Genomic DNA, 57,671 nt, shown 5'->3' on the forward strand with positions numbered 1-57,671 from the left:
AACTACGTGGTGACCTGGGACTCTAACGATACCAGCGGACCGGATCAGAACGGTTACAGCGTCTGGGGCCGCATCTACGCGGCAGACGGTACGGCGCTGACCAGCGAGTTCCTGATCAACACCACGACGGCTGGCGATCAGCACATGGCGAGGGTGGTCAGTCAGGCTGACGGCAGCTTTATTGCCGTTTTCCTGTCAACAACCGACATCGCACCGGGTGCAGGTACCAGCGGTATCTACGCACAGTACTTTGATGCAGCGGGTAATAAAGTGGGCCAGCAGATCCAGATCAACCAGCTGACCTATGGTGAGCAGGTTGAAGTCGATGCGACCTTCCTGGCGGGCGGTCAGCTCTACGTGACCTGGACCGATCAGGGCGTGGGCGACGGCGATGGCTCAGCAATCAAAGGCCGCTTAGTTGATCTGAACGAGACACTGGGACTGACGTCTGAAACGGGATCGACGCATATTGAGTATCAACCTGCTCAGTACGATCTTAATGGCACTTCAGGTAATGATGTACTGGATGCACGCGGCGCGAATTCCGTCGATGCAAAAGAGGGCGATGATACTATCGTCATTAACAGTACTCATTTTAGCAGTGTGAAAGGAGGAGAGGGTCACGATACGCTGGTCTGGGATTCTAATAACGATTTAGAACTCGGAACGGTATCAGGAAAAATTAGTGGAATTGAAGCTATCCATCTGGGTAATAACACGGCGCAGACATTATTTATCAGCGCCAGCGATGTGCTCGAAATTACTAAAGATAATGGTAGTGAAGCGAACACATTACATATTACGGGAGATGTTGGAAGTTCAAACAATAGTAATGCAACTGATACCGTTAATATTGGAAAATCAGAATGGACGGCTTCAGCCGCACAAACTGAAAATGGCGTTAATTATGACGTCTATACCAATAATGATGACACCACTGTCAAGCTGTTAATCCAGCATGGCTTAAACGTTATCTGATAGAACTGGCGATGACTTCGGTCATCGCCAGCTTTTTTTCACATCAAACTCACCTGATGGGCCTGTTTAAGGCAGGCCCATCAGGTGAGCCTCAGATCTGATTGCATAGATGAAAAAAATAAATAAAGGCATGTGAGTAGCATGTAAAACCTAAATATTTATTTTTAGCAGAATTAACGTTGCCATATGACATGTCGGGCGGTTAAAACAGTTCCGGTCGCAGGATTGAATTAGCGACAGAGAAAATTAGCCATCCCACTTTATTTGTTATTTTGAGTTAACTATGAAAAAAACCTTGTTCACTACAAAATCCAGATGTTCGCTGCATGGTTTAATTGCGGGATTGCTATTTTTTAATCCCCTGTTAAATGCCCATGCAACGGACTTTATTGAAATGATTCGTATGACAGCCGACCATCCGTCGGTAAAGTCTGCTTTATCAAACAGCACCGGTGCTATGTATGATATCGATCAGGCAAAAGCCGCTGATGGTTTTCAGGTCAGCACGGGTATCAGCGCATCAGGATATTCAGGTCAACCCGGTTATGAGAATAATCCGGTCTCCCCGCATATCACTGTAAGTAAATTACTTTACGATCACGGACGTACTGATGCGAGCGTTGCCGGAAAGCAGGCTGCTTATTCCATGCAGCAGGCTCAGGTAAATGTCACGCGCGAAAATCTCAACGAGCAGGTGCTTTCTCTTTTTACCTCTGCAGCCACTAATGCCACAGTGGTCGCTGTGCTGGATAAAGAAATTAACGCACTGCAGGATCTGCTTAATCGGGTAAAGAATATTGCCAGTATTGATAGCGGCAGAGCTTCTGAGATCAATCAGGTTGCGACTCGCCTCAATTCGGTGATTGCCAGTCGTGAAATGAGCTACACCACCTATATACAGGCGCAGCAGCAACTCAGCTCGCTGCTGAACCACGAGATTGTTATCACCAGAGGCCTGCCCGATCTGAAAAAAGCGGGTCTGTTGCCCGCGTCACTGGCACAGGCACAACAGGTACTGAAAGAAAATCCCAACTGGGCGGTCTCACGCGAGCGTAAAGAGGAAGCGAGAGCCGCAGTGGATCTGGCCTCTAAGTGGAACAGGCCGAAATGGAGTGTGCAACTGAGTATGGACAGTCCAAAGCGCAACGGTGAAATGGAACCGTTTAAAGCGGTGACGTTACAGGTGAGCAGCGATATCAATCTTTGGGATGGTGGGGCTGGCAGGGCAAATGCCAAAGCTGAAACTCAGCGACTCATTGCTGCAGAGGCGGATCAGGATGCAACACTCCGGACATTGAAACAGCAGCTGGATCAGCTGTGGGTCTCCTTACCGCTTCGTGAACGCCAGCTCAATGCATTACAGAGACAGTCAGAAACCGCGTTGAAAACCTGGAAAGCGGGGGAAGTGCAGTTCTTCGCGGGGCAGCGCCCGTTAACGGATTTAATCTCGTTTGCTACCGACTATTACACCAGTCTCGCAAGTTATCAGGAGCAGCAGATGCAGTATCTGGCTGCGCAATGGAACATCGTTGCGGCACTGGGTAAAACCAGCCAACTGGTGCAGAAGGTTAACGCTTTACCAGCGAATACCATCGAAGCGGTGCACTAATCACGCTGACGTAAAAACGAGTATTTCTGGCCGCTGTCATGCTTTGCCGCCAGACCAGAATGAATTAGTTGTCCAGGGGACGCCATTGTGACTGATATACAATTTGAGCCTGCTGGCTCTGAACTGAATGCTGAAAACAGAGTGTTATCCAGATCGCCATCAGATACGCAGGAGACTTTGCTGGTTGCACTGCAAAGCGCACTGCGCCTGTTTGACGTCCGGCTTACGCTAAATGCTTTACGTGTGGGTATGCCTGCATTTCCACCAGACGCTGATATCAGCGCCCAGAATGACTGGGCATTGCGCACGCTGCAGAGCCGCGGCATGAGTGCTGCCTGGCAGAAGATTGACCTGACGGATGTGAAAAGCTTTGTTCTCCCCGCCATCATGCGTCTGGAAACGGGCTACTGCGTGCTGACACAGTGTAGCGAAAAGAAGTGCGCCATTATCGATCCCGCACTGGGCAGCCAGCCTGTTGAGGTCGATTTCGCTCGCCTGGCTCAGCACTATAGCGGCGAGTTGCTGCTGCTGCGACCTAAGTCTTATCTTGATCATCGTGCCGATGACATTGTCCATGTCGGTAAAGGGCACTGGTTCTGGAATACTTTGTGGGGATTCAAACGTTATATCTTTGAAGCCGCCGCATTGTCAGTCGTTATTAACCTGCTCGTTCTGGCGATGTCCGTATTCACCATGACGGTTTATAACCGGGTACTGCCTAACCAGACCTACGTAACACTCTGGACGATGGCTATCGGCGTGAGTCTGGCGTTGCTGTTTGAACTGGCTGCACGGCTGGGTCGGGCCTGGATTACCGATCGCGCCGGTAAAAAGATCGATCTGGTGTTGGGCGCACAACTTTTTCGTCACGTGCTGAACGGCAAAATGTCGGGTCGAGCCCAATCCAGCGGTGCATTTGGCAATGTCATGCAAAGCTTTGACAGCGTCCGCGAGCTTACTACGTCAGCCGCTTTAACGACGGTTGCTGACTTACCCTTTGTTTTACTCTTCCTGGTTGTAATCCATCTGGTTGCCGGGCCACTGGTCTGGTGTGTGATCCTGATATTAGTGGTCATCGTGGCGATGGTGCTGCTGATGCAGATCCCTTTGAAACGCCACGCTGAAGAGTCAATGAAAATAGGCAGTAACCGTTACGGTCTGGTTATTGAATCACTGGATAATCTTGAAACCATTAAAGTTCTGCGTGCTGAAAACCTGGTCGCCTCTAAACACGATGTTGCCAGCGTAAAACTCTCTGCAGTGAATATGAAATCGCGGTTCCTTGCCACTATGGGCTCAAGCGTCATTCAGACGACCCAGCAGTTTGGTACCGTTATTCTGCTGGTCTGGGGTGCTTATCTGGTCGGTGATGGTGATATCTCAATGGGAGGCATCATTGCCACTATGACCCTGATGGGGCGCGCCATAATGCCCATAGCAACGCTTGCCGCGCTGGGATTGCGTATTCAGCAGGCAAAAACCTCGCTGGCCATCCTCAATAAAGTGATGCAGGCCCCTGCTGAACGCGATAATGAGAAGGTTTATGTGCAGCTTCCCCAGGGCAGCCAGACCGGGATTGTCTGTCAGGGCGTTTCATTACGTTATAAAGACGATTTACCGGCCATCGTTGAGCAGCTTGATGTCCGGTTCTGTCAGGGCGAGCGGGTTGCCATACTGGGCAAAATGGGCAGCGGTAAATCTTCGCTGCTGCGCATGCTGGTTGGGCTATATCCACCCACAACAGGCACGATCACCGTTGCTGGCGTAGATATAGGCCAGGTCGAGCCGGTGGAATTACGGACGCGTATCGCGCTGGTCAATCAGGAACCACGTTTTATGTATGGTTCGCTGCGTGACAACCTGGTGATGGGAGCACCCTACGCCAGCGACGAAGAACTGATGGCCGCTGCAAAAATGACCGGGGTGAGTGATATTGTCGCGGCTCATCCCATGGGCTTTGGTATGCCTGTCAGTGAGCGTGGTGAAAACTTTTCCGGCGGACAAAAGCAGGCGATAGCCCTGGCTCGCGCCATTCTGTCGAATCCGGATGTTCTGCTACTGGACGAACCTACATCGGGGATGGATATGGGGTCGGAACGCACTATCCTGCAGGCGCTCATCCCGGCAATGGAAGGCCGAACCGTGATTATCGTGACCCACCGTCCGGCAGTGCTGAAATACGTTGATCGGGTGATTGTGATGGATGAAGGCATCAAAGTAGCTGATGGGCCGCGTGAAGAGATTATCGGTTTATTAAACAGCGGGAAGATCCCGGCCGCATCGGTGCTGCGTAACGCAGCGAAACATGCTGGCGTTGAGATAAGCACAGAGCGTCAGCCACAATCTGGCGAGGTAACAGTATGAGCAGCCTGTCCCCTGATAAAAACGTTGATCAAAAGCGCCTGACCGAACATACAGCCAGTGACATGGTGAGGGCCGCCCGTCAGGATCGCTGGGAAGGCTGGCTATTTATTGCCTGGGGCAGCGTGGCGTTAATGGTGCTGGTAATCGTCTGGGCCGCCAATTTCAACATCGAAGAGGTGACAACCGGGTCAGCCAAAATTGTTCCCAGTTCCCGCGAACAGGTTTTGCAAAGCCTTGAGGGCGGTATTTTGCAGGAGTTAATGGTGCATGAAGGCGATACGGTTGAAAAAGGTCAGGTTGTGGCCAAAATCGATCCCACGCGCGCCGAAGCCTCCTTCCGCGAAAGCGCTAACCGCCTGCTGGCACTGAAAGCCCAGGCCGCGCGTCTTGAAGCAGAAGCGACCGGCAGCGAGCTTGTGTTCCCGCCAGAGGTCATGAAAGTACCTGAACTGGTTACCCGTGAAACCGATGCCTGGAAACTACGTAAAAGGGCGGTAAATGAGTCAATTGAAGGCTATCTGAAGTCAAAAACATTGCTGCAGAAAGAGCTTGAAATGGCGCGACAGCTCTCAGCCAGATCGCTGCTGTCAAAAACTGAGGTTCTGAAACTTGAGCGTCAGATGAATGATGCCGAATTGCAAATTACCGAGCGAAAAAACCGCTACCGTAACGAGGCTAACGATGAGCTGTCCAAAGTCGATGTTGAGATGACAAGCCTGCAGGAAACTGCCCATGGCCGCCATGATACGCTTGAGCGTACTGAAGTCCGCACGCCAGTACGAGGCATTGTTAACAGTATTAAAATCAATACGCTTGGCGGTGTGATCCAGCCTGGTGCCGCAATAATGGAGGTGACACCATTGGATGACCAGCTGCTGGTGGAAACCCGTATCCGGCCCTCTGATGTGGCTTTTCTGGCGCCCGGTCAGGAAGCTGTGGTAAAAATTTCTGCCTATGACTATTCGATTTATGGCGGCCTGACCGGACATGTTCAAAGTATCAGTTCGGGCGCGCTAAAAGATGAGGAGAGTAAAGCTGCCCGCAGGCCAGGCGTCGATGATACTTATTACCGGGTGATGGTATTAACGGAAAATAATACGCTGACGAAAAGCGGCAGTCAGGAACTACGGGTGATTCCCGGTATGACGGCCACCGTTGATATTCGTACGGGCGAGAAGAGCCTGCTGCAATATCTGTTGCGTCCTCTGTTGCGCGTACAGGAAGCGTTTCGCGAAAAGTAAAACCTGCCCTGAATGTAAAAAAGCCAGCGCTATAGCTGGCTTTTTTACACAGAAGTCCGGAATTATTTCAGAATGAAGAGCCGATCAACATCGATTTCGCTATGGCCGTCATCGCGATCTATCTCACCCGTTATCCGTACCTTTTTACCAATAAGGAAGCCGTTGTCGTCTTCGTCATCCTCGTCGACATCAATACGGATACGACCCGTTGAGTCCTGTAACCAGTAGTGGTCATCGTCAGCCCGTCCACTAATCGTACCGGTAAGGGTAACATGACGTTCGTCTCGCATGTTTTTTGCTTCTGCGATGGTGGACTCCTGCCGTGCGAAAGCGGATCCTGAGCAGATCAAGGCCAGCAGCATCCATAATGTTTTTTTCATTAACACCTCCTGTTATACGAGCGCTTGCTGCACGTTGATTCTAAAAACTAAAACGGTAGCCAGCATTAACCTGACGTTGGTTAAAACGTTTTCCGTCTACCATATCGGCCTCCAGGAAGAGCGTATGGCTGCTGATTTGGGCACTCAGGCCGACGCCGTTATTCCAGCCATTTCCTTTAAAGGAAAGACGTTCATTTGATCCGTTCAGAGCATAAGCAGCATCCCCGGCATACTCGCGCATTACACCCGTTTTTACATAGGTGTTGAGTTTGTAATTGCTCTGATTGATTTCATACCCTGCCAGCACGCTTGCCCGGCTCATCAGTGATTTGTAGCTTGAAAGTGTGATATTGAGACCATTAGACGCACCTACGGAAGCACCATCCTGATGACCTGCTGTCAGCTGTAGTTGTGGTTCAAGATAAAAACCTGCCAGCCGATCAGAGAAGCTGAACTTTTTGCCCGCCTCAAGCGATCCGCTCAGACCTGAAGAGACACCGTTACCGGATACCTGGTTATTCTGTGTATCGTGAACATTGAACTGATTCCTTAGCCGGTTGACTTTCACAACGCCATCAACATAGAAACCGGCATCATTTACCCAGGTGGTGTAGAAGCCATAATGCTCAGAACGGATGTTGCCGTTACCATTTTGGTAATGAGGCGATCCTTCAGTTACCCCCATGAACAGGCCCAGATAGATCGGAATTTCATCGGACAAACGTTTATCGACCCCAAACTGATAACCGGTGTAGTTCAGGCTGAAACGGCTCAGCTTGCCATTATCAAAGCCGCTGAATCGTCCATCTATAGCGCGCAGCCAGACATTTCCGGCTGTCTTCCCCTGACGAACATCACCCATACGCTGCATCAGCGTCTGCATTTCGGCATAGTTCATCAGATAGCCAGTGTTGAGAAAGTTAGCCCCTGCGTTGGCCGTGCTGGTAATAGGGGAAGTTGCGTTGTCTTGCCCGGCAGACGCCGTGCCACCGTTATCGGCTGGAGTCGCGGCAGGCTCATTGGCAGGAGTCGCGGCAGGCTCATTAGCAGGAGTCGCGGCAGGCTCATCCGCAGGGATAACGGCCGGATCATCTGCTTCAGGGGTTTCTGGTGCTTTAGGTGAGGAGAGTACCCAGTTGTTGCCTTGCTTATTGACCGAGTAAACATAGCCACCAAGTTCCACGTCGGCGTTACCTTTAAAGGTGGCGATGCCATCAGTCGTTTCAACCACAGTCAGTACTTCGTTGCCAGTGGTGACGGCACTGCCGCGGTTCTGTATGGTCAGACCGTAATCACCGGAACTACTCTCTGTCACCACAACTTTATCGCCAATGTTATTCACGCCAGCACCATCGCCTGCCAGATTGGTGCGCAAGGCGAAGTCGCCGCTGCCGCTGAGGTTGGCGATAGTCAATGTTGAATAGGTTGCGTCATCCGAGGCTGCAGAGAGGTCAACCAGCGAGTTACTCAATGTCAGATTATCGACATTGGATGTTCGCGATACATTCCAGGTGCTGTCGGTCAGATTAACGTTCAGATGGCCATTATTGACGTTATCGCTGCTGGCGCTGCCAGACCAGAGTGAACCCGATGTCAGATTGAGGTCGATGAGTCCGGCCCGGGATAAAACGCTACCAACGATCTGCGCTTTTCCGTCGGTGGTGATGACACCTGCTGCATAACCATCATCATATTGCGTAGCCATGGCTATCCCATTCGGAGAGCCCATATCAATGGTCAGATCACCCGTAAGATTCGCTTTACCACCAGCCATGGCGTAGACACCTGTAGCATTCTCCGGACCGGTAATGGTCATTGCATCACCGTTAACTGTGCCACCGCTTGTGGACCAAATACCCAGGGTCATGGTATCCACATTTTTCATCATAATATCGGTGTTCTGCAGATTAATGGTTGCGCCGATTGACTGTGCGGATACGCCATAAAAACCTGCTGAATAGACCGTATTGCGTTCTTCTTCACTGCCAATGAAGTTAACGATGGCATTGTCGCCCATAGCCACAATGCCGCCAGTCTGATCAGAGGAGATCACGCTACCGGCACCAATGTTTGAGAGGCTGTTGTCACGGCCTGACAGACCTGCAGAGGTCTCACCCGCAGTACTGATTGTCAGATGATCGGCCTTCAGCTCACCCCAGCTCCAGATGCCAGCAGAAAGATCCCCAGTGGTAATAATGGTCGAGTTGCTGCCCAGATCAACCGAACCATTATCCTGGATATTAATACCCTGCGAATTATTGCCAAGGGTGTTGATCGTCAATGCATTTGCTTTCAACGTGGCCACGCCATTAATCGACTCACCGGTCAGGTTATCAACCTGAACGGCATTACTGTTAAGGCCATTCGTCTGTAAATTACTGTCGTCGCCCAGACTGGCGTGACTTCCGTAACCACTGACGCGCAGAGCCGTTCCGCCAGTGCCCTGGGTGCTTATTTGCAGGTTATTTGCCTGCAGCGAGGAACTATTGCTGACAACGACGCCCTCGGCGAAAGAATCACCTGATGCTACCGTGGTGACCGAGGAACCGGATCCTAAACTGGCGGTTACATTTTTTCCGCCGAACTCAATGCCGACCGCTGTTTTACCGGAAACGTTGAGGGTTAACTTATCTGCAGTAAATTCACTGTTTGCCGCTTCAATAAAAATCCCTTTTGCATAACGTTCAGCATCTGACACGCGAACTGTGCTGCCGCTGCCGATGGTAACCGTTGCGGCGGTAGCGCCATTAACCAGGATGCCATAATAACCGTCGCCAGATGACTGGTCGGCAATCAGCGTGGTGCCATTAGTTAAGATGATCTCATTGCCTGTCTGGCTTCCGATGACTGCAGCATAGCTAATCAGAGGCACAACCCCCATCCCACTTGCCAGCATTAATGCTTTTGCGATTTTATTTCGCGGGAATTTATTATTCATCTCAGTCACTCTTCCTTAAGAATTTATTGATAGTCTGATCGTTAAATGGCACCTGAATCGTGAGTTGTTATTCAGGTGTTAAGCAGCAGCGATATTTAAGCGATACCAATAAGTTGTAGGTTTTATTGATCCCATTAATGGCAGTGCGCATACAAATGTTGCGGGATTATGCAGCGGGAAAAGGATTTATGTAAAGGCATCGCAAGTGTGCCTGTTTTAAGTAAACGTTAAAGGCGATGCCGTATCCGCGATGAATTTCCATTAAAAATTAAGATAATGCATCGATTGTAATAATGGGGTTTTTGTTAATTATCTTCACATGCATTCTAATTTTGGCTTTATTCATTTTTTAATCACTGCATTAAAGGTCTATCTGCTTATGTGTCGCGTGAGGTTGTTAAGCGCGGGTTTAGTGGCAGCACGCTATAATTATGTATCGCTACCCGCAGTGGTGAGTGCAGAGTGGACGGCAGAATGGAAACATGATGATTGTCACCCCTGAGGTTAACATGTGGCAGGAGAAAGGAGGATTCCTGATAAAGTCGTTGTTGTGCTATCAGACTTAATCACACCACTGGAGGGTAAATGCTTAATTCACAAAAATAAGGTTAAGAGAGGTTTTATGACCGTCACAAACAGGTTAGCAGGAGTTTCACTGATGTTACTGGCTTCACTACTTATCGCCTGCACACCGAACAGCAAGGAACCGCAGCGTTTAACAATGCGTAATCCAGCCAGTGAATATTGCGTTAATCGCGGTGGTCAGCAGGTCCAGGAAAAATCTTCGGCATATTGCCTGCTACCCTCTGGAGAAAGGATTGAGCAGTGGGCTCTGTATCATCGTGACCATCTGAAATGAATTCCCGTTTTGTTCGCCTGCATGCTCCCTGTTCGGGCGAACAACATTTAAATTTAATGGTATTGCATCATCTGAATGTGCTTAATACACCCTTGCTTAACGACTGAGCAGCTTTTATTATCACCCTGACACGATTTGCCGTTCCGGGATCGGTGCTGGTGGAGCATGAGCTAAATTGGCAGCATATCGCCTGAACAGATAATCATTATCGTAGTCGTGTGAGTCCGGAAGGCATTATTTGTACGAGCTTTTCTGAATACAACAGATGAAGCCAGTTTTGGCGTCATATTTAAAACGGTTTACAGTGGTCTGGCAGGTTTGTCTTACTATTTCTTACAGCGCTTTATGTCGTGCGTTTTTTGAGAATGACAGAGCATCACAGCACTAAAGGTGATGCTCTGATTTATCTGTTCACCGATTCTGCCCGACGGAGATCAAAATGCATCGCGCCAGGATTATCAGGAATTGATGATCTGCAGGGTGATCAGCCCTCAGCAGATAATGGGTTATGAGTGATCCTGCCCTCCTTTTTTCGCCTCAGCACACCAGTCTCCATACTTCTGAAGGAACTTCACTGTAGGTTTCATTCATTATTAGTTCGGCTTTACGATGATCGTAAGCGCCTTCAAATGAAGAGAGGTCGTCACCAGGAAGTTTTTTCCGCATATAGCTTGTTACGATATCCAGAATATCGGTTGACGGGCAGTTCCTTAACTTATTCAGATAGTAGACTTTGTCCATAATATTCTTGCTGATTTAACCTGTGAAATGAGCTTATACGCAGTCTGAACTTAAGTTATGCAGACGCGCCGTTATATCAATGCTGCCAGGCGAGAGTAAGCGGCTCCTGACACCAGATATACTTGTTTCCTTACGCATCGGATACATTCGGGCGCGATCACTCGCACGCGAAGTTCCATTAGCCGGCTAAGCGAAAGGTTAATTTCTGAAAGTAAATTTTAATGGCATGATACATTAATTTTATATCTTCATTGATTTTGCTGATCTTCCCCAATCCCATAACAAATTGAACAGAAAAGCATAGGTCAGAAAAAATAGCACCAGTCCGGATTCAAGTCTCAACGCTGAGAATAGCGTAATATCCAGCCACCATGCTGCAAAGGGGATTAACACTAATAACAGACCCGCCTCAAACAGAACGGCATGGAGGCATCTCATTCGCAAGTTCTTTTTAAATCCTGTTCTTAGCTGAACACTGTCAAACATCAGGTTGAACAGGTAGTTCCATCCCATAGCCAGAGTCGATGAGACCAATGTAAGCAACAACGACTGCGATGGTGCTGCGGAGGTAAAAATAATCAGGATAAAGAAAACCAGCACATTAGCGACAACTTCGAATGCCACCGCGTGCAGCACTCTCTCAGTTCTGGTACGCACCGGATATAAACACTTTTCCAAATCAGACGCTCATTAATTAGTCAGGCACCGTGCTGGCGCAGGAAAAATTCAGGGTGGCCGTAATATCAGTGAAACGGTTCTTCATACTGCCCTGTTTTAAACCGACGAGAACTTAGCATCAACCTGGCAGAAAGTGAAACCCAATAGAAATATGACGATAAAAACCCATTAAGTTTTGATATTGATCAATTCTGCAAAGTACGCTTTTAATGGTTAACCGTTCAGGACAGCGAGTGTTATTCCTGCTCTGTTTCCGCACCTCTGTCGTACATTAATTCACCCGTTTCACTTCGCTGTTTGTTCAGTCGGATACGATATTAACGTCATCACTCTGCATCTGAATATTAAAACCATAAAAAATGCGTATTTAGATTTATATTTTAATATTTAGATGATAGTTAGATTTTTTATCTGACATAAAGGGGCGGTTTCAGCTTGTCACTGCGATCAGATTATCTGTGGCAGGCTATTTTCTATGCACTTCTGAGCCAGTGAGCCACTTTCCCGGGCACTGTCTCGCGCGGGAAATAGTGCTGAATGCAATGATCGACGGCAGGTAAAGCATATTTCTTTACCGGTGGATATGACACAACGGGCAATCTTTAGAGACAGTTTTCTGCCGTATAAATGATGAAATCCACTTTTCCGTTAATGTAGATATCGGGTTTCTCTCCCTGCTCCAGATAATTCAGCATCAGCTGAAGCGCGAGCTGGGCATGCTGTCGGGTGTTTTGATCCAGTGTCAGCGCAACGCTCTGCTGCGCCATCAGCGTGCGGGTGGTGGCGTAAAGCTCATGAGTAATCCAGATGCACTGATTCAGCCGACGATGTCGTGCCAGCGCCTGCCCGATCTCGGTATTCCCCAGCCCGGTGTTATAAATGCCCTGGAGATGACCGCTCTGTACCAGCTGCTTCTCCAGCAACTTACTGAGGGTGTCGCGATTTTCCTGGGCGGCCAGAACTTCACGTAACTGAAGATGGGGAAACCGACTGGTTATCAGGTCACGAAACCCTTCAATACGCTGACGATGCGCACTGTAATCCCGGTGCCCACTGACCATCAACACCTCACCGGGCTGATGCAGCATTTTGCCCATCAGCTGAGCGGCTGTACGTCCTGCCTGCAACTGATTGATCCCCACATGACAGAGCCGGGCGGCACCGGGTAAATCGGTGACCAGCGAGATCACCGGTACGCCACGCGCCTGGCAATGGTCCAGCGCCTCATAGATTGCCGGATGTTCATGGGCAAAAACGATCAGACCATCTCGCGTCTCACCGCCCTGCCTGATTAGCTTTGCCAGTCGTTCTGGCTGAGCCTCGGGGACAAAAGTGCGGCGCAGCGTTAACCGGCGATAGCCCAGATGCGAGGCAACCTCAGTAAAATCCTGTGCCAGCTGCTTAAAGAAAAACGAATCGTTGCTGCTCAGCAGCAGTTCTATCTGCCACGGATGACGATGCTCCTCCGGCAGGATCCGCTTCAGCCCGACTTCACGTGCTGCCTGCAGCACCCTGTGAACCGTCTCCGGCGCGACGCCGCCACGTTCATTGAGCACCCGATCCACGGTTGCCAGTCCCACACCTGCCCGTCGGGCGACCTCTTTCAGCGACATGCCGATCTCCTGTGAGGTAAACACCTCAAAACACCGTGCCGCCAGTGTAAAACGCAGCGTTATCCTGCAGATGCATCTTTCTGCCGGACTATGATGGAGTTCAAAAAAATGAATAAAAAGCAACGTGTTGCCCTGCTGGGGTGTGGCTTTATTGGTGAAGTTCATGCCGCGAATCTTCAGGCGCACCCCGGAGTTGAGTTGGTATGGGTTGCGGATGCGGATCCCGCGCGCGCCGCCGCCTTTGCGACCCGCTTTGGTGCCCGGGCCGCGTCTGTCACCGAGGCGATAAATGATGAGCAGATTGATATGGTGCTGATCGCCAGCGCGACGCCGACCCATGCTGACTTACTGGAAGCCGCAGCCCGCGCCGGTAAAGCCATCTACTGTGAAAAACCGGTCGATCTCTCTCTTGAGCGGGCCCGCTCTGCCGTGGCTAATGTTCTCCCCTACAACGTGCCGGTCACAGTAGGGTTTAATCGGCGTTTTGATGTCAGCCATCAGCAGCTGAAGCAACAACTCCGCCAGGGGCGGATCGGCCCGGTGGAACTGATTCAGATGGTCTGCCGCTCCTCAGCCATGCCGCCGCTGGCCTATCTTCAGGCGTCCGGGGGACAGATGCGCGATCAGGCTATCCACTTTTTTGACCTGCTGCGCTGGCTGACTGAAGAGGAGGTGACAGAGGTGGCAGCGATGGGTGCTGCGCTGGCTCTGCCCTCGATCAGCGAATTTGACGACGTGGACACCAGCACGCTGCTATTGCGGCTGCAGGGCGGGGCGCTGGCACAGCTCGATAATGTCCGCCGCACCGGCTATGGCTACGATGAACGCATCAGTGTGATGGGACCGCACGGGATGCTGGAATCAGCCTCTCAGCCACAGCGCGGCGTCAGCTGCTATCAGGGTGCGCAGATTCAGCAGCCAGGCTTGTTGCCCGACTGGTTCAGCCGGGTGCAGCCAACTTACTATGCTCATCTGGATGCGTTTATCCGATCGCTGAACGGTGAGCAGGTTGACGATCTTCCTGGCCTTGAGGATGGACTGAAAGCCCAGGCGATTGCGGAAGCTGCGGTGATCTCCCTGGCGGAACGGCGTTTCTGTGCGGTGGAAAAACTACCGTTCTGATTCAGCGTGGCACCCGGGCAAAAAATAATTTTATTTTTATCGAATAGAAACCGGCGCTGAGCTGTTTACCGTACAGCGCCGCGCTAGCGGACTGCATCCGGCGGGCTTTATCGCCTGTCTCACAGACCCGATAAGGATAAATTATGACAACGCGTTCTGGTTTTTCTCTGCTTGCCGTTCCGGCACTGCTGCTGATGCTGCACTCTCCGCTGAGTATGGCGATGGGCGACAATGACAGTGATAAAAAGACGCCTGACTGCCCCAAAGGTCAGGTCTATGACAGTCACACTAAAAGTTGTGTGCCTGAGAAGACCAGCAAGCTGAGTGACGACGATAAAACCCGCTATGCCTGGCATCTGGCGAAAAAGGGCGAATATCAGGCGGCGCTGAACGTGCTGGATACGCTGAAAAATCAGGATACCCGCGAAGCCTGGAACTATCGTGGTTACGCCACCCGTAAACTGGGCCGCACGGACGAGGGCATTGGCTATTATCAGCGCGCCATTGCACTTGATCCCCGTTACGCTAAAGTGCGTGAATATCTGGGCGAAGCCTGGATGATCAAAGGGCGTCCGGATCTGGCGCGTGAACAGTTAAAAACCATTGCCGGGATTTGTGGCACAGACTGCGAGGAGTACCGCGATCTGCAGGCCGCAATCAATGGCCACCCCGAGGTCTGATGCGGCAGGGAGGAGCGAAAAATCACTCACAGTGACATCCGTCAGCACCTTGCGGAACATCTGCCGCGGCTCTGGCGTTACGGCTATGTGCTGTCACACAACCGTGACATGGCAGAAGAGCTGGTGCAGTCAACCTGCGTACGCGCGCTGGAACGCAGCGCGCAGTTCACACCGGGCACACGCATTGATCGATGGCTTTTTTCGATCCTTCACTCCATCTGGGCCAGTGATTTACGGGCGCGAAAGGTCCGGCAGGGACAGGGATTCGTGGATCCCGATGCGCTGCTGGCCGCAGATAACCACACCACCAGCGACGACCACCGCCATTTTCAGCGCATTATGCTACAGGTTAACGCCTTACCCGAGGCGCAGCGTAATGCACTGTTTCTGGTGTATGTCGAAGGTCTGACCTATCAGGAGGCGGCAGAGACGCTCTCGGTTCCCATTGGCACTATTATGAGCCGTCTGGCCGCCGCACGTGCCACGCTGGCCAGACAGCCGGCGACCTCGCCCGCACCGCAGGAGAAACGGAGATGAACAGGGAAACTTTTACGCCACCGTGGCGCGATGAGGCAATCGTTGCCTGGCTGGATGGTGAGATGACGCCACAGGAAGCCGTGCAGTTTGAGCAGTCGATGGCAGGGGATCCCGAACTGGCGGCACGGGTTGAGCATTTACAGCACAGTAATCTCGATTTTGAACAGGCTTTTGCGCCGCTGCTGGAACAGGCACCGCAGGCCAGAATGGCACAGCAACTGGCAGCCATCACGGCACCAGAGTCAATGCCAGCCAAAGGCTACAGCCGTCGGGCTCTGATTGCTGCGTCTGTCAGCTTTTTGCTGGTGGGCAGCGGCATCGGTTTCCTGGCAAGACCGGAAGATGAAGAGAAAGATGAAAGCCAAAATATCCGCGATCTGGAGGCGCGTTATATGTCGCTCTACAGTGCTGAAACGCTGGCCGACACACCTGATGACGCCGCCATGCTGCAAAGGGGGCTGGACCGTACCCGACTCGATTTAGGATTGCAGCTGCATCAACAGCAACTCAGCCTGCCAGGGGCTGAACTGAAAATGGTGCGGATCCTGCGCTATGAAAGAACGTCAATAGCGCAGATCGCCTGGCTGCATGCTGATTATGGCCCGATGGCGCTCTGTATCTCGCCTGAGCCGGACAGCGCGAATCCGATCGCCCATGAAAAGCGCCATGGCATGCAGCTGGCCTGGTGGAAGCGTGACGGCTATCAATATGTGCTGATTGGCCGCAACCCACCGGCTCAACTGGCTGCCACAGCGGAAACATTGCAGACAGCACTCAGTTAATCGGACCCTTCAGCGGTTACCGCTACAGCGGCTTTCTGCCCTGCGCGGCAATGGCCAGCGCAATGTTGACGCGATCATCAACCACCCCGACCAGCCGATCCATCCCGAAGGCTGAGCGAGAGATGGCGGTGGAGGCATGCAGCGCCAGCGAACCTGAAGCCGGATCAATTGTCTTTCCGCTGTCCAGCGAGGCCAGCATCACGACTGGCCGGCTGACATTTTTAACCGTCAGCACACCAAAAATACGGTAATTGCCGCCACCCAGTGAGGCCACGCGACTGCTGACAAAGTGAATATTTGGGTAACGCTCTGCATCAAAAAACAGGTTACTTTTCAGTTGCCAGGTTAACAGGCTGTTCGAGGCCACCAGCGTCCCTACCGGAATAGTCACTTCAATACGATCGTCACGGTCTTCATCAGGGTTGAGTGTCACCGTGCCGCTCACACCCTGCAGTCTGGCCTGCGAAAATTGGTGACCAAAGGCGCGCCATGAAAGGCCTATCGACGTTTTATCGGGGGTAATGGCATAGGTTACCGGCGCGGCGTAAAGCACCGGGCTGAGCAGGGCTAACAGAGTGCATAAACAGGCGGCACGCATCATCACTATTTTCTCTTTTTTAGGCAGACCCAACGTTAACGCCTGAAACCGCGATCCTATTCACTTTTTTTAGCACTGTTTTTACCTTACAGGCACAGATAATCTGACAGATATTAACTGACTGTCACCTGAGAATCACCAAAGTGTAATGATTATTGCAAGGGCAGAACATTAATAACGAAAAATATTAAGAATACATTAAGACGGCTTTATTAATCTGTGATTCATCCTGAGATGAGCGGAGCGCTATTTTTTTCGATGTGATACTGTGAGTAGCAGGCTGAATTTAGCCCAGCAATTTCAGCGTGTTAATTTTTCTTTCCAGAAGTGACTTCATTCGGATGAGCTGAATCCTGCTCTGGTGACTGACAGAGTCTGCTGGTTTTAAACAAAATATCAATAAATCAAAAAGAGTTGAGGTCAGGGCTATTATTAGCCATTTAATAGTGAACTTTTTCTGAAGTCCTTAACTTGCTCTCCCTTGATTTTATTTCAATTCACACTCTTCATTTAATGTTCAGTTAACTTTCATACGGTAGTTTGTATTAGCAGTCCGGTAACCTTAATTCCATAACGGGAAAGCGTGGTGTCGATAACACCCTGGCCGACTGTGAGTCATTCGCTATTTCAATTATTTTCCGGCGTTGTGCCTGATTAACAACGCGCGACAGCTTATGGGTTTGATCTGCAGGAGTTTTAGCATGGATTTTTTGCCATTTTCCCGGCCTTCATTCGGTGATGAAGAGCTGGCTGCTGTTAAAGCGGTATTTGACTCTGGCTGGATAACGACCGGGGCAAAATGCGCCGAACTGGAGCAGGCCTTTGTTCAGATGACCGGCAACCAGCACGCCATTGCAGTAAGCTCTGCCACTGCCGGAATGCATGTCACGCTGATGGCGATGGGGATCGGGCCTGGCGATGAGGTGATCACGCCGTCCATGACCTGGGTCTCTACCCTGAACCTGATCACGCTTCTGGGTGCCACGCCGGTGATGATTGATGTGGATCCCGACAACCTGATGGTCACGCCGGACCGGATAGCGCAGGCGATTACGCCCCGCACCCGCGCCATTATTCCGGTGCATTACGCTGGTGCACCTGCCGATCTCGCGCCAATCTATCAACTGGCTGAGCAGCGTGGGATTGCCATCATTGAAGATGCGGCTCACGCGGTGGGCACCACTTATCACGAAAAGCCGGTCGGGCAGCGCGGTACGGCGATTTTCTCTTTCCACGCCATCAAGAATATCACCTGCGCGGAAGGGGGCCTGGTGGTGACCGATGACGCCACTCTCGCCGATCGTATACGCAGCCTGAAGTTTCATGGCCTGGCAGTAGATGCGTTTGATCGTCAGACCCAGGGACGTCTGCCGCAGGCGGAAGTCATGATGCCGGGCTTTAAATACAATCTGCCCGATATCAGCGCGGCGATTGCGCTGGTGCAGTTACAGAAACTGCCGGACTTTATTGCCCGCCGCCGTGAGATTGCCGAACGCTATCTTGAAGCGCTGCGCACGCTGCCGTTCACGCCGCTGTCACTGCCCGCCTGGCCACATCAGCATGCGTGGCACCTGTTTATTATTCGCATTGATGAACAGCGCTGCGGTCTGTCGCGCGATGCCTTAATGCAGGCACTGAAGACGCGGGATATCGGCAGCGGATTGCATTTCCGTGCGGCGCATACCCATAAATATTATCGCGAGCACTATCCCGATTTACGTCTTCCCGCCAGTGAACTTAACAGCCAGCAGATGTGTTCGATTCCACTGTTTCCGTCAATGACGGATCAGGATGTCGAACGTGTGATTCAGGCTTTACATGACATTGCCGGAGCCTGAGATGCGCGATATCAAACCGATCAACATGCTCTCCGTGGTCATCCCGGTCTATAACGAGCAGGAGAGTCTGCCGGAGCTGCTTCAGCGCACCTGCGCCGCCTGTGACTCAATTAAGATTGAGTATGAAATTCTGCTGGTGGATGACGGCAGCAGCGATCGTTCTGCCGAACTGATTGAACAGGCCGCCACCGTTCCCGGCAGCCGGATAACCGGCGTGCTGCTCAACCGCAACTACGGTCAGCATTCCGCCATCATGGCCGGATTCAGCCAGGTTCGTGGCGATCTGATTATTACGCTGGATGCCGATCTGCAGAACCCGCCGGAAGAGATCCCGCGGCTGGTTGACGCCGCACGTCAGGGTTATGACGTGGTGGGTACCGTCCGTCAGCAGCGCCAGGACAGCTGGTTCCGTCGGAAGGCCTCGCGCACGCTCAACCGGCTGATTCAGCGGGTCACCGGTAAGGCGATGGGCGATTACGGCTGCATGCTGCGCGCCTATCGTCGCCACATCGTCGAGGCGATGCTCAACTGTCACGAACGCAGCACTTTTATTCCGATCCTGGCCAACACCTTTGCCCGACACACCATTGAGCTGCCGGTGATCCATGCCGAGCGCGCTTTTGGCGATTCGAAATACAGCTTTATGCGCCTGATTAACCTCATGTATGACCTGGTGACCTGTCTGACCACCACGCCGCTGCGATTGCTCAGCGTGGTCGGCAGCCTGATAGCGCTCTCCGGCTTCGCCTTCTCTTTGGTGTTGATCGTGTTGCGACTCTTTTTTGGTGCGGCCTGGGCGGGTGACGGCGTCTTCGTGTTGTTCGCCGTGCTGTTCATGTTTATCGGCGCCCAGTTTGTGGGTATGGGACTGCTCGGGGAGTACATCGGGCGCATTTACAACGACGTTCGGGCGCGTCCGCGCTATTTCGTTCAACGCATTGTTCACGCTCCAGAAGAGCCTTCAGTACAGGATATTCAATCATGAAGACCGTTGTTTTCGCCTATCACGACATGGGCTGTGTCGGCATCAATGCGCTGCTGAGTGCAGGCTATGAGATCACCGCCATTTTTACTCACAACGATGTGGCGACCGAAAACCACTTTTTCGGCTCAGTAGCCCGTCTGGCGGCAGAGCATGGCATTCCGGTCTATGCACCTGACGAGGCGAATCACCCGATCTGGCTTGACCGCATCCGTACCATGGCACCAGAGATGATCTTCTCCTTCTACTATCGCCATCTGCTGAGTGATGAGATCCTGCAATGCGCTCAAAAGGGTGCTTTTAACCTGCACGGCTCGCTGCTGCCAAAATATCGCGGCCGGGCACCGCTGAACTGGGCGCTGGTCAACGGCGAAACTGAAACGGGCGTTACGCTACATCGCATGGTGAAGCGCGCGGATGCCGGTAATATTCTGGCGCAGCAGAAGGTCGCTATTGAGGATCAGGACAATGCGCTGACGCTGCATCGTAAACTGACCCAGGCTGCAGTGCAGTTGCTCGGCGACGTTTTACCTCGTCTGCGCGAGGGTGAGGTGAGTGAATGGCCACAGGATGAAAGTCAGGCGACCCGGGTTGACCGCCGCACGGCCGAGGATGGCCGCATTGACTGGAATCAGCCTGCTCAGACGATTCACAATCTGGTCAGAGCGGTTACCGATCCCTGGCCTGGCGCATTCGCCTTTGCCGGTTCGGTTAAATTTATCGTCTGGAAGAGCCGGGTTCATCCGCAGCAGCATCAGGCAAAGCCAGGGACGGTACTTTCTAAGCAGCCATTCCTGATCGCCTGTGGCGAAGGCGCGCTGGAAATCCAGACCGGCCAGTCCGAGCATGGCGTTTACATGAATGGCAGCCAGCTGGCGCAGAGTCTGGGCATCGTCCCTGGCGCACTGCTCTATTCAAAACCGCAGTCAGCGCTGCAACGTCGTACCCGCGTGCTGATCCTTGGCGTTAACGGCTTTATCGGTAATCATCTCACTGAGCGTTTGTTACAGGATGAGCATTTCGAGGTCTATGGCCTGGATATCAGTTCAGACGCGATCAGCCGCTTCCTGGATCATCCGCGCTTCCATTTCGTCGAAGGGGATATCGCTATCCATTCCGAATGGATTGAGTATCACATCAAAAAATGCGACGTCATCCTGCCGCTGGTAGCCATCGCAACGCCAATTGAGTACACCCGCAATCCACTGCGCGTGTTTGAACTCGATTTCGAAGAGAACCTGAAAATTATTCGCGACTGTGTGAAGTATCAGAAGCGCATCATTTTCCCATCCACTTCAGAAGTTTACGGCATGTGTACCGATGCCAGCTTCGATGAGGATTGCTCTAATCTGGTCGTCGGGCCGATCAACAAACAGCGCTGGATCTACTCGGTATCCAAACAGCTGCTGGACCGCGTTATCTGGGCCTACGGCGAAAAAGAGGGGCTGCGTTTTACCCTGTTCCGTCCGTTCAACTGGATGGGACCGCGTCTGGATAACCTTAATGCAGCGCGCATCGGCAGTTCCCGCGCGATCACTCAGCTCATCCTTAACCTGGTAGAAGGTTCGCCCATTAAGCTGATCGACGGCGGCAAACAGAAGCGCTGCTTTACCGATATTCAGGATGGCGTTGAGGCGCTATTCCGCATTATCGAAAACAAACAGCTGAATTGTGATGGTCAGATCATCAATATCGGTAATCCGGACAACGAAGCCAGTATCAAAGAGCTGGCCGAGCAGCTGCTGGCCAGCTTTGAACGTCATCCGCTGCGCAGTCAGTTCCCGCCGTTTGCCGGTTTCCGCGAAGTAGAAAGCAGCAGCTACTACGGCAAAGGCTATCAGGATGTGGAACACCGTAAACCGGCTATCCGCAATGCGCGTCGCCTGCTCGGCTGGACACCGACCGTGACGATGGATGTCACTATCGACAACACGCTCGACTTCTTCCTGCGCACCGTTGAGCCACAGGCTGATAAGTGATGAAGAAGATCGGTCTGCGGATTGACGTAGATACCTGGCGCGGCACGAAGCAGGGCGTGCCGGCGCTGCTTGAGCTGTTCCGGCGTCATGCGGTGCGGGGCAGCTTTTTCTTCAGCGTGGGACCAGACAACATGGGCCGCCATCTCTGGCGGCTGGTGAAACCGGCGTTTCTTATGAAGATGCTGCGCTCCCGTGCCGTGTCGCTCTATGGCTGGGACATCCTGCTCGCCGGAACGGCCTGGCCGGGAAAGCAGATGGGACGGAGATTGCGGCACATCATGCAGGACGCCACTCGTCAGCACGAAGTCGGTCTGCACGCCTGGGATCACTTTGCCTGGCAGACCTGGGCCGGCGTCTGGCCGCAGGATAAGCTGGTTGAGCAGATAGCACGCGGCACCGAAACGCTGAGTGAGATACTCGGTCATCCTGTCAGCTGTTCGGCCGCCGCGGGCTGGCGAGCCGATGGCCGGGTGATCGCCGCCAAACAGGACTTTGGCTTTCACTACAACAGCGACTGTCGCGGCAGCGGCCCGTTCCGGCCCATGCTGCCGGATGGACAGATCGGTACCGTACAGATTCCGGTGACGTTGCCCACATGGGATGAAGTGGTTGGCCGCGAGGTCAGCGCAGAAGGCTATAACGACTACATTCTGGCGAAAATGCTCTCTTCTGATGATGGGGCGGTCTACACCGTGCATGCCGAAGTCGAAGGGATTATCGGCTACCCGGACTTTGACCAGCTGCTGGCTTCTGCGGCCCGTCACGGCATTCAGTTCTGTCCGTTAAGCGAGCTGCTGCCCGACGATCTGAGCACCTTGCCAGTGGGCAAAGTAGTCAGAGGCGAAATCCCCGGACGGGAAGGGTGGCTGGGCTGCCAGAAACTGACTGAAGAGGCGAACTAGTGCGAATACGTAACAACACGAAGTGGCTACTTTTTTTCAGCTTTTTTATTCTCTATTACCTGCTTCCGCCGATGTTCCGCGATCTCTGGCAGCCGGATGAGACTCGTTATGCGGAGATCAGCCGGGAGATGCTGGCAACCGGTAACTGGGTGACGCCACACTTCTTCGGTCTGCGCTATTTTGAAAAACCGATTGCGGGTTACTGGGTCAACTCGCTGGGTCAGTGGCTGTTTGGCCACAACAACTTTGGCGTGCGGGCGGGATCGATATTCTCTACGGCGATGACCGCCGTGCTGATCTACTGGCTCGGCAGGCGGTTGTTTGGTTCGGCACGCACGGCTGCCGTCGGCACGATTATTTTCCTCAGTTCGCTGCTGGTCTATGGCGTTGGCACCTATGCGGTGCTCGATCCGATGCTGATGCTCTGGCTGGCTGCCGCGATGTGCAGCTTCTGGCTGGCGACGGAGGCCAGCGGACGCGCCGGGCGGGCGGGCGGCTATCTGCTGCTGGGTCTCGCCTGCGGCATGGGGTTTATGACCAAAGGCTTTCTGGCGCTGGCAGTGCCTGTGCTGGCGATTCTGCCGTGGGCGATCTGGCGGCAGCGACTGCGCGAACTGCTCTGCTTCGGTCCGCTGGCGCTGCTCTCAGCCGCGGCGATCAGCGCACCCTGGGCGCTGGCGATCTATCATCAGGCACCGGATTTCTGGCACTACTTCTTCTGGGTTGAGCATATTCAGCGCTTTGCTGAGGACAATGCCCAGCACAAAGCGCCTTTCTGGTATTACCTGCCGGTTCTGCTGCTGGGAACGCTGCCGTGGCTGGCGCTGTTACCGGGCGCATTGATGACCGGCTGGCGCGAGCGTCAGCAGCATCCCGGTGCGCTCTATCTGCTGAGCTGGACGGTGATGCCGCTGCTGTTTTTCAGCCTGGCAAAAGGCAAGCTGCCAACCTATATCCTGCCCTGTTTTGTGCCGCTGTCGCTGCTGATGGCGCACTATGGCCTGAACGCCGCACAGCGGGCAGGGCGCGCATTAACAGTCAATGGCGGGCTCAACCTGATTTTCGGCATCATTACCCTGGCAACGGTCGTGCTGGTGCTCGCTCCCTGGAGTGTGACGCATCATCCGCTGTTCGCCACGCACGAGATGCTGAAGCTTGCGCTGGGGGCACTGGCATTTCTCATCTGGGGGCTGGTGGGCGCATATAGCTGCCGCTCTGCACAGCGCCGCTGGCTGGCGGCCGCGCTTTGCCCGCTGGGCGTCGCCCTGTTTATTGGTACGGCAATCCCGGATAAAATCCGCGACGCCAAACAGCCGCAGCGTTTTGTCTCGACGATCAGCCAGCGTCTGGCCTCAAGTCACTTTATCCTGGCGGACAATCCCGGCGTGGCATCTGCCGCAGCCTGGCATCTGCAACGTAGCGATATCGGCTTCTATGACACCAAAGGCGAGCTGGAATATGGGCTGAGCTACCCGGATGCGCAATCCCGCTTTGTCTCTCAGGCAGACTTCGGCGGCTGGCTTGCCGATCATCGCCGTACGGGAAGCGTATCACTGCTGTTGCTGGTTGATTCAGTACACAGTGATATCGGCGAGGATGTTCCGGTGCCGGACGCCGTCTATCGCCAGGGCAGGCTGGTCTGCCTCTATTACAGTCAGATGAAGTGATGCTGCTGCTGATTGTACTGGTCAGTCTGCTCAGTTGCAGCGCGCAACTGTGCCAGAAACAGGCGACCCACGCGGCATCGCGCCGGGTCCGCTTAAGCTGGATTGGGGTGAGCGTGCTGTTGCTGGGTGTCGCGATGCTTCTCTGGCTGCTGGTGCTGCAGCGGGTGCCTGTCAGCCAGGCCTATCCGATGCTGAGCCTTAACTTCATTTTCGTTGCGCTGGCAGGACGCATCCTATGGCGCGAGTGCCTGACGCTGCGCCAGATCGCCGGCACGCTACTGGTGGTGACGGGTGTGGCGCTGATGGCGAGCCAGCTATGAAAGGGTATGGATGGGTCGCATGCAGCGTGCTGCTGGTCTCAGCGGCACAGCTGATGATGCGCTGGGCGATGCCGCGACTGCCCGATGTCAGCAGCATAACGTCGCTGCCTGCTGTTGCCCTGTTGCCCGCCTTGCTGCTATTGGCCGGGCTGGGCGCTTATGGTGTCTCCATGCTCTGCTGGATTCGGGCGCTGCGCTATTTTCCGCTGAACCGGGTCTATCCGCTGCTCAGCCTCAGTTATGTGCTGGTGTGGCTGGTGGCTGTCTGTCTGCCAGTATTCCATGAGGCGTTCAGCTGGCACAGCCTGGCGGGCGTAGTGATTATCGTTATCGGGCTGCTGTGCATTGTGGTTAAGCCCTGATTTAAGAATATTGTTAGTGTTTTCGCATCAACTATGCTTTTTCTTAGCCTTTTCGGGCAGCGAGTAACTCTCGCGGCATTAAAGTATTTGCGGTAAACGGCGGGTCAGCAAAGCGGTTTTATCTTTCCAGTCAGCTCGCCAATATCGCTGACGATCAGATCGGGTGCAGGTGCCAGCGGATACAGTGCCTGCCCTTTGCTACGGGTAACAAATGCAGTTTTCATGCCTGCACGTTTTGCTCCACCCACATCCCAGCCATGCGCAGCCACCATCATGCACTCTGAGACGGGCTTGCCCATCTCTTTCATCGCTTACTGATGCGCTGGGGAGACTCTATCCGCTGAAACAGGCATGCAATGAGAACGGGGACTGTGAAACGTTCATGTTTGCAGAAATGTACTGCGGCGGGATAACGGACATTTATGCCCGTATCGGTGTGCGTTACTTCCGCCTGCTTAATTACACCCACATAACCGATGCTACCTTATGCAGATTGCCTGATTGAAGTCGGATTTAATCCATCAGTTCAGATGTCCGTCAGTTGATTTGATATTGATCCTGTCACGGTGGATATGGCGTTTATACAGCTTTCCCTGCTGGGCATTGCAGCCGAGGTTGTCACCGGTAATACGCTGACGCTGGAGTTTAACCGGGTGCGCTATACACCGGCTTACTATCTCAACGATTTTGAAGAACGTCTCAAAAGCCAGCGCCGGATCAAGGCGATGCTGGATTTTATCAGGGCAATGTAGGCCATGGACAAAACAGCAGGAAACTACATGGTAGGGAAGCAGTGGTTATGGGTTTGTATGGGGTGCATGAGTAATGCAGAAATTGCACAATATACGAAATTTCGTATAATGAGGTGATGATGCGTAAGAAAATCAGTTTTATTGACAGCAGTCTTGAGGAACTACGGGCTTTCCCGGAAGAGGCCCGGACCGCATCAGGGTATCAGCTTGACCTGATCCAGCAGGGACTGGAGCCGGACGACTGGAAGCATTTTGCTACGGTAGGTCAGGGAGCACGTGAAATCCGAATTCGGGGTAATGACGGCATTTTCCGGATCATGTATGTCGCCAAATTTGAAGAAGCCGTGTATGTGCTGCACTGTTTCCAGAAAAAGACACAAAAGACCAGCCAGAGTGACGTAGAACTTGCCCGAAATCGTTATCGCCGATTGGTTGAGGAGCGTAAAAAATGAATATTCAGACTTTTGATAATGTGTGGGACGCTCTTAGCGAAACGCCAGAGCAGGCGGAAAATATGAAACTCCGCGCCGAGTTAGTAGGCCGCCTGAATAGCTGGATTAAACGTAATCGCCTGAATCAGGCCACTGCTGCTGCTGCGCTGGGCGTTTCACAGCCCAGAGTGTCCGAGCTGGCAGGAGGTCGGATCAACTGCTTTTCAATTGATAAGCTGGTCAGCATGATGTCACATGCCGGACTGCACATAACCAGTATTGAGATAAGCGAACCAGAGGAAGCTTGAGCTGCCTTTTTGCATCGCGCGAACTGCCAGGACGGTAGCCCCTTCGGGGCAGGATAAACCCGGTGCTGATGCACCGGCTATACCCTTTCACCTGACCGTCTTCATCCCTTCCCATCTGACGCTGATAGCTTGCCGTTTCTGCTATAAAGTGACACTACCAAATTGGCCATCTGCAGAAGTGCGCATAATACTAATTATGTTAAATAAGATGTCTGATTTTCAATATCGCTTGAATTACGTCAATACTCATCGGACACAGCCCTCCCTCCCTACCGCATCCTCTCACTGGCAAGATGATAAACATCGCTGCGCTCGCGTTTACCCACAGCAACAACGGCAATCACCAGCTGATCGTCTATTACCTGATAAACCAGGCGAAACCCGGACGCTCTGAGTTTGATTTTATAGCAGTCTTTAATCCCACGTAGTCTGGCAGAAGGAATATGGGGATTGTCACAACATTTCTTCAGTTTTTTGGCAAACTGCTGCTGAAGAGATTTGTCCAGCTTCTGCCATTCTTTAAATGCCTCTTCCCTGAATTTGACGGTATAACTCACAAAAGCGCATCCAAATCGACATCAAGCAGACGCTGGCCGCTGCGTTCACTGACCAGCTTAACCAGTTCCTGATCGTCAAGGGCATCAAGCATCTGTTCATAAAGCTCAGCCGGGACGCAATAGAATGCAGGCTGGTTGCGGTTAAGAATGGCGACAGGATAACCGTCACCTGCACTAACCGTGGCCATCGGGTTTTTCTTCAGTTCGCTTACGCTGGCACTGGTATCGCTTAAAATAATGTTTGGCATAGAGCCTCCAGGACTGCTTAACAGGTCTTTATAGTAGCAGCCTCAAGACCTGATAACCAGTCTCTTTCAATAGATACAAATGGCTATGTTTGATGAACTGCAAAAGCTGAATGAGCTATTTGAAATGCCGGAAGATGGGATTATTTTTCATTTCTCTTTTTCGCGCCGACAGGAACAGGATCGTCAGTTGCAGCATCCTGAATAATCAGCGCGTTGCTTTTCTTATCTAATGTCTTGAGAAGTGGCTGCAATTCTCTGAGCACAAGGTCCAGGCGCTGCATATCCCCCGTCAATTTTTGATATACGGGCGATCCAGGCTGAATACCTTTTATGCTGCGGCTGAGCTGTTGCAGGCTTTGCTGCATATCCTCAGACAGTGTTTTCATTGCAGGGCTGCTGATAAATCCATCAATATGCCTGAGCGATTTTTGTATTTCTGTCATGGTGCGCTGACTTTGTTTTAGCGTACCGGTCGCAACTGAAATCAGTGGCCGAAGCGGAAGGCTGTTCATCTTATCCACTATAGCCACAATCTTTTGCTGTATCTGGTTTAAACCGCCAGGCGTTGTGGGGATGACTTTGTAACCCGCGACGATATCCGGTCCTTTGTCAGGCTCAACATTTGCATAATAGTCTAAGTCGATAAACAGCGAACCGGAAAGCAGACTGCCTGTTTTCAGCGAGCCTCTTAACCCCTGTTTTTTACCCAGCTGTAGCTTTTTCCCCAGGTCAAAGTCTTCCCTCATACCGCTCATGAATCTCTGGGGTTCAATGTGAATCAGTACGGGAACCTCATAATGGCTGCGAAAATTCTGGGTTATCTCTGGCGAGTTAAAAGGAACCTGAGCAACCGTCCCCAGGCGTATTCCACGAAACTCGACAGGCGCACCTGCCTGAAGTCCGCGAACAGAATCGGAAAAGAACAATACGAAGTCGAGGTGTTCGGTATAACGAGAATTCGCGATGCTTCGCAGATCGTCATAAAGAGTATAAGTTGCTACGCCCTTAACCGGCTGGCCCAGGACCACGCCTTCAGGCAGGTCAAAACTGACCCCGCCACTTAATAATGTGGTGATGGACCCCATCTCCACGCGCATCCCGGATGAGGATAAATCCACAGCAATCCCACTATTCTTCCAGAAACGAACGTTTGAGGTGACAAGCTGATCAAAGGGCGAAGCGATAAAAACCTGATAACGCATCATCCTTTTTTCCATATCAAACCGGCTGTTCTCGACTGACCCGACACGCAGGCCGCGAAACAGTACCGGGTAGCCCGGCATGAGTTGCCCCGCTTCACGACTATTAAGCGTGATTCTGATCCCCTTTGCATTCGGTGAGGCCTGGGGAGGCGCATCTGACAGCCGATAGCGTTCCGGCGCTGGCCCCGGAGAACCTGGCTGTAAAGCTATATAGGCGCCTGAGAACAAGGTACTTAAGCCCGTTATCCCCTCGAATCCAATTTCAGGCCTGACCACCCAAAATGCGCTATTGCCGTTCAATAGTTTTTGCATACCAGTGTGCATGCGAACCTTGATCTCGACGTGCTTAAGATCGTCAGTAAGCTCGGTACTTTCAACGACACCCACATCAATGTTGCGGTTTTTTATTACGGTTTTACCTGCCTTAATCCCCTGTGCGTTTTCGGTCATCAGAATCACCAGAGGTCCCTGCTGGCTTTTATGGTAATACAATAAAAAGGCACCGATGAGCAGCGTGACAAAGGGAATGATCCAGACAGAAGACCATCTTTTGTTGGGGTTTACATGAGCACTATCCGGATTATCCGACAAAGTATGGACTCGTGTAAGAACAGAGTAACCTGAACTTTTCAGGGCGTTCTGTTGAAGAAGGATTCGATCTCAGGGCTATGTATTCGCTCGTCTTTCCTGAGGCCATGATAGTTAATCTCATCATTAAGCGTTAAATTTCGATAAGTCAGGATCATAAAATCTACTATCAAACGGAGATCCATTATTTTCCAGTAAATAATGGATCGGATAGTCTGTAATAACTTCGGAACAGGAGGGTTAATAAGTATAAAGATATTTTTTTAAATAAAGCTTAAAAAATACAAATCTGTGATCAATGTGTCATGTTATTTTAATAAAATTAAATCAATCAGTTACCAACATCATGGAGGTTAGCGGCTCAAAATAAAGTGGAATTACCCTGCGTTTAAAGTGTAATAAATCCACTAAAATCATCACCAATGAACAGTGTTGCCCAACTACGTCATTGCTGAAGTGCCTCAAATCCCTGGGCGCTGCATGACTTTATGGTATTGCGTCTGTCAACGAGGTGTGTCAGGTTAACTCTTTTACGAATTGAAATATTCTTGCAGCCGATCTATTTTTACTTCGCATTCCAATTTAGCAGAGGCACCTATGTTCCTTAACTATTTTGCTTTGGGTATGCTGATCTTCGTTTTCATAATTATTTTTTATGGAATTATCGTTCTTCATGATATTCCCTATTTAATCGCAAAGTCCCGTAATCATCCTCATGCCGATGCCATTCACGTCGCAGGTTGGGTAAGTTTGTTTACACTGCATGTCATATGGCCTTTCCTGTGGATCTGGGCCACTCTTTATCGTCCTGAGCGCGGCTGGGGGATGCAGAGTCAATACACTTCATTACTGGAACTGCAGCAGCGCGTAGCAGAACTGGAGCGTTTACAGGCTGATTCGAAACCGCTGCGACCGGAGCGATGATATGGATCTGCTCATTATTTTAAGCTACGTTGCGATAGCCTGGGCTGTTTTTAAAATATTTCGCATACCCGTCAATAAATGGACAGTGCCAACAGCGGCCCTCGGTGGCGTTTTTCTGGTCAGTGCGCTAATTCTGCTAATGAATTATAACCATCCCTATACGTCACTGGCACAAAAAGCGGTTGTCGCGATTCCTGTTACTCCACAAGTGACCGGCGTCGTAAATGAAGTTACTGATAAAAAAGAAGTGCTTATTAGAAAGGGAGAAATGCTCTTCACCCTGGATCAGACACGTTATAAGGTCCGCGTCGAAAGATTACAAGCCGACCTGAGCACCGCTATTAACAATATTGAAGCGATGAAAGGACAATTAAGCGAAGCCGTTGCCTACACAACCCATGTATCTGCTGAGCGGGATAGATTATTTCTGGACTATCAACGCTATCTCAAAGGCAGTAAGGCGAAAGTCAATCCATTCTCCGAACGTGACATTGATAATGCCAGGCAGGCATTTCTGGCGCAGGATGCCCTGGTAAAAGGTTCTCTGGCGGAACAGGAGCAGCTCAGAAGCCAGTTGACCAGTGTATCAGGAGGAGAACAATCCCAGATAGCCAGTCTGCGCGCGCAATTAGCAGAAGCCCGGTATAACCTGGATCAGACGGTTGTTCGCGCACCCAGTGATGGTTATGTCACTCAGGTCTTAATCCGTCCCGGAAGCTACGCAGCCGCCCTGCCGCTGCGCCCGGTCATGATATTCATTCCTGTACAAAAACGTCAGATCATTGCTCAGTTCAGACAAAATTCCCTGCTTCGCCTCACGGCGGGAGATGAAGCAGAGGTCGTTTTTAATGCCCTTCCGGGACAGGTATTCTCAGGAAAACTGCTCAGAGTTTTGCCAGTGGTTCCAGGCGGAGCTTATCAGGCACAGGGAACGGTGCAGTCACTGAGCCTTGCTTCAGGTTCTGATGGCGTATTAGCCATAATTGAATTAAACCCAAATCAGGACGTTGATGCATTGCCAGACGGCATATTTGCTCAGGTTGCGGTCTATTCTGACCACTTCACGCATGTTTCGGTCATGCGTAAAATTTTGCTGAGAATGACCAGCTGGGTGCATTACCTCTACCTGGATCACTGATGATGATAAATATATCCTTAACTTTCCATCGATTAACCGTTTTCCCCCTTTCAGAAGAAGTTAATCAGAACAGTTATGAGCGGCCTGACTTTGTAATAAGCCCTGATTTGAAATTACCCTGAAAACACGATGGGTGGTTAATTAAATTACTGATCGGTTATCACAAAACAGGATCGTAAATAAGCTTTTGAAATAGCTGTTTGCATTGAATATGCTATGTTTTAAATGTAGTTACGAATTCTAATCGTCTTTTATAACATTCCGAGGATACGCATATGAAAAAATTAATTTTTGGTGTGGTTATTTGCTCTTTATCGTTTGGCTCATTTGCTGCCGAAATGATGTCAAAGAATGATTTTATGAAAGTGAAGGATCAGTATGAAAAGATAGGCGATATCTCAACATCAGGTGAGACCAGCCCTTCAGATGCAAAAGCGGAGCTATCAGAAATGGCCGATAAAAAAGGCGGCGATGTGTTCGTGCTGACCTCAGCCAATACGAATAACAAAATTAAAGGTACCGCTGATGTATACAAGAAAAAATAGCGAAGTAACGAAGCTATCTGTCTGAAATACAGACTGAAATAGATGATTTTTTTCGGAGCCTCAGGAAATATGTTCTTAATACAGGTTAATCGATGCCCTTTACTAATGTAAAGGGCATCTTTCTTACAGCACCATCAGGACTTTAAACCGTTTTCAGCGAGGATGAGCTGAACGTCGGTGACAGGACCTTATCTGACCAGGCTGATGCGCGGATAACACGTCACGCTAATCCGCCTGCACTTGATTAACTCCAGGCGATGACGTTATCAGCCGTCAGGCGAAAGTTCCCCTAATCAGCCGCCGCCCGCCTCCCCCTATTTCTTATCCAGCGACCAGGTTGCACTGCGGATATCGACCTTCACTGGTAACAGACCAATCTGGGTAAACTTATCGGCCAGAGCCTGCTGCTGCGTGAAGACTTCAGGTGTCATCCGCTCAGCCCCGAACGGCATCCTTGCCAGCGCCCGTTGCCAGATCGGCTGCGGCAGACCGGTTGAGGTGGACATGATTTTTGCCGCCTCTTCCTGATGTTGATTGGCCCAGGTACTTAGCGACCCAAGCTCATCCACCACCTGGCTGGCGATTTGCGGCCAGGTTTCCGCAAACTTACGGCTGGCAAGATAGAAGGTGTAGTGTGGCACCAGGCCTTCGGCATTTTTAATCAGCCGCGCGTGGGCGTTGGTTTCAACTTCTGCGTAGTAAGGATCCCAGATTACCCAGGCATCCACCGCACCGCGCTGGAAAGCGGCACGCGCATCGGCGGGTGGCAGATAGACCGGTGTAATGTCTTTATAGCTCAGCCCCGCCTGTTCCAGCGCAGTGACCAGCAGATAGTTAACGTCAGAGCCTTTATTCAGCGCCACGCGTTTGCCTTTGAGATCCGCCACGCTTTTAATGGGGGAGTCGGCAGGCACTACAATCGCCTCAGTTTTGGGGTTGGCGGGAGAATGTGCCAGATAAACCAGATCGGCCTGTGCGGCCTGAGCAAAAGTCGGTGGCGCGTCGCCGGTTGCGGCCAGATCGATACTGCCGATGTTCAGGCCTTCCAGCATCTGCGGCCCGGCCGGGAACTCAATCCAGTGAACCGCAATCCCCTGTTTTTTAAATTCCTGATCCAGCGTGCCGCGATATTTCAGCAGGGCGAAGATATTGGCTTTCTGAAAACCAATGTTAACTGTTTCGGGTTTCTCTGCTGCTGCCTGGGTGTTGAACGCTAATCCCGCCTGGGCGGCAATAATCAATGCGCTAAGCAAAACTCTTTTCATCTCTCATTCCTGAGTCTGGTTGTTGTCAGCGCAACATAACAAACGCGGGTTGAAGCGCTTAGCGATCAAATGTTCGATGCTTAGCGAAAAAAACGCTATGGATGCCAGACCGACTCACGTACCCGAATGGCGCGACTCAATAGCCCCAGTGCATAGAAGCGGTCAGCGATGGTCTGCTGTTCCCGGATGATGGCCAAGTTCATGCGCTGGGTCTGGTGGCTGCGCCGCGCTAAGGCATGCATCAGTGAAGGCGCTGATATCCCGAGTTCGGTGGAGAGCAACGCAGCGGCTTCAGCACGGTGTGCATCGATGTAGCGGCCAGTCTGCTCCAGCGCGGTGAGCAGAACCTGCAGCAGATCGCCCGACTGCGCGGCGAACCCGCGTTCGGCAAGGTAAAACTGATGATTATTGACCCGGCCGGTGCCATCAGCGATCACCCTGAACTGTCCGCTGTTCTCTGCATCGCTGAGCAGCGGATCCCACATCATCCAGGCATCCACTGCGTTGAGATCGCTGGGCGTCAGCGGATATTTGGGCGGTGCATAGACGATGCGCACATCATCCAGCCCTAAACCCGCTTCATCCAGAATCTGCAGCAGCAGATAGTGAACGTTGGAACCACGATTTACGGCGATGCGTTTTCCTCTGAGATCGCCAATCTGCTGAACCGGGCTGCTGTTCGGTACCAGCAGTGCCACGCTCTGCGGCGCGGCGGGTTCCCAGGCCACATAAACCATCGGGCTGTTGCTGGCCTGCGCAAACAAGGGGGGAACTTCACCAGTCGTCCCGAAATCGATCTCCTGTTGGCTCAGCGCATGCAGAAGCTGCGGACCCGCAGGAAACTCACTCCACAGCACGCTGACGCCTCTATCGGCCAGCTGCTGTTCCAGTGACTGGCGCGCTTTCAGGATGCCGAGGTTGCCAAATTTCTGATAACCGATGCGCAGTTCCCGCTCCCGTTCGGGCTGCTGATTCAGAGAAGTGTCGCGCTGACGCAGTGAAGTGCGGCGCGGTTTAATCACTCCCAGATGGCCCAGTTGGGTGCGCAGTGTATGACGACTGATGCCAAGCAGCGCGGCGGCCTGCAGTTGATTGCCCTGAGTGAGTTCCAGCGCATTCTTTATCAGCGCCTCGATCACCCGGGGATAGAGCGGTGTTTCGCTCTGCTGCATCTGTTGCCGTAAAAACTGATCCAGCGCCTCCTCTCCCGGTGGCAGCTCGCTACCCGTCAGAGTATTCAGCCGCAGCTGCTGCGGCGTGACCAGCGAGGTTTTGCTGAGCAGGACGGCATTATGCAGGGTGTTCTCCAGCTCGCGAATGTTGCCCGGCCAGCTGTAGTCCATCAGCGTGGCGACAGCATCTTCACTGAGACGTAACTGAGGTCGGCCCAGACGGCGCGCATAGAGCTGCAGGAAGTGAGTGGCCAGCACCGGGATATCTTCGCATCGCTGGCGCAGCGGCGGCAGCGTGACGCTGGCCACATTCAGCCGGTAGTAGAGATCTTCCCGGAAGCGCCGTTCACGAATCGCCACCGCCAGGTCGCGGTTGGTGGCCGCAATGACCCGCACATTGACCTTTACAGCCCGGGAGGAACCCACACGGGTAATCTCGCGCTCCTGCAGCACGCGCAGCAGCTTCACCTGCAGCGACGCACTCAGTTCACCGACTTCATCCAGCAGCAGCGTCCCGCCCTCTGCCGCCTCAAACCAGCCGCGATGCCGATCCTGTGCGCCGGTAAATGCCCCTTTCTCATGACCAAAGAGCTCCGACTCCGCCAGACTCTCAGTGAGGGCACCGCAGTTGACCGCCAGAAATGGCTGTCTGCTGCGGGCGCTGTGATGATGCAGATAGCGCGCCATCACCTCTTTGCCGGTGCCGGTTTCACCAATGATCAGCACCGTCGCTTCGGTAGGCGCAAGCTGATCCAGCACGCTTTTAAAGGCGCGCGATGCGGGGTCAATCAACTCAGGGCTGGTAATTTGCATCTCATTTACCGGGTTAACTGGAAAGCCATGACCATACCGCGTGGCTAACGCGGAAACGAGAGGCTAACCGGACCGGATTGTTGCCAATGCAGCAGGCTGTAACTTTACCTGTCGCAAACGCAGCAATATGCAGCAAGAGAAAATAGAAATATGTTATTGAATTGATGAGATAAATTTTAATAAACAGACTGGCATGCATCATGCAAACAGCTATATAACTAAAGGATTTATGCCTATGTATTAAATTCAAATATCGTTATAAAGGAATCTGCTAATGAGTCATGCGACACAGGAAAACCTCAACCTCTTCTGGTTTCTGCCCACCCATGGCGATGGGCGCTATCTTGGCACCACCGAAGGTGGCAGAGCAGTCGATTTACCCTATTTACAGCAGGTTGCGCTGGCGGCAGATAATCTGGGCTACTACGGTGTATTAATCCCGACCGGTAAGAGCTGCGAGGATTCCTGGCTGGTCGCCTCTGCGCTGGCACCGATCACCAAAAAGCTGCGCTATTTAGTGGCCGTGCGTCCTGGCCTGCAACCGCCAAGCCTGGCGGCGCGTATGGCGGCTACGCTGGATCGGCTTTCTGGCGGACGGTTATTGATTAACGTGGTCACGGGTGGCGATCCGGTGGAGAACAAAGGTGACGGCATCTTTCTGAGTCATGAAGAGCGCTATCAGGTGACCAGAGAGTTTCTTGAGGTCTACTCGCGCCTGCTGAAAGGCGAGAAGGTCGATTTTTCGGGCGAGCATATCCGCGTGGAAGGCGCTGAGATCCTCTTTCCGCCGGTGCAGGAAAATGGCCCACCGCTCTATTTTGGTGGCTCGTCTGATGCCGCTATCGACGTTGCGGCGAATCAGATCGACACTTATCTGACGTGGGGTGAGCCGGTTGAACAGGTAGCGGAAAAACTGGCGGTAGTTCGTAAGCGGGCGCAGGAGAGTGGCCGTAGCCTCTCCTACGGCATCCGGCTGCATGTCATTGTCCGTGAAACCGAAGAGGAAGCCTGGGCGGCGGCCGAGCGGCTGATTTCTCATCTGGATGAAGAGACCATTGCCGCCGCACAGAAGATCTTTGCCCGCATGGACTCAGCCGGACAGGCGCGGATGAGCGCGTTGCATCAGGGCTCGCGAGACAGCCTGCGCATTGGTCCCAATCTCTGGGCAGGCGTCGGCCTGGTACGCGGCGGTGCGGGTACTGCGCTGGTGGGGAGTCCGCAGCAGGTAGCCGATCGCATCCGGGAGTATCAGGCGCTGGGGATCGAGAACTTTATTTTCTCCGGCTATCCGCACCTTGAAGAGGCGCACCGTTTCGCTGAACTGGTGATGCCGCTGTTACCGCTGGCTGCCAACGCCGAAAAGAGACAGCGCAGCGTGAACACCGGTCCTTTTGGTGAAACCATTGGCGGCGACCGTCGTCCTGATAAACAGGCCAGCGCCAGTTAACAGAAGAGAAGGTTCGCTTATGTCACAGCAGCAGATAGTCATTATCGGCGGTGGTTTTACCGGCACCGCGCTGGCGATCCATCTGGCCCGGGCTGGCCAGGCAGGGTTGCACGTGACGGTGATTGAACCACGAGCGCAGCTTGCTCAGGGTGTGGCATACGGCACCACCGATCCGGCCCACCGCATCAATGTGCCAGCCGCCAGAATGCAGCTTGCTGGGGATGAGGAGGGCATATTTGACCGCGACTATCGCGCATCGCCCGCCTTTCAGGCCGACCCGGACGCGTTGTGGCGTGACGGCAATGTCTACCCGCAACGCGGTGAGTTTGGTCGCTGGGTCAATGCGCAGTTTGTGCATCAGCAGCAGCATTCGCCGGTAAAACTTAGTCATCTGCGTGATAGCGCGGTTGCGCTGCAGCATGGTGTAGTGACCACAGCCTCAGGGCAGAAGATCCGGGCCGATCAGGTGGTGCTGGCCATCAGCCATCCACCGCCGGACCTGCCTGCGCTGCTGAAGCCCTTACAGGGGCATCCGGGGTTGATTGCCAATCCCTGGCAGAATGGCGCGCTGGCACAGGTCGCACCTGACGATCGGGTAGCGATTATAGGTTCAGGCCTGACCATGTCCGATGTGGTGGCATCGCTGCATCGCCAGCAGCATCGCGGAGAGATTACCGCCTTCTCACGCCGTGGACAGCTGCCGCGAGCCAACCTGAGCGGCAGCGATGAGAGCTACACCCTGGATTACAGTCAGCCACAGCCCGCCAGCGCACGTGGCTGGTTACATCGGGTGCGTCAGGAGGTAAAACAGGCAGCCGCGTTAAATCTCCCCTGGCAGCTGGTGCTGGATGATATCCGCCGTAACGGCCAGCGTATCTGGCAGAGCCTTTCACTGCATGAGCAGCAGCGTTTTCTGCACCATCTACGCCCCTGGTGGGATGTTCACCGCTACCGGATTGCCCCGCAGGTAAGCCAGATACTCAACCAGCAGCAGGCGAGCGGTCAGTTGTCACTGCTGGCGGCGCGTCTGATGGGCGCGGAAGCGGTGGGAAACAATCTTCAGCTGACGCTGCGCCGGCGTGGAGCGCAATCAGAAATCCGGGTGGTGGAAAAAGTGATTGTCACCACCGGGCCAGCGCACAACGCACTGCTTAAAAGTAACGCGCTGCTGCGCCAGCTCCACGGCGACGGCGTGATTCAGCCCGACCCGCTGGCGCTGGGCATCCAGGTTAACGCGCTGTCACAGACGCTGAATGCGCAGGGTGATGCCAATCCTCATCTCTATGTAGCCGGGCCTGCCGCGCGTGGTCGCTTTGGCGAACTCATGGGATTACCGCAGGTTGCAGAACATGCTGAGTCCGTAGCACGGCAGCTACTCTCCACTACGCCGCTGCCCCTCAGCGAGCGATGTCCCGGCTCACTCATCTACTGAATCACCCTTCCGGAACAATCACTAAAAGGTGGGCGGCAAGCGATTGCCGCATCCGCCCAGGAGTCGCTATGTCATCGCAACGTGAAATTCGCCTGAATGCTTTCGATATGAACTGTGTCGGTCATCAATCGCCCGGCTTATGGGCGCATCCCCGGGATCGTTCCTGGCAGTACAAAGATCTGGAGTACTGGACCGACTTAGCACGCCTGCTGGAGCGCGGCAGGTTTGATGGACTGTTTATTGCTGATGTGCTTGGGGTCTACGACGTGCTCAATGGCAATAACCAGGCCGCGATTCGGCACGCCACGCAGGTGCCGGTAAACGATCCGCTGGCGTTAATCACGCCGATGGCGCTGGTGACGGAACATCTGGGCTTTGGCCTGACCGCCTCACTGTCGTTTGAACACCCCTACCCGTTTGCGCGGCGGATCTCGACGCTGGATCATCTGACCAAAGGCCGCATTGGCTGGAATATTGTAACCTCCTATCTGGAAAGCGGTGCGCGTAATATTGGACATCAGGCCCAGACCGATCACGATGCGCGCTACGACTATGCCGATGAATATCTGCAGGTTATCTATAAGCTGCTGGAGGGAAGCTGGGAAGATGGCGCGGTCCTGCGCGATCGTGAACGTCATATTTTCAGCGACCCGAATAAAATCCATCCGATAAATCATCAGGGTAAATTCTTCCAGGTGCCCGGCATCCATCTGTGTGAACCTTCGCCGCAGCGCACGCCGGTACTATATCAGGCGGGCGCCTCCAGCCGCGGTAAAGCGTTTGCGGCGGAGCATGCCGAATGCGTGTTCGTGGCGGCACCTTCGAAAGTTCTGCTGAAGAAAACCGTGACGGATATTCGCCGGAGAGCCGCTGAAGCGGGACGCGATCCCCGCTCCATACTGATCTTCAACCTGCAGACAGTCATTGTGGGTGAAACCGACCTGGCGGCGCAGGCCAAATGGCAGGAGTACAAACGCTATGTCAGTTACGAAGGCGCGCTGGCGCTGATCTCAGGCTGGACCGGCATTGATTTCGGGCAGTATCAGCCGGATCAGGTACTGAAACATCTGCACACCAATGCGATTCAATCGGCGGTTGAGACATTCTCCACTGCCGATCCCAACCGCCAATGGACGGTACAGGGCCTGGCAGACTGGGTGGGCATTGGCGGATTTGGTCCGCTGCTGGTGGGCAGCGCTGAAACGGTGGCCGATGAGCTGCAAAGCTGGGTCGAAGAGACAGACGTCGATGGTTTTAACCTCGCCTACGCCGTAACGCACGAAACCTTTACTGACGTGGTGGAACTGCTGGTGCCGGAACTGCAAAAGCGTGGCGTCTACAAGCAGCAGTATCAGCCCGGTACGCTGCGTGAAAAGTTATTTGGCCAGGGGCCGCGGCTGGCGTTGCCGCATCCGGGTGCCGGTTATCGCCGGGGTGCGGATGTGGAACAGCGAGCAGCAAGGGTGGAAGTTTCATAACAGAGACGGCTGGCTGCCCGGCATGAATAACCGGCGCATAGCAAAGTGCAAAGAAACAAGAGTACGTCTTGTCGCCGGTAGATGGACAGGCATTACCGGACCGGTCATTGCTGTTAACCGTTGCTGAACCGGTCTGCCATGTGCTGCTGAAACCTCACCCGTTTCAGCAGTATAAAAACAACATTTCGCTGAATGCTACCGGATGAATTTTATATTTCATGCGGGGTCTGGTGTGGGTGAAATATAATACTATCTTATTGAATTAATTATAATAGTTATCTGATTTTGTTGGTTGTTAACTATGCCAGTAATTCATATAAAACCCTCGTTACCTGCTGAATATAATAACGAGGATACGATGAGTACATTAGAAATTGACAACACCTTAACTACGCCACCGCCTCACTCTCAACCGGTTCGATCGGTGAGTGATGTGGCCCGGCTGATCAACAGTAACACCGAGAAAAACAGCTATGCGCGCTGGATTGTTTTCCTGGCGCTGGGCGGCGTGTTTCTTGATGCCTACGATCTCACTACCCTCTCCTACGGCATCGATGATGTGGTGAAGGAGTTTGGTTTAACCCCGGTACTCACGGGCCTGGTGACGTCGTCAATCATGATCGGCACCATTGTGGGTAATCTGGTCGGCGGCTGGCTGACCGATAAATATGGCCGTTACTCAGTGTTTATGGCGGACATGCTGTTTTTTGTCGTCTCCGCCATTGCGGCAGGTCTGGCCCCCAACGTCTGGGTGTTGATTGGTGCCCGTTTTCTGATGGGCATCGGCGTCGGGATCGATCTGCCGGTTGCCATGGCCTATCTGGCAGAATTCTCTAAGTTCTCCGGCAAGGGCAATAAAGCATCGCGCCTCGCAGCCTGGTGCCCGATGTGGTATGCCGCTTCGTCTGCCTGCTTCTTTATTATTTTCGCACTCTATTTCCTGCTGCCCGCCGAACATATCGACTGGCTGTGGCGCGCCTCGCTGCTGTTTGGCGCCGTACCGGCGCTACTGATTATTGCGGTGCGCAGTAAGTTTATGAATGAGTCACCGCTGTGGGCGGCGAATCAGGGCGACCTGAGCGGTGCGGTGCGTATTCTGCGTGACTCTTACGGCATTGTTGCGCATGAGGAGCCGCCCGCTAAAACCGATGCGGTGAAAGCGAAGCCGAAAGTGCATTTCCGCGTACTGTTTCAGAAGCCTTATCTGGAGCGCACGGTCGTCAGTGCGGTGATGAACGTCTGTATTTCATTTGAATACACCGCCATCGCTTTCTTCCTGCCCTCTATCCTGGCGCAATTTCTCGGCGCGGGCGTATTTGAAACTATCTCTGCCTCGCTGGGACTGAATGCGTTGTTCGCCTTTACCGGCGGGCTGTTGGGGATGCGACTGGCGTGGAAATTTCCCTCACGGCATGTCGCAATCGCCGGATTTGCGCTGCAGTTTATCGCGCTGATTTCGCTGGCATTGATTGGTCATCCCCAGGCGACAGCTGGCGTGGTGTTTGCGGTGCTGATGCTGGGTTTGTGGCTCTTTGCAGAGGGATTCGGACCCGGCGCGCAGTTGATGATCTATCCGGCGCTCTCCTACCCGACCCACATACGCGCCACCGGTGTCGGCTTTAGTCGTTCGCTCTCCGGTGTGGGCAGCGCGCTGGCGCTGTTTATTCTGCCAATTTTGCAGGCGCGTTACGGCACCAATATGTTCTGGATTGTCTCACTGGCCGCACTTATCCCGATTATTTTCCTGTTAATCATTCGTTTTGAACCGACACGACAGGACATCGATGAACAACCCGACTCAGGAGAGGATCATGTCTGAATTAAATCGCACCGAATTTGCCGAACTGGTTCAGCATTTCAGGCCGCTGTTCGCCCGCATCGCTGAGGGGGCAAGTGCCCGTGAAACCGAACGCACACTGTTGCATGAACCGATTCGCTGGCTGAAAGCGGCGCGCTTTGGCACCCTGCGTATCCCTAAAGAAGAAGGCGGCTTTGGGGTTTCGCTGCCGCAGCTATTTGCTCTGCTGACCGAACTGGCTGAGGCAGATTCGAACCTGCCACAGGCGCTGCGTGCGCACTTCGCATTTATTGAGGATCGCCTGAACCAGCCAGCCAGTGAGGATCGGCGTCGCTGGTTCCGCCGCTTTGTGGACGGTGAGCTGGTGGGCAGCGGCTGGAGCGAGATCGGCGCGGTTAAGCTGGGTGAGGTCAACACTCAGGTTTATCCCGATGAGGGGGGATGGCGGATCAGCGGTGAGAAGTTCTACAGCACCGGCACGCTCTATGCAGACTGGATTGATGTCTATGCTCAGCGCGCAGATAACGGTCGTGACGTGATTGCACTGGTGAACACCCACCAGAATGAGGTGGAGCGCGATGATGACTGGGATGGCTTCGGGCAGCGACTGACCGGCAGTGGTACGACGCGCTTTCATCAGGCCCGGGTTGAACTGCCCCATGTCTATGATTTCAGTGAGCGTTTCCGCTATCAGACGGCATTCTATCAGCATGTCTTACTGGCCACGCTGGCGGGCATCGGGCGGGCGGTGGTGCGCGATGCTGCTCGGGGTGTGGCGCAGCGTAAACGCATTTACAGTCATGGTAATGCTTCGCAGGTGAAGCAGGATGTGCAGGTGTTGCAGGTGGTCGGTCAGATAAGCAGCTGGGCATGGGCAGCCGAAGCCGCCGTCGACCGGGCGACCCACTCGTTGCAGCGGGCATTTGAGCTGCAACTTAGTGGCGCAGATGAGGCACAGCTTCATGCGGCAAACGTGCTGGCCGAAGTAGAGTCCGCTCAGGCACAGGCGGTGGCCGTTGAGCTGGTGACGCGTGCGGCAACAGAATTCTTCAATGCGCTGGGTGCATCTGATACCCGAGTCAGCAAGGCACTCGACCGGCACTGGCGTAATGCACGAACGGTGTCGTCGCACAATCCGGTGATCTACAAGCTACGTAACGTGGGAGACTGGGAGGTGAACGGCACCGATCCGACCTTTATCTGGCAGATAGGCAATGGAAATGGCGTATAAAACCGCTGTTTCATGGGCAGATATTTGCGTTTGGGAATTGATCAGCCTGCAATGGAAGCACCAAACCGACAGATTTCATTTTATTCGGATGGGAAACTGACGCTGGTCATTTAATAGCACTTATACTGTCCGTGATACAGGAAACAGACACGCTAAATGCGAAGAATATTAATTGCCATTTCTTAAGTATGAGTCAGACATTATTATCTTCAAGCCCGAACGTTTATTTTCGCGTAAAGGGAAAAGAGCCAGCATCACATCATGACGCTGGCTCTTTTTTCATCAGTGCGTCTGTTTTAAGGCTTGCTTACAGGCTCTGGCATAGCTGAAGAGTGATGGGTTGAGATTTTCCAGCCCTTACCATCCCAGACATAAGTGAAAGTGTAACGTGCTGTGACGTGCGTGTTATCTTTAAAAGTAAATGTATAAACGCCGGTATCAATCGCTTTATTACAACCGATTCTGATAGTCCGGGAATCGATTTTACCGCTCGGCCCTTTTTTCAGGAAATCTTTAAAATAATCGATACGTTCCTGATCGGTCAGACGTACCTGATTTGAAATGGTCGGCAGCAAAACGGCATCGCTGACATATAATTCAGAGACTTTGGTTGCATCACCGGTTGCCAGAGAGTCATTCCAGGCGTCAAACAGGTTGGCCACATCCTGCTCTGAGGCTCTGACACAGGCCACGGACTGTTGTGCCTGCGTAACAACAGGGGCGCAGGAAAGACCTAAAAGGCACAGCGATAATAACGTTTTTTTCATGAAAACATCCTCATATTTACCCTGGGTGAAGCCGACGTTCTGTGCGTTCTTCCAGACGCCGCCATAAAATGTGTATAACTCGTTAATACGTTTTAATCCGGCTGATCAGCCAGAATAAGACCGCTGCGATAAATACATTAGCCGCTTTATTCGATTAAAAAGCTGATGCATATACTTATCGACGCTTTTGATTTGCAGGGGAACAAGATAGATGAAAGGAAGTGCTGTCTGGTATTTAAATCGGCGATAAGCTGGTATTTAGTTTTTTGTTCTGAGGGTTAATGCCTGGGTCTCTTTTGGTAGCGTAAATGACATGTCGCCTGTTCAGAACTATGAACGTAATATCGGGAGGTTGTGTTTAATTTATGTACTCTATAAAAATTTTAAAAGGATATTGCCTGTGAGCAGTGTTATATGGAACCTTTTTATGAGTTATTAATTTAACTGACTAACTAATTAACGTAGTCTGCCATTTTTCAACATCTCTATTTTGATGTTCCTGCTCATTATTGCGCTGGGAAAATAAAGCATCGTGATGTGCTGATTTATTTAAATAATGATTAAACCGTTCATACCCTGGTTTAAACGCGCCTTAGTTTGAGACATTTTTTTGCATCGTGGTTTCACTTAAACAACTCGCAGTGAGTTACGTTCAGCTATCGATAAAGCGTGTGACCTGTACCTTCCCTGACTGACTGCGATGAGCGTCAATCCGTTAAAAGCCAGACGGGATCGATTACGCCATACTAACTTCGTATAATTGTTCTTATACGAAGTCATGACATAGGGATGGTGCCGGGTTAAGATGGATAGCAGTAAAGTTCGCCCTGAAAATGACAACGCTACGTAAATTCTGACCGGTTATCCCCCTGCTTAGTTCTCAGAATTAACGTAGCGAGATCATCGGCGTCTTTGGTTGATAAGTGAGCAAATATGAGTGAGTTAGTGCCGTTAACCCCTCTGACGGTTGACCGGAATAGCGATATCACCGAGCGGCTCCGGCAGTTCGTTCAGGATAAAGAGGCTTTCTCACCTAACACCTGGCGACAGCTGCTTAGCGTAATGCGAATCTGCAATCGCTGGTCGGAAGATAACCAGCGCAGCTTCCTGCCGATGAGCGCAGACGATTTGCGTGACTATCTCTCTTTTCTGGCTGAAAGCGGCCGGGCCTCCTCAACCGTCACTTCACACGCGGCGTTAATTTCGATGTTACACCGTAACGCCGAATTGCCGGTGCCCAATGTCTCTCCGCTGGTTTTCCGGACGATGAAGAAGATAAACCGTGTGGCGGTGATCAACGGTGAGCGGGCAGGCCAGGCCGTGCCCTTCAGGCTGAGTGACCTGCTGGCGCTGGATAAAGAATGGTCAGGTTCTGATAACCTTCAGGCGCTTCGCGATCTGGCTTTTTTACATGTGGCTTATGCAACGCTATTGCGTATCAGTGAACTGTCGCGTTTGAGGGTGCGGGATGTGATGCGTGCCGGTGATGGTCGCATCATTCTGGATGTGGCATGGACAAAAACTATTGTGCAGACCGGCGGATTGATTAAGGCGCTCAGCGCCCGTTCAACTCAACGACTGGAAGAGTGGATTGAAGCGTCAGGGCTATCCAGCCAGCCTGATGCCTGGCTGTTTACTGCAGTACATCGGTCTGGCCGGCCACTGATTGCCGAAAAGCCGATGAGCACAAGGGCACTGGAACAGATTTTTAGCCGGGCATGGCGCACTGCCGGAAAAGAGGGCGCAGTAAAGGCCAACAAAAATCGCTACACCGGCTGGAGTGGCCACAGCGCCAGGGTAGGAGCTGCGCAGGATATGGCAGATAAAGGTTATCCGATTGCCAGGATCATGCAGGAAGGCACGTGGAAAAAACCAGAAACACTGATGCGCTATATTCGCCATGTGGATGCACACAAAGGTGCCATGGTGGAGTTTATGGAGCAATATGGTGACCCTGATTATCCTGGCTGATGGCTCCTGAAATGAGAATAAAGCCCTTATTCAGGCTGAAGTTATCCACAGAAAAAGTGGACAGCCTGTGTGTAAGCCGGTACGGATGAACGCTGAGGCGGGTATCAACAGCGTTCATCCGGCTGATTTAATTGATTTATTCTTACTGCCATACCGCATGCTGCGAATCTGTCTGCAAAACAGGAGCTGCTATCCATAATAAGGGCATGCTGCAGTGCATGGTCAGACCTGCTTTGGTAAGTATCCGCCTTAGCGAGAAGGATAATGCTTCTGGCGGGGTTAATTGTCATGCTGCCTTTGTCACTGCTCATACGCTAATCATCCCACTATTCTGGCTTCAAATTCGTAAGAACAATTAACAGGACAATCCTCACCTGTCCGCTGCGGCCAGGAATCGCCGGCAGCGGAAAGAGTGAATGTCATCAGTACTTATTTTTACCGGGCAAAGCCTTTCTGCTTATCACAGCCGCCGTGGCAGCCGCTGCAGCTCCCCTTTTCCTCCCTGAGCATGACCGGTATTGACTGCACCCGGCTTCCCGCTTTTCGCAATGCCAGCAGGATGATTCCGTTCAGCACCAGCACAATTATCAGGCAGGTCGCACTAAATGCAGGATGGTCGGCAAAAGTGACGGTCTGGTAAAACAGCGTGGCGGTGGCGTAGGCAATATTGAGTCCCCAGAAGAAGGAGAACATCATCCATTTTTTACCGGCTTCCCGCGCAATAGCCCCCATGACCGAGACGCAGGGAACATAAAGCAGGACAAAAATTAAGTAACTGTAAGCGGCAAAGCCACTGCCAAATTTGGCTGACATCACGCCCATCGAACCAGTCGCCATCTCACCATCGCCTTTACTGGCATCGATGGGATGGGCCAGCGCATCAATTCTGAAGGCAGCCGTTAACCCCGCCCAGGTCTCTGTCAGCGCCTCTTTAAGCTCACCAGGCAGGTCAAAAGCCTGCGGATCAAATTGACTGCTCTGGATTGCCTCTGTGGTGTAAAGGCTGTTGAGCGTGCCAACCACGACCTCTTTCGCCATGATGCCGCTCACCAGCCCCACTGTTGCCTGCCAGTTATCCTGAGTGACCCCAATCGGCAACAGCACGGGGGTGATCGCTTTGCTGGTCGCCGCCAGCGCAGAGTGGTTAATGTCATTAACCATCTGGCCATTAAAGGCAAAACTGCTCAGTACGCCAATCAGCATGCTCACCAGGATAATCACCTGTCCGGCTCGCACCACAAACATTTTCAGCCGTTGCCAGGTCTGCAACAGCAGGCTTTTGAGGTGAGGCCGGTGATAGACCGGCAACTCCATGATAAACGGCGAGGCTTCTCCGCCCAGCAGGGTATGCTTAAGCACCAGCCCGGTCGCGATGGCCACCACAATGCCAAGCAGGTAGAGGGAGAAAACCAGGCTGGAACTGTGGGTGTTAAAGAATGCCGCAGCGAAAACCGCAAAAATCGCCAGCCGTGCGCCACATGACATAAAAGGCGCAATCAACACCGTCAGCAGACGCTCACGCGGTGTATCCAGCGTCCGTGTCCCCATGACCGACGGGACATTACAGCCAAAGCCGACAATCAGCGGCACAAAGGATTTTCCCGGCAGGCCCAGTGACTGCATCAGACGATCCATCACAAAAGCGGCGCGCGCCATGTAGCCGGAGTCTTCAAGAAAAGCGAGGAACAGGAACATCAGGCCAATCTGCGGAATGATCGGCAGCACGGTATTGATACCGGCACCGATACCCTGCGCCAGGAAAACCGTCAGCCAGTCAGGGAAGTGGCAGACATAGCCCAGCCATTGCGCACCATGAATGAATATCGCCACCGAACTGCTGTCGAACAGTGGCTGTAGCGCGGCACCAATGTTAATTGAAAGAACAAACATCACATACATCACTGCCAGGAATATCGGAATGCCCAGCCAGCGGTTCAGCACAATTTTATCGATCCTGCGGGTCAGACCGGCGGGCATTGCGTGATGAATGTTACTCACTGCCGCGCAAAGCGCATTGATGGTGCGATAGCGGTAATCGGCAATCTGTACGCCGGTCTCTCCTCCGGCCTGCTGCATAATCTCGGGCAAATGCGGAACCAGCGCCGGACAAAGTTTCTGACTGTTGATATCCCCTTCCAGCAGTTGCAAGGCCAGCCAGTAGCGTTTTTGTGGGGCTATGGCGGCGGGCATCTGTTGGCAGAGCTGCTCAATGGCCGTTTCAATCGCAGCCGGATAACGTACCCGTTCAGGTGCGCGGTAAATATGGGGCTGGTCAATCAGCGCTTTGAGCTGGGCAATGCCATCACCTTTGGTTGAGGTCAGTGAAATGACCGGACATCCGAGATGAGCTGACAGTGCTGCGACATCAATAGTGATGTTCTGGCTGGCGACAATATCCTGCATGTTCAGGGCGACAATGCAGGGTACGCCCAGTTCCAGCAGCTGAAAGGTCAGGAACAGATTACTTTCCAGACTGGAGGCATCGACGACGTTAATCACCACATCGGCGTGATCCTGATAGAGATACTGGCAGGCGATGCTCTCATCTATCGAACTTTCAGCAGATAGCGTTGTCAGCGATCGGGTGCCTGGCAGATCAATAAGCCTGACATCTGACTGCGCGGTAAAAAATTGACCCTCTTTGCGCTCAACTGTGACGCCAGCCCAGTTCCCGACCCGCTGTCGGGCACCGGTGAGCTGGTTAAACAGCGTGGTTTTGCCGGTATTAGGATTACCAATCATCCCGATGGTTATCTTCTTCATCAGACGATTTCCTCCAGGATGATGTCGTCCAGGTCACGCTGCCGTACCGCCAGGCTGACACGGCGGGTAGAGATCTGCACCGGATCGCCCATTGGCGCCACGCGAATGACCTCAATAACTGCGCCGGGAAGCATGCCCATTGTCAGTAATTTCTGGCGCCAGGCGGAATTTACCGATGGCTGATAGCCAAGGATCCGGTAGGTGCTGCCCATATTCATTGCCATATCACGCCCTGCCTAAAAGTAAGAAGCACTCATTCTATAAATGATACTCGTTTCGGTTTTTGATCTGGCATCGGGCAGGCAGAAGAAAACTGCCGTCAGGGTCAACGGCAGGTCAACAGGGCATTAAATGGGGGTTCTTCCAGGCGCGGGTTCAACAGTTAAAGGCTGATGTGGAGAATGTTGAATCATTCCCGCACTCTACATTTAGTTACATCATTCAATGTACCGTAAATAACTATTACGGCCCTTCGGGCCGTGCGGGGCGGCTGGTCAATGAGCACTCGGATTCACAGAACGGCTCCGTTCAGGTTTAATCAAAAAAACCAATCTGGCAGGATATCGCCGGTAACGTAATCTGCTCAAATAGGGTGTTGTAACTAAATTGCGGCTGCTGTAATGAAAGAAAGGCGTCCTGGAAGGATCATTTTCACAATGGCAGTGCCCTGATTTTCAGGCCACCACCAGGTGATGAGCGAATAAGGATTACTTAAGAACCCGAACCGTTTTTATATCAATCTCAACACTGTTCCAGTCTTTATCAACTTCACCTTCAAGACGGACTTTATCACTCGGTGATAACGATTGTCCCATCCAGCGCTTGTCATCAATATCGACATTAATCGTTCCGGTAGCATCTTTGAACTCATAAAGTTCATGCCCCACTTGTCTGATGATGTTACCTTCCAGAACGACCCATGCGTCATCACGCAGCGTCTTAACCTGAGCGACAGAAGAGACGCCGGGTGTCGGACCTTTAAATCCGCCCTGAGAATACCCCTGCCCTGCTGGATTAACAAAACCTTCCTGTGCAGCAACTCCAAAACTCATACCGGCAAACAATGCTGCTAAAAGAAACTTTTTCATATTTATCTCCGTTAAAATTGTCGGGCTAATTTACGATGCAGATCTTAACGGGATCTTAAGAAAAGTGATTACCTCCATGTGTTTTAAAAATGTAATGAGCATGATGCGCACGATAAATCCGCATCAGAAAAACAATCAAAGTTAAATCCATGTTGTTAACAAAATAAATTGATAGATAAACAGTTACGTGAGAGCTGAACTTTTAACATTCACTTTATTATGGTCATTGTTACGCTTTCACTTTGCATCATTTCTTATAAATCCCATAGCTAACATGTCTGTTAACGGATATTATTTCCTGGCATAGATATATCCCAGTATTAAAACATTATGTATCGCAGTTTTGCTCATTAACTATTTTTTTCTTTTTACAACCACTCAACAGAGTGGTTTTTTTCTATGCCCGGTTCCCGATGATAGTAACAGAACCCAGTAACGCTGCGTATGCAGTGTATCGACAACGGCTCCCATTCGGAATGCAGCCCTTTCTGGCATTAAAAGGGGAAGAATGTTGCCTGATACTGTCTGAAAATGCATAAACAGAAGAGGAGAGTGGTTAAAGGCCGATATGCTTTGCAACTTTCTCAGAGAGTGGTGATAGCCTGATGCCCCCCCAAACTGACAAGAGATAAAGGATCATGCGGAATTTACCGAAGTTCGGAGATTCGCCAGCGTGAGCCTACGAGTAAATCAGTTTAATTCAGTCTTTGAGCATCAGCCTGTCCTTCTTTCAGATTCATTTTTGCGGATTCGAGCTTAAGTTTCTTTTCCTCTACCTTGCTGGTTTTCTTCCTGATTCTCTCAGTACAACCTTCTGCCTTCGCTTCCGCAAGTACTGGTCGCAAAACAATCAATACCCGCCATGGTTGCATACTCCTGAGCAACCCATGATATTGATCCAGATCATTATCAACCTGATAAAGAGGCAAACAGCCGGATTGTTAGCATGTCGTTTAACAATCACAGCGAATAATGCCGCATCTTCTTAAAAAGAAACGACAGGAAAGTAAAATGACATCTTTTAATTCTGGCAAGAAATTCGCTTTTGCTATTGCGATGATAACTTCTGTTATGTCCCTTTCCGCCTGCTCAAGCAATTATGTGATCTCCACCAACGATGGGCACATGATTACGACTCATGGCAAACCCGCAAAAGATAAAGAAACAGGCATGATCTCTTATAAAGACACGGATGGAAACATGCATCAGTTACAACAGCACGATGTTAAAGAGATTGTGCAAAAGTAAACCTGCTTTAATAGCAATCTTAATCATTATCCTGAAAATCTGATTCTGTGGGAAAACTGAGCAATGAAATTTTCTGTAATTGGCTTTGGCTTATTATTGTGTGCATCCTCCTCAGCCATGGCCATTGGCCTGAATGCCGAACAAAGTAAAAACACCTCGGTGCTGGACGCAGAAATCGGCCGTTCATCCGGCGGGCTTTATGTTGATGGTCAGTGGATCAAAAATACGGCGGATGGTGTTCAGATTGGTCAGGCGGGTACCGGTTATAACCTTGAAATTGGACCTGTGATGCTGACGGCTGGCGTTAAAGCCGCTTACATCGGCGGCAAAAAAGGAGATAACGGCGTTGCGTTTCCTGTTGGCGGCGGTGTGAAAATCAATCTGCCCGCTAATTTTGCGTTGTATGGAGAAGGTTATTCCGCCCCGGAACAGCTGACCAACAGCGTTAAGAATTTCGTTGAGGCCAATGGCGGTGTCAGCTGGTCACCTGTGGATCCACTGGTGTTAAAAGTGGGCTATCGCTATGCGGGTGTTGATGGCAAAGATGGACGTCCGGGTCATACCCTGATCGATGGTCCCTATATCGGTGGCGGCCTGACATTTTAACGTCGGATGACTCTTCCCTTTTTTTGTGGTGAGGAAACCCTGCCGATCGGTTTCCTTACTCAATCACTCGTCTCAACTCAGGCGGGGAGCACTGAGAAACAGATTATGAAACCTCTTATGCTGATGTTATTTACTCTCTGTCTGACCGGATGTGTGCAGTATAAATGGGTCAAGCCAGATGCATCTGAACAGCAGGAAACAATAACGGAAACAGCCTGTCGGGCCCAGGCACTGCGGGATTTACCCCCTGACAATGTCGTTAGCGGTAAATACACCTCAAAAGACAGTAAATATAAAACCACTGACACCGATTACTCCACCAGCGACGCCAATGAAAGCCAGCGAGAGATACTGGTTAAAGATTGTATGTTTAAAAGAGGCTGGCAACAGATCGAGGTACAGCAATAGCCCCATTCCCCTGACTGAGGCCAGGTTAATCCCTGGCCAGCTCTAGTCAGCGTCAGAGGTCAGGTTCAGGTTTTATTTCTGTATCATCCTCTTGCCGATCAGTACGCTGCCGCCGGCACCGTTCCGAGCAATACAACACCTCGTCCCAGCATCGTTCCCACTTTTTTCGCCATGACATCGGTTTATTACACGTTTTGCAGTAGCGAACCGGTAATGACTTTTTATTGCCTTTGAACACGCCAGTCTCTCCTGAGAACCCCTTATAACGCTGACAATAGCGTCTCTTATACAGTTTAGCTTGCTTGTGAGTAAGTTTTGAGGGCAATTGAGATCGCACTGTTTACCGCTTCATCGGCGCATAAGGCAATATGGTACCCGGATGATGTGGCTCAGGTTGCCTTGATTAGCGGACAGCCTCTCTGGCCCCATACGGCGGCTAAAAAGTCATTACGCCCGTAAATAATCAATCCAGGGTCATACAGGTCACGCGTGAATCTGACTGTTTTATCCCCCTTTACTGGGGTTTGTCTCTCCAGGCTTTTAAAACAAAGCCATAACCCGTCTGGTGATGATCGCCTTAACCAGAACGTTATTTAAGTGATAAATTAATCTGATTTCATGGTCTTAGATATTGTCTGAATAAATCAGCCGCCTGATGGTTATTTTTTAGTAATTTTGCTATGCGTCCTTTACAACCCTATTATGGTGGCCTCATGGACATATCCAGCTTTATCTGGAGAAGTATGCACGGTGACTGCCTCTCGGAACAAAGCAGGTCCGCGATTAGCGAAGCGATTCTGCTGGAAAAGTGGCGTGAAAGCCTGGTTTATCCATAACGTAACTAAATTATTGAGCATCATCAGATGAGGCACCTTTTTGACATTTTGAGCGAAGAGTGTAAAAAAAAGAGTAACTTTACTTTTGTTTAAGGGTCTTACGTTAATTACAGTTTAAACTCTTTGAGAAAGCGATTAATATGTTGGCGTTGAACTATCGGTTCTGTATTTTGATTCTTCGAAGGCAAGCATCTTAAAAAAGCAGGTCTGACGAAAAGCATCAGCGTGAACCCGCTCTGTATTTTATTATCTGAACATGACTATGGTGACTTTGATGAGTGACACTCTCAACAGCTTGAATAATATCCGTACCCTTCGCGCAAACGCTCGCGAGCTTGACCTTGCTGCCCTGGAAGAAATGCTGGAAAAACTGTCGGTTGTGGTGAGTGAGCGACGTGAGGAAGCACAGGCTTCTGAAGCAGCTAATCGTGAAAAAGCTGAGAAACTGGCAAAGTACCGTGAATTACTGTTGCAGGAAGGTATCGATCCTAACGAACTGTTAAATGGTATGCCGACTGCACCAGCCGTGAAGAAAAAACGCGCGCCTCGTCCGGCTAAATATCAGTACACCGACGAAAATGGTGAGGTTAAGCAGTGGACTGGCCAGGGCCGTACCCCATCTGCTATTAAATCTGCCATTGATGCAGGTAAATCGCTGGATGATTTCCTGATTTAATCCAGTATGCATAATGAAACACCGCCTGCATCAGGCAGGCGGTTTTTTCACCATAAATGGTCAGGTTCAAGCATCTCAATTACCGGCCAGCCTGTACCCTTTCCTTTCTCATCTTGATATTGTCTCTCCATCCATAATCCTGCTCAGGCGTTACCCTGAACTCAATAACTGAAAAGCTTTACGCAGTCACACAACAGGTAATGGGATTCATTCTGTTCTCTCAACCGCTTTATTTATTCAGCGATTGCGTGTTGCGGGCTGTGATAATTTCCAGTCCGATCTGCTGACCATAAGAGAGCTCAAGCGTATTGCCATCAGGATCGGCAAAAAATGCCCAGTAGCCGACTGGCACACCAGATTGCTGCGCGTCGCGTCGCAACACACCTTCGAGCCGAGCGAGTGCCACTTTTTCATCTATCTCTTCACGGCTGCTACAGGCCACGCCTATATGACCAAATGGACCCAGCGGCGTATCTTCACTGTTGTCAGATTGCACCAGCACCAGCGCAAAAGGTCGGGTTAAATCCGACAGCCATGCCACTTTCTGTGCTTCAGGAATGCCAGGTTCACGCTGATGTATCACCTGCATCCCGGCATAACGCTGATAAAAATCTACGCTCTTTTCTAAATCCCGTACCTGTAAAGCAAGATGAGTGAAACCGGTATCGTTTGACATGGCCGCTCCCTGTTTAAGTTGAGCTGTCACCATGCCACAGGCAGGATTCAGGATTTGATCACGGATGCTCAGCCGCTACGTTCTTCACACATGGCCTGGTTACGCCCTGCCCGTTTCGCGTGATACAAAGCCTCATCCGCGCGCGCTATCAGCGATTCTTTTTCCTGTTGTGAGTCTGAAGCAAGATAGACGGCGCAGCCTGCACTCAGGGTGACGTGCTTTTGCGGCAGTTCCGTGGTGAGATGCGGAATATCGAGCCTGTTAACGGCGTCGATGATCGATTCCGCGAAGTTCAACGCGGCTGACAACGGCTGTCCGGGCAGAATAATGGCAAACTCTTCGCCGCCATATCGGGCCGTAAGTTCGTTTTTGCGGCGGGCGGCGTTCTTCAGAACAGTAGCCACTTTTTTCAGGCAGTCGTCACCCGCCACATGGCCGTAGGTATCGTTGAAACGTTTAAAATAATCGATATCGAGCAGGATCAATGACACGGGCAGGCCACTGTGCTCCGCGTTCTGCAGGCATTCAGTCAGCATGTGATCAAAATGGCGCCGGTTGGCAACACCCGTCAGCCCGTCACTCTGTGCCAGATTTTCCAGTGCGCGATTAGCCGCGGTCAGGTCATCGCGTAATCGGGTCAGCTCAAGCTGATAACGCAGCGTATGCCGTGCCTGACGCAGTACAAATGCACCCAGTAAAAGAATAACAATCAGCAGCGCCAGGCTCAGAATCAGATCATGTACCCAGCTCTTGAGCCAGTGGTTAAACAGCGCGCGCTTGTCATATCCCGCGGCCACCACCAGCGGGTATCGCTGTGAGCGTACAAAGCCAAAGATGCGTTTTTTACCATCAAGCGCAGCGGTCCACTGACCGCTGCCTTTATCCGCATGGGCAAGCATCCTGAGGAAAAGCGGACTCACTGAGAGGTTTTTGCCGATGTAGCTATCCGGCATCGGACGGGCGTAAAGCACGGTACTGTCTGCCAGCATCAGTACCAGTACATCGCCTTCGCTAAGTTCATAATAGCTGTAGAAACGGCGGAAATAGTCCACTTTGATGGTGGCGAGTAAGACACCCCGAAAGCCGTTAAAGGCATCGTTCACACGCAGCGTAACCGGGATCACCAGCTCGTGAGTGGTGCGGCTGCGAAGCACCGGGCCGACGTGCAGGGTATCGCGCGGGCTGGTGCGGTGATAATCGAAATATTCACGATCGGAATTATTGATGTCAGGCGGTATCCGGCTCATAGAAGTGGCTATCCATTTCCCCTGCGCATCATAGTAGAACAAGCCGTGTAGTTGTGGCAGGTGGCTCTGCAACAGGCGCATCGTCTGGCTCAGCGCCTCGCCATCTACACCGGTTGTGGCAATCTGCTTTTCGAGCTCGCGTTGCACCTCGCGCAAAGAGAGCTCGGTCTGCAAAAATGTATCGTCCGCCTGGCGCGCCTGTGACAGCGACAGATTAACTGCCGTATCTTCAGCTTTATCGACGGTCTCATTCCAGTCTTCCCGCAGCGTCCACACATTTAAGCCAATCACCGCCACGCTGAGCAATACGCCTGAAAGGATAATACTTCTTAGCAGCGGCGAGATTTTTGGCGCTGAACCCTCATTTTTTTGGCGAAACTTCATGCCTGTCCTTAATAAACCCTGTTGACTGATTTAAGCACAGTTAATCAAAAGCAAAAATGCAAATCCCACAATCCTGTTTCAACAATGATAATCCGCAATTAACCAGCAGATTTCGCTTAAAATTTCTTCTTTATTGGTTCAACCAGCACCCTTAATAGAGGATTAATAGCGAATAAGGCTACACTAGCGCTTCAAATATCACGTGGGTAAATGTTACCCTTACCAGCTGAATAATTTGCACTTCATTGATTAAGTTGAGTATTTGAGGATTTGTTATGAGTAAGAACCTGAGCAGCCTGAACAATATCCGCACGCTTCGTGCAGAGGCGCGCAATATGGCTTTAGATATGCTGGAAGAGTTACGCCAGAAATTAGAGACCGTGGTAAATGAACGTCGTGAAGAGGAAAACGCGCGGGCAGCGGAAGCCCGTGAGAAAGCAGAAAAACTGGCGTTCTACCAGGAGCTGTTAATGGAAGAAGGGATTAACCCGGCGGAGCTGGTGAATAGCGCATCCCCCTCGGTAACCGGCAAAAAGAAACGCGCAAAGCGTCCGGCGAAATACCGTTACAATGACGAAAATGGTCAGGTTCGTTACTGGACGGGTCAGGGCCGAACGCCCTCCGTAATTAAGGCGGCCATTGAAAACGGCCAGTCGCTGGATGATTTTCTGCTGTAGTCGCATTTATTTCTGCCGGAATAGTGACCGTCATTACGCGGGAATATTCCGGCAGGCAAAGTCACAGGCGCAGAAATTCATCCGGGCCTGGTCACTCATCGTCCTGTCGTAATGTCTCATCACTCATCACCGGATGCGGCCCCCGAAATGTCCGGCGCCACTCGCTGGGAGAGACGCCAAACCGGGATTTAAAACGCTGACGAAATGACACGGGCGAATCAAAACCCGCCTTTTCTGCCACACATTCAATGCTGATGCCGGTGGTTTCGAGTAATAGCTGGCTGCGTTGCAGACGCTCTGCTGTCAGCCACTCTCCCAGGGACATGCCTGTCGCCTTGTGAAAATGACGCGTCAGCGTTCGCCTGCTCATGCCAAGCGTCCGCGAAAGTGAGTCAAGATCCTGCGGCTGATGCAGATTCTGTCGCAGCGACGCCAGCAACGCGTTGATCTTACTGTCACGCGTTGTTTCCGGAACCGGCCGCTCAATGAACTGCGCCTGACCGCCTTCACGGTAAGGCGGCACCACCATGCGTCTGGCTACCCGATTAGCCATGGCGCTGCCATAGTGGTGACGGATGATATCCAGACAGCAGTCGATGCCCGCCGCGGTGCCGGCAGAGGTGATCAGACGAGTGTCACGGGTATAAAGAGCATTACTGTCGAGGTGAACCTGCGGAAAGCGCTCGCTGAAGTCACGCTCAAATTCCCAGTGAGTGACAGCACGATGCTTATCGAGCAAACCTGCATAAGCCAGTACGTAAGTGCCCAGACATAGTCCAACGATCTCTGCGCCGCGCTGCCAGGCTGCCACCAGCTTATCAAACAGCGCCTGCGCAGGTTTTTCAGCCGGATTATGCCAGTAGGGCACGATAATAATGTCCGCCTGATCAAGCGGGTCAAGACCCTGTTCCACCGTAATTGACAACCCCATTTCTGAGATGACCGGGCCTGGTTTCAGTGCGCAGATATCGACATGAAACAGATCCGGCTGCGGCAGGGCTGAGCCGAACAGAATACAGGGAACTGAAAAATGAAACGGACTAAAACCGGCCGTTGCCAGCACCGCGACTCTCAGAGCAGCCATCCTCTCCCCCTTATTGTGTGAAATCGTAGTGTTGAGAACTCACGGCACAATTGTGCCGGTTTAGTGCCACGACGCTCAGAACGTCATTGTTTCACCATCTTCCGGGATCAGCACCTGGTCAGCAATACCCTGTTCGGTAGTCCAGGCTCGCAGCTCTGCGCGCGTCAGCAAACAGTGGTTGATCGCCTCCATGTGTGAGGCAACCAGCGTTGCGTCAGGCAGGATATTCAGCGTGCGCTGGGTATCCTCTTTTCCCATGATAATCGGCCCATAGAGATCGTTGGTTGCATTGCCGATATTCATTACCACCACCTGCGGCTGAAAACGTTGCAGCGCTCTGACATAGGGTTTGACCCATACGGTATCGCCAGCTATATAGAGGGTTTTTTCTGCCTGATGGGTAAAGACCAGGCCACAGGCGTCACCCAGAATATCGCCCATCACTTTGTCGGCATATAACGCATTGCTGCCGTGCTGACCGTCGGTTTTATAAATCGTCAGGCCATCAACAAACGGATTCTCATCCTGCAGCACGCGAACATTTTCAAACCCCTGCGAACGAATCAGCGCTGCATCCGTTTCATCCTGGCTGTAGATCATCATCGTCTTCGGCACTAGCTGCTGCGCAGCCTCATCCCAGTGATCCATATGCGTGTGGGTGATAATAACCGCATCGACTGCCAGCAGTGCAGCGACCGGGACAGGCAGCTCAACCATCGGATTTCTCAGATGGGGACGGGC

Annotated in this window: 53 protein-coding genes and 2 pseudogenes (1 of these 55 running past the window's edge); 34 read left to right on the top strand and 21 right to left on the bottom strand. The window is 52.0% G+C overall.

The window, feature by feature from the left end:
* From HFD94_RS17485 to HFD94_RS17500, 4 genes and pseudogenes are all read left to right on the top strand, one after another.
* Positions 1–978, top strand: a pseudogene (locus HFD94_RS17485) (hypothetical protein); the annotation flags it as partial.
* A 394-nt stretch (positions 979–1,372) separates the two neighbouring features.
* Positions 1,373–2,587, top strand: a complete 1,215-nt coding sequence (locus tag HFD94_RS17490; RefSeq protein ID WP_071778629.1) for a TolC family protein — start codon at positions 1,373–1,375, stop codon at positions 2,585–2,587.
* A gap of 141 nt (positions 2,588–2,728) precedes the next feature.
* Positions 2,729–4,951: a type I secretion system permease/ATPase gene (locus HFD94_RS17495; protein WP_254920086.1), complete on the top strand. Its 2,223-nt coding sequence runs from the start codon at positions 2,729–2,731 to the stop codon at positions 4,949–4,951.
* Positions 4,948–6,192: an HlyD family type I secretion periplasmic adaptor subunit gene (locus HFD94_RS17500; RefSeq protein ID WP_010257175.1), complete on the top strand. Its 1,245-nt coding sequence runs from the start codon at positions 4,948–4,950 to the stop codon at positions 6,190–6,192. Before HFD94_RS17495 ends, HFD94_RS17500 begins: the two co-directional genes overlap by 4 nt.
* A 62-nt stretch (positions 6,193–6,254) precedes the next feature.
* Here HFD94_RS17500 and HFD94_RS17505 read toward each other — a convergent pair whose 3' ends face one another.
* Together HFD94_RS17505 and HFD94_RS17510 are read right to left on the bottom strand one after the other, a co-directional pair.
* A complete protein-coding gene (locus HFD94_RS17505) occupies positions 6,255–6,572 on the bottom strand; it encodes a NirD/YgiW/YdeI family stress tolerance protein (protein ID WP_122889879.1) in 318 nt (105 codons plus the stop codon).
* 40 nt (positions 6,573–6,612) lie between these two features.
* Positions 6,613–9,510 (bottom strand): autotransporter outer membrane beta-barrel domain-containing protein, encoded by a 2,898-nt coding sequence (locus HFD94_RS17510; RefSeq protein WP_167433327.1) that lies wholly within the window; start codon positions 9,508–9,510, stop codon positions 6,613–6,615.
* Between the two features lie 721 nt (positions 9,511–10,231).
* On the opposite strand from HFD94_RS17510, the gene HFD94_RS23045 reads away from it, so the two are divergent.
* Positions 10,232–10,369 carry a DUF333 domain-containing protein gene (locus HFD94_RS23045; RefSeq protein ID WP_235038367.1) on the top strand — a complete coding sequence of 46 codons (138 nt, stop codon included), beginning with the start codon at positions 10,232–10,234 and terminating at the stop codon, positions 10,367–10,369.
* A gap of 537 nt (positions 10,370–10,906) precedes the next feature.
* Here the strand turns inward: HFD94_RS23045 and HFD94_RS23130 are convergent.
* The 3 genes from HFD94_RS23130 to HFD94_RS17530 form a co-directional block, all read right to left on the bottom strand.
* Complete coding sequence (locus HFD94_RS23130) at positions 10,907–11,110, bottom strand: Hha/YmoA family nucleoid-associated regulatory protein (protein ID WP_010257166.1); 204 nt, start codon at positions 11,108–11,110, stop codon at positions 10,907–10,909.
* A gap of 240 nt (positions 11,111–11,350) precedes the next feature.
* Complete coding sequence (locus tag HFD94_RS17525; protein WP_111534880.1) at positions 11,351–11,788, bottom strand: PACE efflux transporter; 438 nt, start codon at positions 11,786–11,788, stop codon at positions 11,351–11,353.
* A 602-nt stretch (positions 11,789–12,390) separates the two neighbouring features.
* Positions 12,391–13,401: a LacI family DNA-binding transcriptional regulator gene (locus HFD94_RS17530; RefSeq protein WP_050680230.1), complete on the bottom strand. Its 1,011-nt coding sequence runs from the start codon at positions 13,399–13,401 to the stop codon at positions 12,391–12,393.
* 108 nt (positions 13,402–13,509) lie between these two features.
* Between HFD94_RS17530 and HFD94_RS17535 the strand changes: the two genes are divergently transcribed.
* The 4 genes from HFD94_RS17535 to HFD94_RS17550 all read left to right on the top strand — a co-directional run bounded on the left by HFD94_RS17535 (position 13,510) and on the right by HFD94_RS17550 (position 16,522).
* Positions 13,510–14,523: a Gfo/Idh/MocA family oxidoreductase gene (locus HFD94_RS17535; RefSeq protein WP_167433328.1), complete on the top strand. Its 1,014-nt coding sequence runs from the start codon at positions 13,510–13,512 to the stop codon at positions 14,521–14,523.
* 143 nt (positions 14,524–14,666) lie between these two features.
* Positions 14,667–15,203 (top strand): tetratricopeptide repeat protein, encoded by a 537-nt coding sequence (locus HFD94_RS17540; protein WP_045139868.1) that lies wholly within the window; start codon positions 14,667–14,669, stop codon positions 15,201–15,203.
* A gap of 87 nt (positions 15,204–15,290) precedes the next feature.
* Positions 15,291–15,740, top strand: coding sequence for a sigma-70 family RNA polymerase sigma factor (locus tag HFD94_RS17545; protein ID WP_061902469.1), 450 nt, complete (start codon positions 15,291–15,293; stop codon positions 15,738–15,740).
* On the top strand, positions 15,737–16,522 hold the full coding sequence (locus HFD94_RS17550; RefSeq protein ID WP_167433329.1) for an anti-sigma factor: 786 nt from the start codon (positions 15,737–15,739) through the stop codon (positions 16,520–16,522). The genes HFD94_RS17545 and HFD94_RS17550 overlap by 4 nt, the downstream gene beginning before the upstream one ends.
* Before the next feature lie 22 nt (positions 16,523–16,544).
* On the opposite strand, the gene HFD94_RS17555 is transcribed toward HFD94_RS17550, so the two are convergent.
* Entirely contained in the window at positions 16,545–17,123 is a 579-nt protein-coding gene (locus HFD94_RS17555; RefSeq protein ID WP_033786444.1) for a YceI family protein, read from the bottom strand.
* A 698-nt stretch (positions 17,124–17,821) separates the two neighbouring features.
* On the opposite strand from HFD94_RS17555, the gene arnB reads away from it, so the two are divergent.
* The 7 genes from arnB to arnF are packed head-to-tail and all read left to right on the top strand — an operon-like array spanning position 17,822 to position 25,170.
* Entirely contained in the window at positions 17,822–18,958 is a 1,137-nt protein-coding gene (gene arnB / locus HFD94_RS17560) for a UDP-4-amino-4-deoxy-L-arabinose aminotransferase (RefSeq protein WP_167433330.1), read from the top strand.
* Between the two features lies 1 nt (position 18,959).
* Positions 18,960–19,943 carry an undecaprenyl-phosphate 4-deoxy-4-formamido-L-arabinose transferase gene (gene arnC, locus HFD94_RS17565; protein ID WP_010257142.1) on the top strand — a complete coding sequence of 328 codons (984 nt, stop codon included), beginning with the start codon at positions 18,960–18,962 and terminating at the stop codon, positions 19,941–19,943.
* A complete protein-coding gene (arnA, locus tag HFD94_RS17570; protein ID WP_061902466.1) occupies positions 19,940–21,919 on the top strand; it encodes a bifunctional UDP-4-amino-4-deoxy-L-arabinose formyltransferase/UDP-glucuronic acid oxidase ArnA in 1,980 nt (659 codons plus the stop codon). The genes arnC and arnA overlap by 4 nt, the downstream gene beginning before the upstream one ends.
* Positions 21,919–22,821, top strand: coding sequence for a 4-deoxy-4-formamido-L-arabinose-phosphoundecaprenol deformylase (gene arnD / locus HFD94_RS17575; protein WP_167433331.1), 903 nt, complete (start codon positions 21,919–21,921; stop codon positions 22,819–22,821). The genes arnA and arnD overlap by 1 nt, the downstream gene beginning before the upstream one ends.
* On the top strand, positions 22,821–24,488 hold the full coding sequence (arnT, locus tag HFD94_RS17580) for a lipid IV(A) 4-amino-4-deoxy-L-arabinosyltransferase (protein WP_081000424.1): 1,668 nt from the start codon (positions 22,821–22,823) through the stop codon (positions 24,486–24,488). The genes arnD and arnT overlap by 1 nt, the downstream gene beginning before the upstream one ends.
* Complete coding sequence (gene arnE, locus HFD94_RS17585) at positions 24,488–24,808, top strand: 4-amino-4-deoxy-L-arabinose-phosphoundecaprenol flippase subunit ArnE (protein WP_167433332.1); 321 nt, start codon at positions 24,488–24,490, stop codon at positions 24,806–24,808. Before arnT ends, arnE begins: the two co-directional genes overlap by 1 nt.
* Positions 24,805–25,170 (top strand): 4-amino-4-deoxy-L-arabinose-phosphoundecaprenol flippase subunit ArnF, encoded by a 366-nt coding sequence (gene arnF / locus HFD94_RS17590; protein ID WP_010257128.1) that lies wholly within the window; start codon positions 24,805–24,807, stop codon positions 25,168–25,170. Before arnE ends, arnF begins: the two co-directional genes overlap by 4 nt.
* A gap of 104 nt (positions 25,171–25,274) precedes the next feature.
* On the opposite strand, the gene HFD94_RS17595 is transcribed toward arnF, so the two are convergent.
* Positions 25,275–25,469: a hypothetical protein gene (locus tag HFD94_RS17595; protein WP_243234790.1), complete on the bottom strand. Its 195-nt coding sequence runs from the start codon at positions 25,467–25,469 to the stop codon at positions 25,275–25,277.
* Between the two features lie 177 nt (positions 25,470–25,646).
* Between HFD94_RS17595 and HFD94_RS17600 the strand changes: the two are divergent.
* The 3 genes and pseudogenes from HFD94_RS17600 to HFD94_RS17610 form a co-directional block, all read left to right on the top strand.
* Positions 25,647–25,922, top strand: a pseudogene (locus HFD94_RS17600) (SAM-dependent DNA methyltransferase); the annotation flags it as partial.
* Between the two features lie 119 nt (positions 25,923–26,041).
* On the top strand, positions 26,042–26,374 hold the full coding sequence (locus HFD94_RS17605; protein WP_062759687.1) for a type II toxin-antitoxin system RelE/ParE family toxin: 333 nt from the start codon (positions 26,042–26,044) through the stop codon (positions 26,372–26,374).
* Positions 26,371–26,661 carry a helix-turn-helix domain-containing protein gene (locus HFD94_RS17610; RefSeq protein ID WP_167433333.1) on the top strand — a complete coding sequence of 97 codons (291 nt, stop codon included), beginning with the start codon at positions 26,371–26,373 and terminating at the stop codon, positions 26,659–26,661. The genes HFD94_RS17605 and HFD94_RS17610 overlap by 4 nt, the downstream gene beginning before the upstream one ends.
* A 269-nt stretch (positions 26,662–26,930) precedes the next feature.
* Here HFD94_RS17610 and HFD94_RS17615 read toward each other — a convergent pair whose 3' ends face one another.
* The 3 genes from HFD94_RS17615 to pqiB form a co-directional block, all read right to left on the bottom strand.
* On the bottom strand, positions 26,931–27,218 hold the full coding sequence (locus HFD94_RS17615; RefSeq protein WP_010257115.1) for a type II toxin-antitoxin system RelE/ParE family toxin: 288 nt from the start codon (positions 27,216–27,218) through the stop codon (positions 26,931–26,933).
* Complete coding sequence (locus tag HFD94_RS17620; RefSeq protein ID WP_022624281.1) at positions 27,215–27,466, bottom strand: type II toxin-antitoxin system Phd/YefM family antitoxin; 252 nt, start codon at positions 27,464–27,466, stop codon at positions 27,215–27,217. Before HFD94_RS17620 ends, HFD94_RS17615 begins: the two co-directional genes overlap by 4 nt.
* Before the next feature lie 140 nt (positions 27,467–27,606).
* Positions 27,607–29,259, bottom strand: coding sequence for an intermembrane transport protein PqiB (pqiB, locus tag HFD94_RS17625; protein WP_167433334.1), 1,653 nt, complete (start codon positions 29,257–29,259; stop codon positions 27,607–27,609).
* A gap of 594 nt (positions 29,260–29,853) precedes the next feature.
* Here pqiB and HFD94_RS17630 point away from each other — a divergent pair.
* The 3 genes from HFD94_RS17630 (at position 29,854) to yahO (ending at position 31,863) form a co-directional block, all read left to right on the top strand.
* Complete coding sequence (locus tag HFD94_RS17630; protein ID WP_010257107.1) at positions 29,854–30,180, top strand: DUF3302 domain-containing protein; 327 nt, start codon at positions 29,854–29,856, stop codon at positions 30,178–30,180.
* Position 30,181: 1 nt separating this feature from the next.
* A complete protein-coding gene (locus HFD94_RS17635; protein ID WP_022624279.1) occupies positions 30,182–31,318 on the top strand; it encodes an HlyD family secretion protein in 1,137 nt (378 codons plus the stop codon).
* A 275-nt stretch (positions 31,319–31,593) separates the two neighbouring features.
* Positions 31,594–31,863: a DUF1471 family periplasmic protein YahO gene (gene yahO / locus HFD94_RS17640; protein ID WP_010257103.1), complete on the top strand. Its 270-nt coding sequence runs from the start codon at positions 31,594–31,596 to the stop codon at positions 31,861–31,863.
* Between the two features lie 314 nt (positions 31,864–32,177).
* On the opposite strand, the gene HFD94_RS17645 is transcribed toward yahO, so the two are convergent.
* Both HFD94_RS17645 and HFD94_RS17650 read right to left on the bottom strand, forming a co-directional pair.
* Positions 32,178–33,128: a sulfonate ABC transporter substrate-binding protein gene (locus HFD94_RS17645; protein ID WP_033786327.1), complete on the bottom strand. Its 951-nt coding sequence runs from the start codon at positions 33,126–33,128 to the stop codon at positions 32,178–32,180.
* 95 nt (positions 33,129–33,223) lie between these two features.
* On the bottom strand, positions 33,224–35,113 hold the full coding sequence (locus HFD94_RS17650) for a sigma-54-dependent Fis family transcriptional regulator (protein WP_122889888.1): 1,890 nt from the start codon (positions 35,111–35,113) through the stop codon (positions 33,224–33,226).
* Positions 35,114–35,387: 274 nt separating this feature from the next.
* Here HFD94_RS17650 and ssuD point away from each other — a divergent pair, with 274 nt between their 5' ends.
* The 6 genes from ssuD (at position 35,388) to HFD94_RS17680 (ending at position 42,499) form a co-directional block, all read left to right on the top strand.
* Complete coding sequence (gene ssuD, locus HFD94_RS17655) at positions 35,388–36,560, top strand: FMNH2-dependent alkanesulfonate monooxygenase (RefSeq protein ID WP_122889889.1); 1,173 nt, start codon at positions 35,388–35,390, stop codon at positions 36,558–36,560.
* 19 nt (positions 36,561–36,579) lie between these two features.
* The gene (locus tag HFD94_RS17660; protein WP_167433335.1) at positions 36,580–37,992 is read left to right on the top strand and encodes an FAD/NAD(P)-binding protein; all 1,413 of its coding nucleotides are present in this window, start codon (positions 36,580–36,582) and stop codon (positions 37,990–37,992) included.
* 68 nt (positions 37,993–38,060) lie between these two features.
* On the top strand, positions 38,061–39,470 hold the full coding sequence (locus HFD94_RS17665) for an LLM class flavin-dependent oxidoreductase (RefSeq protein ID WP_022624274.1): 1,410 nt from the start codon (positions 38,061–38,063) through the stop codon (positions 39,468–39,470).
* A gap of 68 nt (positions 39,471–39,538) precedes the next feature.
* Positions 39,539–39,676, top strand: a complete 138-nt coding sequence (locus HFD94_RS17670; RefSeq protein WP_163641609.1) for a hypothetical protein — start codon at positions 39,539–39,541, stop codon at positions 39,674–39,676.
* A 152-nt stretch (positions 39,677–39,828) separates the two neighbouring features.
* Entirely contained in the window at positions 39,829–41,289 is a 1,461-nt protein-coding gene (locus tag HFD94_RS17675) for an MFS transporter (RefSeq protein ID WP_167433336.1), read from the top strand.
* Positions 41,282–42,499, top strand: coding sequence for a monooxygenase (locus HFD94_RS17680; protein ID WP_167433337.1), 1,218 nt, complete (start codon positions 41,282–41,284; stop codon positions 42,497–42,499). The genes HFD94_RS17675 and HFD94_RS17680 overlap by 8 nt, the downstream gene beginning before the upstream one ends.
* 296 nt (positions 42,500–42,795) lie before the next feature.
* Here the strand turns inward: HFD94_RS17680 and HFD94_RS17685 are convergent, their stop codons facing one another.
* Positions 42,796–43,266 (bottom strand): SgcJ/EcaC family oxidoreductase, encoded by a 471-nt coding sequence (locus HFD94_RS17685; RefSeq protein ID WP_045139858.1) that lies wholly within the window; start codon positions 43,264–43,266, stop codon positions 42,796–42,798.
* 933 nt (positions 43,267–44,199) lie between these two features.
* Here HFD94_RS17685 and HFD94_RS17690 point away from each other — a divergent pair.
* On the top strand, positions 44,200–45,237 hold the full coding sequence (locus HFD94_RS17690) for a tyrosine-type recombinase/integrase (RefSeq protein WP_022624268.1): 1,038 nt from the start codon (positions 44,200–44,202) through the stop codon (positions 45,235–45,237).
* 435 nt (positions 45,238–45,672) lie between these two features.
* Here the strand turns inward: HFD94_RS17690 and feoB are convergent, their stop codons facing one another.
* From feoB to HFD94_RS17705, 3 genes are all read right to left on the bottom strand, one after another.
* Entirely contained in the window at positions 45,673–48,000 is a 2,328-nt protein-coding gene (gene feoB / locus HFD94_RS17695) for a Fe(2+) transporter permease subunit FeoB (protein WP_167433338.1), read from the bottom strand.
* Positions 48,000–48,224, bottom strand: coding sequence for a FeoA domain-containing protein (locus HFD94_RS17700; RefSeq protein WP_022624265.1), 225 nt, complete (start codon positions 48,222–48,224; stop codon positions 48,000–48,002). Before HFD94_RS17700 ends, feoB begins: the two co-directional genes overlap by 1 nt.
* Positions 48,225–48,707: 483 nt before the next feature.
* Positions 48,708–49,088, bottom strand: a complete 381-nt coding sequence (locus HFD94_RS17705) for a YgiW/YdeI family stress tolerance OB fold protein (protein ID WP_167433339.1) — start codon at positions 49,086–49,088, stop codon at positions 48,708–48,710.
* A gap of 1,011 nt (positions 49,089–50,099) precedes the next feature.
* On the opposite strand from HFD94_RS17705, the gene HFD94_RS17710 reads away from it, so the two are divergent.
* From HFD94_RS17710 to HFD94_RS17720, 3 genes are all read left to right on the top strand, one after another.
* Positions 50,100–50,336, top strand: coding sequence for a YgdI/YgdR family lipoprotein (locus tag HFD94_RS17710; RefSeq protein ID WP_010257065.1), 237 nt, complete (start codon positions 50,100–50,102; stop codon positions 50,334–50,336).
* 63 nt (positions 50,337–50,399) lie between these two features.
* Positions 50,400–50,942, top strand: a complete 543-nt coding sequence (locus HFD94_RS17715) for a YfaZ family outer membrane protein (RefSeq protein WP_010257062.1) — start codon at positions 50,400–50,402, stop codon at positions 50,940–50,942.
* 105 nt (positions 50,943–51,047) lie between these two features.
* Positions 51,048–51,350: a hypothetical protein gene (locus HFD94_RS17720; protein ID WP_029519489.1), complete on the top strand. Its 303-nt coding sequence runs from the start codon at positions 51,048–51,050 to the stop codon at positions 51,348–51,350.
* Between the two features lie 52 nt (positions 51,351–51,402).
* Here HFD94_RS17720 and HFD94_RS17725 read toward each other — a convergent pair whose 3' ends face one another.
* Positions 51,403–51,588 (bottom strand): DUF2256 domain-containing protein, encoded by a 186-nt coding sequence (locus HFD94_RS17725; RefSeq protein WP_010671932.1) that lies wholly within the window; start codon positions 51,586–51,588, stop codon positions 51,403–51,405.
* Between the two features lie 872 nt (positions 51,589–52,460).
* On the opposite strand from HFD94_RS17725, the gene HFD94_RS17730 reads away from it, so the two are divergent.
* On the top strand, positions 52,461–52,862 hold the full coding sequence (locus HFD94_RS17730) for an H-NS family nucleoid-associated regulatory protein (protein WP_010257055.1): 402 nt from the start codon (positions 52,461–52,463) through the stop codon (positions 52,860–52,862).
* 229 nt (positions 52,863–53,091) lie between these two features.
* On the opposite strand, the gene HFD94_RS17735 is transcribed toward HFD94_RS17730, so the two are convergent.
* Together HFD94_RS17735 and HFD94_RS17740 are read right to left on the bottom strand one after the other, a co-directional pair.
* Positions 53,092–53,538, bottom strand: a complete 447-nt coding sequence (locus tag HFD94_RS17735; RefSeq protein WP_033786341.1) for a VOC family protein — start codon at positions 53,536–53,538, stop codon at positions 53,092–53,094.
* A gap of 68 nt (positions 53,539–53,606) precedes the next feature.
* Complete coding sequence (locus tag HFD94_RS17740; RefSeq protein ID WP_167433340.1) at positions 53,607–55,169, bottom strand: sensor domain-containing diguanylate cyclase; 1,563 nt, start codon at positions 55,167–55,169, stop codon at positions 53,607–53,609.
* Between the two features lie 275 nt (positions 55,170–55,444).
* On the opposite strand from HFD94_RS17740, the gene HFD94_RS17745 reads away from it, so the two are divergent.
* Positions 55,445–55,846 (top strand): H-NS family nucleoid-associated regulatory protein, encoded by a 402-nt coding sequence (locus HFD94_RS17745; protein ID WP_010257048.1) that lies wholly within the window; start codon positions 55,445–55,447, stop codon positions 55,844–55,846.
* A 91-nt stretch (positions 55,847–55,937) separates the two neighbouring features.
* On the opposite strand, the gene HFD94_RS17750 is transcribed toward HFD94_RS17745, so the two are convergent.
* Together HFD94_RS17750 and HFD94_RS17755 are read right to left on the bottom strand one after the other, a co-directional pair.
* A complete protein-coding gene (locus HFD94_RS17750) occupies positions 55,938–56,930 on the bottom strand; it encodes a GlxA family transcriptional regulator (protein ID WP_167433341.1) in 993 nt (330 codons plus the stop codon).
* Positions 56,931–57,005: 75 nt separating this feature from the next.
* Positions 57,006–57,671, bottom strand: the 3' portion of a protein-coding gene (locus tag HFD94_RS17755; RefSeq protein WP_167433342.1) for an MBL fold metallo-hydrolase. It continues 114 nt past the right edge of the window; 666 of the gene's 780 nt are visible here — the last part of the coding sequence; its start codon lies off the right edge, out of view; it ends in the stop codon at positions 57,006–57,008.

It is taken from the genome of Pantoea sp. EKM20T, assembly GCF_011800485.1.
Lineage (GTDB): Bacteria > Pseudomonadota > Gammaproteobacteria > Enterobacterales > Enterobacteriaceae > Pantoea > Pantoea agglomerans.

Excerpts from the sequence above, each read along its gene's own strand:
- HFD94_RS17650 (WP_122889888.1), bottom strand. The coding sequence starts at position 35,113 with ATGCAAATTACCAGCCCTGAGTTGATTGACCCCGCATCGCGCGCCTTT.
- HFD94_RS23045 (WP_235038367.1), top strand. The coding sequence starts at position 10,232 with ATGCGTAATCCAGCCAGTGAATATTGCGTTAATCGCGGTGGTCAGCAG.
- HFD94_RS17660 (WP_167433335.1), top strand. The coding sequence starts at position 36,580 with ATGTCACAGCAGCAGATAGTCATTATCGGCGGTGGTTTTACCGGCACC.
- ssuD (WP_122889889.1), top strand. The coding sequence starts at position 35,388 with ATGAGTCATGCGACACAGGAAAACCTCAACCTCTTCTGGTTTCTGCCC.
- HFD94_RS17730 (WP_010257055.1), top strand. The coding sequence starts at position 52,461 with ATGAGTGACACTCTCAACAGCTTGAATAATATCCGTACCCTTCGCGCA.
- HFD94_RS17510 (WP_167433327.1), bottom strand. The coding sequence starts at position 9,510 with ATGAATAATAAATTCCCGCGAAATAAAATCGCAAAAGCATTAATGCTG.
- HFD94_RS17535 (WP_167433328.1), top strand. The coding sequence starts at position 13,510 with ATGAATAAAAAGCAACGTGTTGCCCTGCTGGGGTGTGGCTTTATTGGT.
- HFD94_RS17500 (WP_010257175.1), top strand. The coding sequence starts at position 4,948 with ATGAGCAGCCTGTCCCCTGATAAAAACGTTGATCAAAAGCGCCTGACC.
- HFD94_RS17530 (WP_050680230.1), bottom strand. The coding sequence starts at position 13,401 with ATGTCGCTGAAAGAGGTCGCCCGACGGGCAGGTGTGGGACTGGCAACC.
- HFD94_RS23130 (WP_010257166.1), bottom strand. The coding sequence starts at position 11,110 with ATGGACAAAGTCTACTATCTGAATAAGTTAAGGAACTGCCCGTCAACC.
- HFD94_RS17745 (WP_010257048.1), top strand. The coding sequence starts at position 55,445 with ATGAGTAAGAACCTGAGCAGCCTGAACAATATCCGCACGCTTCGTGCA.
- HFD94_RS17630 (WP_010257107.1), top strand. The coding sequence starts at position 29,854 with ATGTTCCTTAACTATTTTGCTTTGGGTATGCTGATCTTCGTTTTCATA.
- HFD94_RS17490 (WP_071778629.1), top strand. The coding sequence starts at position 1,373 with ATGATTCGTATGACAGCCGACCATCCGTCGGTAAAGTCTGCTTTATCA.
- HFD94_RS17720 (WP_029519489.1), top strand. The coding sequence starts at position 51,048 with ATGAAACCTCTTATGCTGATGTTATTTACTCTCTGTCTGACCGGATGT.
- HFD94_RS17710 (WP_010257065.1), top strand. The coding sequence starts at position 50,100 with ATGACATCTTTTAATTCTGGCAAGAAATTCGCTTTTGCTATTGCGATG.
- HFD94_RS17550 (WP_167433329.1), top strand. The coding sequence starts at position 15,737 with ATGAACAGGGAAACTTTTACGCCACCGTGGCGCGATGAGGCAATCGTT.
- arnD (WP_167433331.1), top strand. The coding sequence starts at position 21,919 with ATGAAGAAGATCGGTCTGCGGATTGACGTAGATACCTGGCGCGGCACG.
- HFD94_RS17620 (WP_022624281.1), bottom strand. The coding sequence starts at position 27,466 with ATGCCAAACATTATTTTAAGCGATACCAGTGCCAGCGTAAGCGAACTG.
- arnB (WP_167433330.1), top strand. The coding sequence starts at position 17,822 with ATGGATTTTTTGCCATTTTCCCGGCCTTCATTCGGTGATGAAGAGCTG.
- HFD94_RS17735 (WP_033786341.1), bottom strand. The coding sequence starts at position 53,538 with ATGTCAAACGATACCGGTTTCACTCATCTTGCTTTACAGGTACGGGAT.
- feoB (WP_167433338.1), bottom strand. The coding sequence starts at position 48,000 with ATGAAGAAGATAACCATCGGGATGATTGGTAATCCTAATACCGGCAAA.
- HFD94_RS17665 (WP_022624274.1), top strand. The coding sequence starts at position 38,061 with ATGTCATCGCAACGTGAAATTCGCCTGAATGCTTTCGATATGAACTGT.
- arnF (WP_010257128.1), top strand. The coding sequence starts at position 24,805 with ATGAAAGGGTATGGATGGGTCGCATGCAGCGTGCTGCTGGTCTCAGCG.
- HFD94_RS17610 (WP_167433333.1), top strand. The coding sequence starts at position 26,371 with ATGAATATTCAGACTTTTGATAATGTGTGGGACGCTCTTAGCGAAACG.
- HFD94_RS17595 (WP_243234790.1), bottom strand. The coding sequence starts at position 25,469 with ATGGGCAAGCCCGTCTCAGAGTGCATGATGGTGGCTGCGCATGGCTGG.
- arnE (WP_167433332.1), top strand. The coding sequence starts at position 24,488 with ATGCTGCTGCTGATTGTACTGGTCAGTCTGCTCAGTTGCAGCGCGCAA.
- arnC (WP_010257142.1), top strand. The coding sequence starts at position 18,960 with ATGCGCGATATCAAACCGATCAACATGCTCTCCGTGGTCATCCCGGTC.
- HFD94_RS17505 (WP_122889879.1), bottom strand. The coding sequence starts at position 6,572 with ATGAAAAAAACATTATGGATGCTGCTGGCCTTGATCTGCTCAGGATCC.
- HFD94_RS17700 (WP_022624265.1), bottom strand. The coding sequence starts at position 48,224 with ATGGCAATGAATATGGGCAGCACCTACCGGATCCTTGGCTATCAGCCA.
- HFD94_RS17680 (WP_167433337.1), top strand. The coding sequence starts at position 41,282 with ATGTCTGAATTAAATCGCACCGAATTTGCCGAACTGGTTCAGCATTTC.
- HFD94_RS17685 (WP_045139858.1), bottom strand. The coding sequence starts at position 43,266 with ATGAAAAAAACGTTATTATCGCTGTGCCTTTTAGGTCTTTCCTGCGCC.
- HFD94_RS17690 (WP_022624268.1), top strand. The coding sequence starts at position 44,200 with ATGAGTGAGTTAGTGCCGTTAACCCCTCTGACGGTTGACCGGAATAGC.
- HFD94_RS17715 (WP_010257062.1), top strand. The coding sequence starts at position 50,400 with ATGAAATTTTCTGTAATTGGCTTTGGCTTATTATTGTGTGCATCCTCC.
- HFD94_RS17740 (WP_167433340.1), bottom strand. The coding sequence starts at position 55,169 with ATGAAGTTTCGCCAAAAAAATGAGGGTTCAGCGCCAAAAATCTCGCCG.
- HFD94_RS17635 (WP_022624279.1), top strand. The coding sequence starts at position 30,182 with ATGGATCTGCTCATTATTTTAAGCTACGTTGCGATAGCCTGGGCTGTT.
- HFD94_RS17750 (WP_167433341.1), bottom strand. The coding sequence starts at position 56,930 with ATGGCTGCTCTGAGAGTCGCGGTGCTGGCAACGGCCGGTTTTAGTCCG.
- arnA (WP_061902466.1), top strand. The coding sequence starts at position 19,940 with ATGAAGACCGTTGTTTTCGCCTATCACGACATGGGCTGTGTCGGCATC.
- yahO (WP_010257103.1), top strand. The coding sequence starts at position 31,594 with ATGAAAAAATTAATTTTTGGTGTGGTTATTTGCTCTTTATCGTTTGGC.
- HFD94_RS17555 (WP_033786444.1), bottom strand. The coding sequence starts at position 17,123 with ATGATGCGTGCCGCCTGTTTATGCACTCTGTTAGCCCTGCTCAGCCCG.
- HFD94_RS17605 (WP_062759687.1), top strand. The coding sequence starts at position 26,042 with ATGCGTAAGAAAATCAGTTTTATTGACAGCAGTCTTGAGGAACTACGG.
- HFD94_RS17705 (WP_167433339.1), bottom strand. The coding sequence starts at position 49,088 with ATGAAAAAGTTTCTTTTAGCAGCATTGTTTGCCGGTATGAGTTTTGGA.
- HFD94_RS17540 (WP_045139868.1), top strand. The coding sequence starts at position 14,667 with ATGACAACGCGTTCTGGTTTTTCTCTGCTTGCCGTTCCGGCACTGCTG.
- HFD94_RS17675 (WP_167433336.1), top strand. The coding sequence starts at position 39,829 with ATGAGTACATTAGAAATTGACAACACCTTAACTACGCCACCGCCTCAC.
- HFD94_RS17645 (WP_033786327.1), bottom strand. The coding sequence starts at position 33,128 with ATGAAAAGAGTTTTGCTTAGCGCATTGATTATTGCCGCCCAGGCGGGA.